Annotated in this window: 55 protein-coding genes, 1 tRNA gene and 2 pseudogenes (2 of these 58 running past the window's edge); 4 read left to right on the plus strand and 54 right to left on the minus strand. The window is 42.2% G+C overall.

All coding sequences use genetic code 11. The annotated features are described in order from the left end of the window. Nucleotides 1–254 carry the 3' portion of a hypothetical protein gene (locus I872_RS06975; protein ID WP_041826819.1) on the plus strand. 103 nt of this gene lie to the left of the window's left edge, so only the last 254 of its 357 coding nucleotides appear in the window; the start codon falls outside the window, past its left edge; its stop codon occupies nt 252–254. A gap of 145 nt (nt 255–399) precedes the next feature. Here I872_RS06975 and I872_RS06980 read toward each other — a convergent pair whose 3' ends face one another. From I872_RS06980 to I872_RS07070, 21 genes and pseudogenes are all read right to left on the minus strand, one after another. Continuing rightward, nucleotides 400–1686 (minus strand): peptidase U32 family protein, encoded by a 1287-nt coding sequence (locus I872_RS06980; protein ID WP_015605435.1) that lies wholly within the window; start codon nt 1684–1686, stop codon nt 400–402. 208 nt (nt 1687–1894) lie between these two features. Continuing rightward, a complete protein-coding gene (locus I872_RS06985; protein WP_015605436.1) occupies nt 1895–3601 on the minus strand; it encodes a C69 family dipeptidase in 1707 nt (568 codons plus the stop codon). Nucleotides 3602–3923: 322 nt separating this feature from the next. Further along, complete coding sequence (gene tehB / locus I872_RS06990; protein WP_015605437.1) at nt 3924–4787, minus strand: SAM-dependent methyltransferase TehB; 864 nt, start codon at nt 4785–4787, stop codon at nt 3924–3926. 192 nt (nt 4788–4979) lie between these two features. Continuing rightward, a pseudogene (locus tag I872_RS11770) lies at nt 4980–5057 on the minus strand (SsrA-binding protein); the annotation flags it as partial. Between the two features lie 5 nt (nt 5058–5062). After that, a complete protein-coding gene (locus I872_RS06995; protein WP_015605438.1) occupies nt 5063–5779 on the minus strand; it encodes a hypothetical protein in 717 nt (238 codons plus the stop codon). A gap of 62 nt (nt 5780–5841) precedes the next feature. Continuing rightward, nucleotides 5842–6042: a hypothetical protein gene (locus tag I872_RS07000; RefSeq protein WP_015605439.1), complete on the minus strand. Its 201-nt coding sequence runs from the start codon at nt 6040–6042 to the stop codon at nt 5842–5844. A gap of 155 nt (nt 6043–6197) precedes the next feature. Continuing rightward, nucleotides 6198–6665, minus strand: coding sequence for an SsrA-binding protein SmpB (smpB, locus tag I872_RS07005; protein ID WP_015605440.1), 468 nt, complete (start codon nt 6663–6665; stop codon nt 6198–6200). Beyond that, nucleotides 6628–8979, minus strand: a complete 2352-nt coding sequence (gene rnr, locus I872_RS07010; protein ID WP_015605441.1) for a ribonuclease R — start codon at nt 8977–8979, stop codon at nt 6628–6630. The genes smpB and rnr overlap by 38 nt, the downstream gene beginning before the upstream one ends. 83 nt (nt 8980–9062) lie before the next feature. Continuing rightward, nucleotides 9063–9296, minus strand: coding sequence for a preprotein translocase subunit SecG (gene secG, locus I872_RS07015; RefSeq protein WP_015605442.1), 234 nt, complete (start codon nt 9294–9296; stop codon nt 9063–9065). Nucleotides 9297–9336: 40 nt separating this feature from the next. Next, the gene (gene rpmG / locus I872_RS11005) at nt 9337–9486 is read right to left on the minus strand and encodes a 50S ribosomal protein L33 (RefSeq protein ID WP_005590723.1); all 150 of its coding nucleotides are present in this window, start codon (nt 9484–9486) and stop codon (nt 9337–9339) included. Beyond that, complete coding sequence (locus I872_RS07020; protein WP_306416498.1) at nt 9486–10688, minus strand: multidrug efflux MFS transporter; 1203 nt, start codon at nt 10686–10688, stop codon at nt 9486–9488. The genes rpmG and I872_RS07020 overlap by 1 nt, the downstream gene beginning before the upstream one ends. Nucleotides 10689–10692: 4 nt before the next feature. Beyond that, on the minus strand, nt 10693–11286 hold the full coding sequence (gene coaE / locus I872_RS07025) for a dephospho-CoA kinase (protein WP_015605444.1): 594 nt from the start codon (nt 11284–11286) through the stop codon (nt 10693–10695). Nucleotides 11287–11291: 5 nt separating this feature from the next. Beyond that, nucleotides 11292–12116 carry a DNA-formamidopyrimidine glycosylase gene (gene mutM, locus I872_RS07030; protein WP_015605445.1) on the minus strand — a complete coding sequence of 275 codons (825 nt, stop codon included), beginning with the start codon at nt 12114–12116 and terminating at the stop codon, nt 11292–11294. A 7-nt stretch (nt 12117–12123) separates the two neighbouring features. Beyond that, nucleotides 12124–12567: a GNAT family N-acetyltransferase gene (locus I872_RS07035; protein ID WP_041826905.1), complete on the minus strand. Its 444-nt coding sequence runs from the start codon at nt 12565–12567 to the stop codon at nt 12124–12126. An 8-nt stretch (nt 12568–12575) separates the two neighbouring features. Then, nucleotides 12576–13100 (minus strand): DinB family protein, encoded by a 525-nt coding sequence (locus I872_RS07040; protein WP_015605447.1) that lies wholly within the window; start codon nt 13098–13100, stop codon nt 12576–12578. A gap of 52 nt (nt 13101–13152) precedes the next feature. Then, the gene (locus tag I872_RS07045) at nt 13153–13629 is read right to left on the minus strand and encodes an NUDIX hydrolase (protein ID WP_015605448.1); all 477 of its coding nucleotides are present in this window, start codon (nt 13627–13629) and stop codon (nt 13153–13155) included. A 56-nt stretch (nt 13630–13685) separates the two neighbouring features. After that, nucleotides 13686–14585, minus strand: coding sequence for a GTPase Era (era, locus tag I872_RS07050; RefSeq protein WP_015605449.1), 900 nt, complete (start codon nt 14583–14585; stop codon nt 13686–13688). A 15-nt stretch (nt 14586–14600) separates the two neighbouring features. Further along, on the minus strand, nt 14601–15005 hold the full coding sequence (locus I872_RS12275) for a diacylglycerol kinase family protein (protein ID WP_015605450.1): 405 nt from the start codon (nt 15003–15005) through the stop codon (nt 14601–14603). Then, on the minus strand, nt 14986–15483 hold the full coding sequence (gene ybeY, locus I872_RS07060) for an rRNA maturation RNase YbeY (protein ID WP_015605451.1): 498 nt from the start codon (nt 15481–15483) through the stop codon (nt 14986–14988). Before ybeY ends, I872_RS12275 begins: the two co-directional genes overlap by 20 nt. A 472-nt stretch (nt 15484–15955) precedes the next feature. After that, a tRNA-Thr gene (locus I872_RS07065) sits at nt 15956–16028 on the minus strand. Between the two features lie 49 nt (nt 16029–16077). Then, a complete protein-coding gene (locus I872_RS07070) occupies nt 16078–16647 on the minus strand; it encodes a GNAT family N-acetyltransferase (protein ID WP_015605452.1) in 570 nt (189 codons plus the stop codon). 175 nt (nt 16648–16822) lie between these two features. On the opposite strand from I872_RS07070, the gene ald reads away from it, so the two are divergent. Continuing rightward, nucleotides 16823–17935, plus strand: coding sequence for an alanine dehydrogenase (ald, locus tag I872_RS07075; protein ID WP_015605453.1), 1113 nt, complete (start codon nt 16823–16825; stop codon nt 17933–17935). Between the two features lie 189 nt (nt 17936–18124). Here ald and I872_RS07080 read toward each other — a convergent pair whose 3' ends face one another. The 14 genes and pseudogenes from I872_RS07080 to nagB all read right to left on the minus strand — a co-directional run bounded on the left by I872_RS07080 (nt 18125) and on the right by nagB (nt 32281). Next, complete coding sequence (locus I872_RS07080) at nt 18125–18685, minus strand: DUF3267 domain-containing protein (RefSeq protein ID WP_015605454.1); 561 nt, start codon at nt 18683–18685, stop codon at nt 18125–18127. Nucleotides 18686–18714: 29 nt separating this feature from the next. After that, complete coding sequence (locus tag I872_RS07085; RefSeq protein ID WP_041826821.1) at nt 18715–19455, minus strand: DUF3169 family protein; 741 nt, start codon at nt 19453–19455, stop codon at nt 18715–18717. Nucleotides 19456–19470: 15 nt separating this feature from the next. Then, on the minus strand, nt 19471–19824 hold the full coding sequence (locus I872_RS07090; protein WP_015605456.1) for a PspC domain-containing protein: 354 nt from the start codon (nt 19822–19824) through the stop codon (nt 19471–19473). Between the two features lie 167 nt (nt 19825–19991). Beyond that, complete coding sequence (locus I872_RS07095) at nt 19992–20198, minus strand: helix-turn-helix transcriptional regulator (protein WP_005590740.1); 207 nt, start codon at nt 20196–20198, stop codon at nt 19992–19994. 11 nt (nt 20199–20209) lie between these two features. Beyond that, nucleotides 20210–20631: pseudogene (locus tag I872_RS12495) on the minus strand (hypothetical protein). 69 nt (nt 20632–20700) lie between these two features. Beyond that, entirely contained in the window at nt 20701–23319 is a 2619-nt protein-coding gene (gene alaS, locus I872_RS07105; protein WP_015605458.1) for an alanine--tRNA ligase, read from the minus strand. Nucleotides 23320–23352: 33 nt separating this feature from the next. Continuing rightward, nucleotides 23353–23931 carry an LURP-one-related/scramblase family protein gene (locus tag I872_RS07110; RefSeq protein WP_172456450.1) on the minus strand — a complete coding sequence of 193 codons (579 nt, stop codon included), beginning with the start codon at nt 23929–23931 and terminating at the stop codon, nt 23353–23355. Nucleotides 23932–24069: 138 nt separating this feature from the next. After that, nucleotides 24070–25146, minus strand: coding sequence for a peptidylprolyl isomerase PrsA (gene prsA / locus I872_RS07115; RefSeq protein ID WP_015605460.1), 1077 nt, complete (start codon nt 25144–25146; stop codon nt 24070–24072). A gap of 107 nt (nt 25147–25253) precedes the next feature. Beyond that, entirely contained in the window at nt 25254–25937 is a 684-nt protein-coding gene (locus tag I872_RS07120) for an O-methyltransferase (RefSeq protein ID WP_015605461.1), read from the minus strand. 1 nt (nt 25938) lies between these two features. Further along, nucleotides 25939–27741: an oligoendopeptidase F gene (gene pepF, locus I872_RS07125; protein WP_015605462.1), complete on the minus strand. Its 1803-nt coding sequence runs from the start codon at nt 27739–27741 to the stop codon at nt 25939–25941. 20 nt (nt 27742–27761) lie between these two features. Beyond that, nucleotides 27762–28721 carry a competence protein CoiA gene (locus I872_RS07130; protein ID WP_015605463.1) on the minus strand — a complete coding sequence of 320 codons (960 nt, stop codon included), beginning with the start codon at nt 28719–28721 and terminating at the stop codon, nt 27762–27764. Between the two features lie 157 nt (nt 28722–28878). Next, nucleotides 28879–30045 (minus strand): MFS transporter, encoded by a 1167-nt coding sequence (locus I872_RS07135; RefSeq protein ID WP_041826907.1) that lies wholly within the window; start codon nt 30043–30045, stop codon nt 28879–28881. Nucleotides 30046–30124: 79 nt separating this feature from the next. Then, nucleotides 30125–31468, minus strand: a complete 1344-nt coding sequence (locus I872_RS07140) for a D-alanyl-D-alanine carboxypeptidase (RefSeq protein ID WP_015605465.1) — start codon at nt 31466–31468, stop codon at nt 30125–30127. A 105-nt stretch (nt 31469–31573) separates the two neighbouring features. Further along, the gene (gene nagB, locus I872_RS07145; RefSeq protein WP_015605466.1) at nt 31574–32281 is read right to left on the minus strand and encodes a glucosamine-6-phosphate deaminase; all 708 of its coding nucleotides are present in this window, start codon (nt 32279–32281) and stop codon (nt 31574–31576) included. Between the two features lie 316 nt (nt 32282–32597). Between nagB and queA the strand changes: the two genes are divergently transcribed. Next, nucleotides 32598–33626: a tRNA preQ1(34) S-adenosylmethionine ribosyltransferase-isomerase QueA gene (gene queA / locus I872_RS07150; protein WP_015605467.1), complete on the plus strand. Its 1029-nt coding sequence runs from the start codon at nt 32598–32600 to the stop codon at nt 33624–33626. A 14-nt stretch (nt 33627–33640) separates the two neighbouring features. Continuing rightward, entirely contained in the window at nt 33641–34111 is a 471-nt protein-coding gene (locus tag I872_RS07155) for an arginine repressor (protein ID WP_005590761.1), read from the plus strand. Between the two features lie 377 nt (nt 34112–34488). On the opposite strand, the gene I872_RS07160 is transcribed toward I872_RS07155, so the two are convergent. The 19 genes from I872_RS07160 to asp3 all read right to left on the minus strand — a co-directional run. Beyond that, nucleotides 34489–35823: a dipeptidase gene (locus I872_RS07160; protein WP_015605468.1), complete on the minus strand. Its 1335-nt coding sequence runs from the start codon at nt 35821–35823 to the stop codon at nt 34489–34491. A gap of 21 nt (nt 35824–35844) precedes the next feature. After that, a complete protein-coding gene (locus I872_RS07165; protein ID WP_015605469.1) occupies nt 35845–37359 on the minus strand; it encodes a YfcC family protein in 1515 nt (504 codons plus the stop codon). Nucleotides 37360–37572: 213 nt separating this feature from the next. Next, nucleotides 37573–38520, minus strand: a complete 948-nt coding sequence (gene arcC / locus I872_RS07170; protein WP_015605470.1) for a carbamate kinase — start codon at nt 38518–38520, stop codon at nt 37573–37575. Nucleotides 38521–38679: 159 nt separating this feature from the next. Beyond that, a complete protein-coding gene (gene argF, locus I872_RS07175; protein ID WP_005590765.1) occupies nt 38680–39696 on the minus strand; it encodes an ornithine carbamoyltransferase in 1017 nt (338 codons plus the stop codon). A 58-nt stretch (nt 39697–39754) separates the two neighbouring features. Further along, nucleotides 39755–40984: an arginine deiminase gene (gene arcA / locus I872_RS07180; protein ID WP_015605471.1), complete on the minus strand. Its 1230-nt coding sequence runs from the start codon at nt 40982–40984 to the stop codon at nt 39755–39757. 302 nt (nt 40985–41286) lie between these two features. Continuing rightward, entirely contained in the window at nt 41287–41973 is a 687-nt protein-coding gene (locus tag I872_RS07185) for a Crp/Fnr family transcriptional regulator (protein WP_015605472.1), read from the minus strand. A 44-nt stretch (nt 41974–42017) separates the two neighbouring features. Then, nucleotides 42018–42515: a DUF1648 domain-containing protein gene (locus I872_RS07190; protein ID WP_015605473.1), complete on the minus strand. Its 498-nt coding sequence runs from the start codon at nt 42513–42515 to the stop codon at nt 42018–42020. Further along, the gene (locus I872_RS07195; protein ID WP_002896078.1) at nt 42502–42783 is read right to left on the minus strand and encodes an autorepressor SdpR family transcription factor; all 282 of its coding nucleotides are present in this window, start codon (nt 42781–42783) and stop codon (nt 42502–42504) included. The genes I872_RS07190 and I872_RS07195 overlap by 14 nt, the downstream gene beginning before the upstream one ends. Then, nucleotides 42761–43549, minus strand: a complete 789-nt coding sequence (locus I872_RS07200) for a YhfC family intramembrane metalloprotease (RefSeq protein WP_015605474.1) — start codon at nt 43547–43549, stop codon at nt 42761–42763. Before I872_RS07200 ends, I872_RS07195 begins: the two co-directional genes overlap by 23 nt. A 195-nt stretch (nt 43550–43744) precedes the next feature. Further along, nucleotides 43745–44797 (minus strand): serine hydrolase, encoded by a 1053-nt coding sequence (locus I872_RS07205; RefSeq protein WP_015605475.1) that lies wholly within the window; start codon nt 44795–44797, stop codon nt 43745–43747. Nucleotides 44798–44910: 113 nt separating this feature from the next. Further along, nucleotides 44911–45516, minus strand: a complete 606-nt coding sequence (sodA, locus tag I872_RS07210) for a superoxide dismutase SodA (RefSeq protein ID WP_015605476.1) — start codon at nt 45514–45516, stop codon at nt 44911–44913. Between the two features lie 91 nt (nt 45517–45607). Continuing rightward, nucleotides 45608–46645, minus strand: coding sequence for a DNA polymerase III subunit delta (holA, locus tag I872_RS07215; protein WP_015605477.1), 1038 nt, complete (start codon nt 46643–46645; stop codon nt 45608–45610). Nucleotides 46646–46999: 354 nt separating this feature from the next. Continuing rightward, complete coding sequence (gene gtfB, locus I872_RS07225; RefSeq protein WP_015605478.1) at nt 47000–48328, minus strand: accessory Sec system glycosylation chaperone GtfB; 1329 nt, start codon at nt 48326–48328, stop codon at nt 47000–47002. 30 nt (nt 48329–48358) lie between these two features. Next, entirely contained in the window at nt 48359–49888 is a 1530-nt protein-coding gene (gtfA, locus tag I872_RS07230; protein ID WP_015605479.1) for an accessory Sec system glycosyltransferase GtfA, read from the minus strand. Nucleotides 49889–49902: 14 nt separating this feature from the next. Continuing rightward, nucleotides 49903–50751 carry a PspC-like choline-binding domain-containing protein gene (locus I872_RS07235; protein WP_015605480.1) on the minus strand — a complete coding sequence of 283 codons (849 nt, stop codon included), beginning with the start codon at nt 50749–50751 and terminating at the stop codon, nt 49903–49905. A 266-nt stretch (nt 50752–51017) separates the two neighbouring features. Beyond that, nucleotides 51018–52193, minus strand: a complete 1176-nt coding sequence (locus tag I872_RS07240; protein ID WP_041826823.1) for a family 1 glycosylhydrolase — start codon at nt 52191–52193, stop codon at nt 51018–51020. Nucleotides 52194–52258: 65 nt separating this feature from the next. Next, on the minus strand, nt 52259–55138 hold the full coding sequence (locus tag I872_RS07245) for a hypothetical protein (protein WP_015605482.1): 2880 nt from the start codon (nt 55136–55138) through the stop codon (nt 52259–52261). A gap of 68 nt (nt 55139–55206) precedes the next feature. After that, nucleotides 55207–57594 (minus strand): accessory Sec system translocase SecA2, encoded by a 2388-nt coding sequence (gene secA2, locus I872_RS07250; RefSeq protein ID WP_015605483.1) that lies wholly within the window; start codon nt 57592–57594, stop codon nt 55207–55209. Beyond that, nucleotides 57584–57671, minus strand: partial view of an accessory Sec system protein Asp3 gene (gene asp3, locus I872_RS07255; protein WP_015605484.1) — the 3' end only. Its footprint extends 947 nt past the window's final position; the window shows 88 of its 1035 coding nt (coding positions 948–1035); the start codon falls outside the window, past its right edge — the gene reads right to left on this strand; the stop codon is at nt 57584–57586. The genes secA2 and asp3 overlap by 11 nt, the downstream gene beginning before the upstream one ends.

Below are 57671 nucleotides of genomic sequence, written 5' to 3' on the forward strand. Positions count from 1 at the left end.
ACATCCTGCAGACCATTGACTTGGCTCTGCGGAAAAATTCTGGTGTCCATGTTATTTTTCTGGATAAGAATTTTACTGGCGATATTGTCAAATATGACCGTGACCGCCAGCAGTTAATTGTCAAGAATTTCAAAAAAAGCATGACGACCATCATCCGTGTGCCTGATATCCAGCGCATCAGTCTGGTCCCCAATAACATCCGTGAAGCTCAAAAAAAAGATATTCGGCTCGAAAGTCGCAAATCCAAAAAATAACTCTTCAAATCAAAAGCGATTTGAAGAGTTTTTTATCTTTGAAAGTCAATGGCAGTATTTATAGGATAACTAGTTCTGCTATCAATTCGCATCAACGCAAGCAACTCTTGCTTAACTAGCAAATTCCTCCTGACTTCGCTTCGAATTAAGCGCGAACAGTCACACTAGTGCCATCTTCTTTATACAAATTGATTAAACCCTCCTTGCGAGCACGGACCATATCACCAGGTTGGACTGGCTGTGGAACGGTAATCGTCAGCAATTCCATTGGATTCGGCGCGCGGTCAATCTTATTGCCCTGATTATCATGGAGGTCAGTAATATAGGTTTCAAAATGGCGGAAACCAGGTCCGTAGAATTCTACCTGATCGCCTTCATGGATAACATTCCGCTGGCGAATGGTCGCAGTTTGCGTCGCCTCATCATAAGCAACCACTTCAGCTACAAACTTATATTCTGGAATCTTACGGCGGGCTCCGAAAAGCTGCTCATTCTCAGTTGGTGTATGATAGTAAAAACCAGTTGCCAGCTCACGTTGGGCTACTTTCCACATTTCATCTACTAGATCTTGCTTAATAGCTTCAAACTTTTCTGGGCTTTCCAAATAGGCGTCCACGGCTGCTTTGTAGCAGTTAGTTACCGTTGAAACGTAGTGAATAGACTTCATCCGACCTTCGATTTTCAAACTATCGACACCATTTTCAATCATATCAGGAATGTGGTCAATCATGGACATATCAACAGCTGACATAGAAAATTCTTCTGGAATTTCCCCCTTCAAACTCTTGCGTTCTTGACCGAAAGGCATGTCGTACAAATCATATTTCCAGCGACAAGATTGCGAGCATCCACCACGGTTGGCGTCACGCATACTCATGTGATTGGAAAGGGTACAACGGCCAGAGTAAGAAATACACATGGCCCCGTGAACGAAAGCTTCAATTTCAACATCGGTACGCTTGCGAATCTCAGCTAGCTCGGCCATAGAAACCTCACGCGCCAAAACGACCCGGGTCAAACCAAGATTTTTCCAAAACTCAAGCGTCTCATAGTTGGTGGCACTGGCTTGCGTTGACAAGTGGATCTCCAGGCCAGGTGCTTCTGATGCTGCAATAGCAATCAAGGCTGGATCAGAAACAATGACAGCCGCGATTCCAATGTCTCTCAAACGGCGGAACCATTCTCCAGCTCCAGCTTCATTTCCTTCGTGCATGACCATATTGGCCGCTACATAGACCTTGGCACCATGCTCAGCCGCAAATTGGACACCTTCTTCCATTTGCTCAAAAGTGAAGTTCCCCGCACGACTACGCAAACCGTAGGCTTGACCACCAATAAAAACAGCATCTGCTCCATAGCGAACAGCTACTTTTAACTTTTCTAACGTACCAGCTGGTGACAGCACCTCTGGACGTTTTAATTTTTTTGTCATCTTTTCTCCTATTTGCAATATAAAAGTATTGATGTTTAACCTTATCTATTTTATAGCAATTTACCGCTAAAAGCAAGATGGAGCCTAGTTTTTTGACAATTCTAATCTTCTATCCTCATCTCCTTACTAAGTATTTTAGGATATAGGTTTATTATCCAAGAGAGGAAAAAAGCCAGAAGTCTCAAACTTCTAGCTTTTCTTTCAAAATTTATTCTTCCTCCTTCTTTTTATTAAATTGTTTGTATCCGAAGAATCCAGCAACTAGCACAACCAATACGCCGATGACAATCCAAGTAGTTTGATTTGAGCTATCTTTCTTCGTATCGCTAGCTTTATCCGCTGATTTTCCTTTTTCTGCTTCAGCTAGGAGGTTCGCTTTGTTATAGCCTGTATAGACAAGATCTGCATCTTTACCTTTTTCCTTCTTAATCTTTTCTTCCATCTCTGCTTCGACTGCTTTGATTTCCTTAAAGATTTTTTCTGAGCGTTCCAAGGCTTCCTTCGTCACTTCTGGTCCAGCTGCTTTGGCTTGTTCATCTGTGTAGTTTGCATATTTGGCATCACGTTCGGTCTGTTCTTTATCCCATTCAGCTTCTTTTTCTTTCCATTTTTCTTGGATGCTGTTACCAAAGATTTCTGGATATTTCATAACCATTTGGTCAATATGCCAAACAGTCCAATACCAAGATTTTCCGTCATATTTAGTAGAACGGTTCTTGAAAGCTTCGTAAGTATCTTCTACATTACCATAGAATGGTACATATGGTGTGTTGCGACTTTGTGCCAGACCCAGCCACATAACACCGCCAAAGGCATTTGGTAGGTTTGGTTTGATTTGATAAACGTGGGCGTCGATTACGTTTTCGTTACCTAGCGCATATTTGTAGACATTGCCATCGATCTTCTTACCGACTTCAACTAAGTCATCTGCTTTATATTGTGGCAAAGTTTCAAAACGATCCCGTTGCTCAGCAATTACATCATGAACCGTGTATTTCTTATTTGGATCAGTTGGTTCGCGCAAGAGATCAAAAGCTTCATCATCATAATTTACTTTTGCTTGCGGATCCATCCACTTGATACCTGCATAGGTCCGTGAACGGTTACGTTCCATGTATTCATCAGGTCCGTAAGATTTAGCAATCATAAAGTTGCCATCTTTGTCGGTCTTATAGTTGTCTGCTTTTTTAGCTACTTCTTCCACATCTTTAGAAGCAATGACATTTTCCTTATCGTTCAAGTCAACGTGACCAAGATAGTAAGTATTTGCAAAGACAGCATACTTATTAGTTGGGAACTTGATAGCTACGTATTGGTGACCAGACAGGATTTCCATGTACCAAAGTTCGTTTTTATCAGCAGTAACGATGATATTTCCTTCTGCAGAACCTTTTTCTTCTATAACTTTAGCAACATTTTCAATGACTTCACGAGCTGTTTTAGAACGAGGCAAAGCCAAGTCAACCATAGCTGCTTCTGCTAAACCATCTTCTACAAGTGGGTCTTGCTTCAAGACTTTGTCATTTGGAGTTGCAGAAACGGTCGCTGTCATGGAAACGCCAGCTTCATTGAAACCGTGCGCAGCAAAGTCTCCGTTGCTACCATTGCCACGATCAGAGTCATAAACGGCTGTGTATTTCATTTCACTAGCCAAATGTGGGTAACTAAAGCCATTTGACTCGTCTTCGAGTTTATCACCTTCTTTATAGGTCTTAGCTGGTACAACCACATAGTTTTTGTTGTGCCGACCACCGTCAGGTGCATATGGATAGTCCTCTGTCCGACCGAATAGAGTAGAGCCATCTGCTGTCAAGTCTTTACCGACAATAAAAGCAGAACACGCTTGTGCCACATGAACAGGCAATAGAACAACTAACATTGCAAGGAACATTAGTCTGAGCAGTATTTTCTTCATAGTCTATCTCCTTTTGACTATCTGCGGGGCTGGAATCAACTCCCAGTCTAAACAACATAAACCGTAATACCTTAACATTCCTACTTTAGTATACTCTCTTTCTAATCTTTTTGCAAGCGTTTACACAAAATTGTGTATATTTTTTATCTAATCTATATTTCCTCTACTTTTTTCTCGAATCAGAGCAGATAAACAAAAAATAGCCCCATCATATTTAGAAGAAAGGCTATTATTTTTATCTTATTAGAAAACATCCTGCTATAAAATATTTATAAGCAATTCACTAGAGATTTTGGCAGAGCCGACTTGAGCTTCAAAAAATTTATCTCACTTTTTTAGCCAGCATAGTCGCAAAGCGCAGCTGAATTCGATTGCCGTTTTCATCACGGCGATGGAGGTGGCCAGGATTTTCATTGTACTTGACCAGCTCCCAGTCTTTATAATACTCAGCCAGCTCGCCTTCCTTAAAAGTAAAAGGAAAAGGCACAGAGCATGGGAAGTCTTCTGTATCCATAGCACAGACGATGAGATTGTAGCCACCAAGCGCTGTATGTTCTTGCATATTTCGGATAATATCTGGAATCCGCTCCGCCTGCAAGAACATCAGAACAACGGTGGAAACGATCAAATCATAAGTCTGAGTCAGACTAGCTGAGTTGATATCGTAGGTCCCCACTGGCAGATCCAAATCTTCCTGCTCGACAATGCTACGTAGGATCTCCAAGGCTAGCTCATTCTGATCTACGGCCGTTACTTCAAAGCCCTGCTTAGCTAGAAAGAGAGCATTGCGGCCTTGACCACAGCCGAGATCTAAGGCCCGTCCTGGTCGGACCGTCTGCATGGCTTCCAAAACCTCTGAGTGCACTGGATTGCTACCATATTTCTTGGGGAAATAATCCTCAGGCCGACAGTAAAATTCCAAATACCACTCCAAATCATCTGTCAAGGCTTCAACCCGATGCCAAGCTTGGGGCTGGGCAAAAGGATTGTCCTGACCAGCTTCAAAGATGTGCTCAGCTAGCTCCTCACCTTCCTCTGACATCTCGATAAACTTAAGGCGTCCCTTGAGAACAGTGATTTTGCCCCAAGTTCCCTCTTTGGTATTGTGCTTGTTCTTGACCAATTCGGGCATGGTCTCAGCTGTCCACACTGGCATGCGTTTATAAGCTAGCAATTTTTCTGTCATAAAAAATCCTTTCTCTGAAAGCCAAATTTCAAAATTTTAACTGTCTTTATCATACTCGAAAAAGCCAGACTTGACAAGTGGCAAAGTGGTCAGAACTTTTCTGTTTAGTAAATTTGAAAATAAACAATTTAAGACAGCTACTGTAGATGAAAATCACTAATATAAAACTAAAAAGACCGGTCGCCCGGCCTTTCATCTTGTATTAAAGTTCTTCATCTGCCTTGTCATGTCGCAGTTTTGCTCACGGCGTTTGATGGGCTCGCGCCTGTCTACTTTTAATTATGGTAGGAATAATTCGTTTCAATTTTATTCCATTCTGATCGTTGTTTTTGAACCCAGGCTTGATATTCTGCATAGGTTGTGAGTGGGGTATCAGAAACCTGACCCTTAGTATCTATACCATAAATCGTCAGTTTCTCTTCTCCCTTAGGAGCCATCCAGTACAAAACTTTGTCAAACCATTCCTCTGGGGTCACGTATTCTTCTTGAGGATTAAGAATCCAACCTTCTTCAGTTATTTTTTTCTCAATTTCAGGATATTCCTCAAAGAGATTGATGTTAGTATCAATAACTTTTCCTTCTGCTTTAAAATCACTATAAATACTGATGAGGTGATCCACTAAGTACCCCTTATCTTTTGCATACTGATCCAGTGTCGTATAATAAAAGTAAGGACCCGCTTCATAGATATCTGAACGCTCTTGATACTCTCCTTCTACTTTTCCACTATCAATGTTTAAAACAAAGGTTTTCATATCACCTTGATTATCTTTGACTTCTATATTGATGGTGCTTTTAGGATTATTACGATAGGTGAAGATTCTGAAAGCAATCGGAAAAAAACTGGCGTCATAGTCTTCGACTACTTTGTTTAGATCCACTTCTTTATCGGCTAAATCTTCTGTTCTATAGTCATAAAGACGGATCTTCCAATAATCTGATTTGGGCCTGTTTTTTCTATCGGTTAAATCAACTCCGCCTTTGTTTGTCATCACTTTCCGCTCGGTTGTATAAAGATAGACACCACCCCCAGGTCTCGCTTTGGAATCGGTGTTTAATAAGACGAATTTTCGTTGATTCCCGAAAAATATACGTTTTCTTTTACAGAATGGTATTCTTCAATAGAATATTCGACTTTTTCAGGTTCTTTAAATAATTGTTGGAACCCAACAGTACCTACTATAATAAAAGGGATAAGAATTAGACTAGCTAACACAAATTGAAAAGCACGCTTATTTTTTAATATCTTCCTCATCGTATCAGTTTCCTCCTGCACCTACTCCAGTTACGTATTTCTTGCTTCTTCATTTTCTTCTCCTTTTCTCAATCATCCTGAGACCTGTTCCCTCCCATTATACCATAAATCAATTGACAGAGTTAAATGCTAAAAAAGACCGGTCGCCCAGTCTTTCATCTTGTATTAAAGTTTTTCATCTGTCTTGCTATGTCACGGTTTTGCTCGCGGCGTTTGATAGACTCGCGCTTGTCGTAGTCGTGCTTCCCTTTAGCTAGGCCCAGGAGCAGCTTAGCATAGCCATCCTTGAGATAGACCTTGAGCGGCACCAGCGTCATCCCAGTTCCCTTGGTCTCCTGCTCCAGCCTTTGGATCTGCTTCTTATGCAGCAGCAGCTTTCTGCGGCGCTCAGGTTCTTGGTTCCAGATATTGCCCTCTTCATAAGGGGCGATATGGACATTGCTGAGCCAGGCCTCACCGTTCTTGATCTGGGCAAAGCCGTCTTTGAGATTGATACGGGCAGCACGGACACTCTTGATCTCCGTCCCTGTCAGCACCATGCCGGCCTCGATGGTATCTACGATGGTGTAGTCGTGTCTGGCCTTTTTATTTTGCGCGACGACCTTTCCTTCTCCCTTTGCCATGCTTGGCTCCTTTCTTGACTAGTTCCTTGTAAAATGCCTTCTGGCTCTTGCCTTTCTTGGACTTCTTGTCTTTCTTATCTCTGTAGCCTTTTTCTTTTTTGGAAGAATGGCTGCGCTTGTCATCCTCACGGCGTCTATTTCTACCTGACTTGCCTCTGCCAGTCTTGCTGGTCTTGTCTACTAGGTCAAATTCACTTGGCAGGTATTCAAAGTCAATCTCGCCCGTAGCCTTATCCGCTCGGACCAGCTTGATCCGAATCTGCTGACCGACCTTAAAGACCACACCAGACTTTTCTCCTTGCAGAGTCATAGTCCGCTCATTGTAGCTGTAAAATTCTGGCAAGTTGGTGACATGAATCAAGCCCTCGACCGTATTAGGCAGTTCGACGAAGAGTCCAAACTTGACCACACTTGAAACCACGCCGTCAAACTCTTCCCCAACAAATTCTTCCATATACTCAGCCTTCTTCATGGCTTCGACTTCACGCTCGGCCTCGATAGCTCGACGCTCTCGGCTGGAAGACTGACTGGCAATCTCTGGAATCACTTGTTCAAAATGCTCTGCTATTTCCTTAGACTTGCCATAATCCCGTACCATCCGGTGAACTAGAAGGTCTGGATAGCGGCGAATCGGACTGGTGAAGTGGGTATAAAACTCCGCTGCCAAACCATAGTGGCCGTGATTGTGCTCAGAATAGCGAGCCTGCTGCATGGAGCGCAGAAGCATCATGGACAGAACATCCTCATAAGGCTGGTCTTTGACCGCCTCCATAATATCTTGCAGAACTTGCTGACTCATAGAGCTAGCCGTCCCGTATATCCGAATCCCAAAGCTAGAGGCATAGTCGATAAACTTCTGCACCTTCTCCGCCTTAGGCTCCTCGTGGATCCGATAGATGAAAGGCAGATTTAACTTAGCAAAATGCTCGGCCACCGTCTCATTCGCCACCAGCATAAAGGACTCAATCATGCGCTCAGCAATCCCCCGCTGACGCAGGACAATATCCACTGGCCGGCCTTCCTTGTTGACGATGATTTTAGCTTCATTGGTGTCAAAGTTGAGCGCACCGCGTTTAAATCGCATGCTTTCCAGAATCTCATGCAGACGCACCATGCTGTCAATACTAGGCACAATATCCTTGAACTGCTCAACTTTTTCCTGATCACCTGCGATGATGTCGTTGACATCGCTATAAGTCATGCGAAAGGTCGTTTTAATGATAGACTGGGTGATGGTATGCTTGACCACGCGCCCCTTGGCATCAATCTCCATAATAGCCGACTGGGTCAGTCGGTCCACATTGGGATTGAGGGAGCAGATACCATTGGACAGGCGCTCCGGCAGCATAGGCACCACGCGGTCGGTCACATAGACTGAGGTTGCTCGATTGAGGGCTTCCTTGTCCAGCTCAGAGCCTTCTTTGACATAGTAGGACACATCTGCGATATGGACGCCTAGCTCAAAGTTACCATTTTTCAAGTGCTTGATATGGACAGCATCGTCCAAGTCTTTGGCATCCGCTCCATCGATGGTGAAGGTAATCTCTTCACGCAGGTCCAAACGTCCTTCCAAATCACTTTCTGTCGGTGCATCTGGAACTCGCTTGGCTTCTTCCAAGACCTTTTCTGGAAATTCGGAGACAATATCCATCGACTCTAGCACTTCCAGTACATCAATACCTGGATCGTTTACATGACCAACCACATCGACCAGACTGGCCACAAAGAAATCGTGTTTCTTGGTCGGATATTTGTCAATAGCGACCTTGAGCACCTCTGTGCCGTCCAAAACCATGGCTGGTTTTTTGACATAAATAGGCTGACGGATTTTCTGATTTTTCGAGCGGATATAGCCCGCATACTTGGGCTTTTCCTCATCTAACACCAGCTGGCCAACCGCTGACGTCAGGCTGTGCTCCAAAATATCAATAATCTTAGCTTCAGCTGATGTTCCCTTGATACGATCTGCTACCTTGGTAATGACCACTTCCACCGTATCGCCATCAATAGCATGATTGACATCATTACGGCTGACAAAAAGATCATCCTCTTCTTCATTCAGGGTGACAAAGCCAAAGCCATTCTTGTGGGCATGAAAAACACCCTTGAGCGTCAGACGCTCCTGCTTTTTCTTCTCATAAAGCTCAATCCGCCCCTTGTCATCAAAGCGAAGCTGATGCTTTCTTTCCATCTGGGAGATGGTCTTGACCAAGCTACTAAAGTCCTTGGAAGACTCTTTCCCCAAAGCAGCTGCCAGCTCATGTACGCTAGCCTGCTGCTTTTCTTTTAAATATTCTATAATTTCTTCTTTCATACTTTCTTTCTATACTATGAGGGGTTCTTGATATTCCCCCTTTTAAACTTTAAAAAAAGGCCAAGACATAGTCAGAGCCCATTTTATTTACTAGATAATACTGCCAAAATCAAGGCAATCAGCAACCAGACAAAGATTAAAAATCCGGTCAGACGCTGCATCACAGCTTCAAATCCACGTGCTTTAGACCGCTCAAAAAGGTCGTTGGCACTAGAATCAAACACGTTACTAGATTGGTTTTTGGTTGGTTGCATAAAAATAGCAATGACGATAAATCCTGATAAAATGATTAAAATATTTAATAATAGGCTATACATAAATAAAACTCCTTAAATCCTTTCTATTTTACCATAAAATCTACTTAGATTCAAGATGTAAGGTTACTTTTCTTTCCTTGGGACAGTACTTCAATACCTCAATCTTGTCAGGATGAGTTTTACTATTCTTACTGGTCAGGTAGTTCTGACTGCCACAACTGGAACATTTCAAATGAATTTTAACGCGCACTAGATTTCCTTCTTTTTCAATAAATTTCCAAAACAAAAAAGGTTGATGAGAAGACTGACTGCTACTAAACCTGCTGTAGCATAAAAGACTGAATGATAGCCTGCTGTCGCTGCAATAGCCGAACCCGACATGGGACCAATGACACCACCCAGATAAAAGAAAATCTGGTTGTAACTAAAGATTCGAGAAATCCCAAACTTAGGCGTGATTTTACTCAATAGAGCATTGACTCCTGGCACCAAGGCTCCCGTTCCTAAACCAAACAAGAATCGATAAAATCCGAGTTGGAGTGGGGAGCCTGCATGAGCACAGAGCAGGTAAATAATAATGGAATAAAACTGAGCTAAAACCAGCAGGCGGTGATTGCCCATGCGATCCCCCACGCGACCTAAAATACTCGAACTCAGCATACTGGACAGTCCCATACTCGAAACAATCAGGCCAGATACAAAAATCAGATTGTCCGTTTGACCTAACTCCCGAATGTAAAGGGAAAGAATTGGGCCAATAGACTGGGCTGCAAACTGGATAACAAAACTAGTCAGAAAAAGAGTAGGCAAGAGCTTGGGATATCTAATCTGACGAATGAGTTTCCCAAAGCCAATCTCCTCTTCCTTGGTGACTGGTCTAAAATCTTCTCGAATGAAAGCAGCCGTCATCAGGGTCGCAATTAGAAAGAAAAAGCCAATCAGTAGAAAGACATTGCGGATACCAAAAATTTCAGCAATCACTCCACCAATCAAGGGTCCCATGAGATTGCCCGCAACGACACCTGTTGCCAAAGTTCCCAGCGCATAGCCCGTCTTGTCCTTAGGAGCCTGACTAGCAATCAAGGCTGTGCTATTGGGCACATAGCCTGCAAAAACGCCGTTTAGAAAGCGTAAGACTAAAAGCCAGAAAATATTGGGCACAAAGGCAATGCCGCCCATAGTAAAGACCATAGCCGTAGCAGCCCGAATCATCATCGGCTTACGGCCATAGCGGTCAGCCAGACTGCCCCATACAGGAGATAGAAAGGCCGCAGAAACAGCTGAAAGGGCAATACCCAGACCAGCATAGTACTCCACTTCGTGACCACGCGCTCCTAGCCGCTCCACAAAAAGGGGCATAAAAGGAGTGACCAGAGAAATGCTGGCACCTGTCAGGAAGTTCCCAAACCAAGCGATTTTCAGATTATGTTTCCAATTTACTTGTACCGTGATAGAATCATCTTCTTTCTGTTTTTAAAAGTTGGTCAACTTGAGCCAAAGTGTTCTCTAAGTTCCCATTATTTTCAATAAGAACATCCGCCCTCTTGCGTTTTTCTCGGAGAGATAGCTGAGCTGCTATGCGTTTTTCGGCCTCTTCCTGACTGAGAGCATTTCGTGCCATAAGGCGACTGAGCTGAGTTTCCTCCGTTACATCCACCAGCCAGATTTGGTCAAACCAGTTATCATATTCTAACTCAAACAGCAAGGGAAGATCCATGAAAAAGATTGTTTCTGTCTCTGCCAACAAGTCTCGTCTGCGAGCCAGTTCCTCGCGGATAATTTCGTTCTGAAGCTGGCTGGACTGGGCCAAGAGGTCTGGATTCCCAAAAATCATGGCTCCCAGCTTGGGGCGGTCCAAGTGCCCATCTTCCTGTAAGATGGCTGAGCCAAAAGTAGATAAAAGAGCTTGATAAAGTCGGCCGCCTGGCTCCTGTAGCTCATGCACCACTTGATCCGCATCGATGACTTGGTAGCCCTGCTGCCGCAAAAACTCTGTCACTGTTGACTTACCCGAAGCAATGCCGCCGGTGATACCGATAATTCTTGCCATGGTAGCTACCTCGCTTTCTGGCAATGAGGACAAAGATGAGTACCGCGCCCACCCAGCTTTATTTTCTCAATCGGGCTACCGCATCTAGCACAGGGTTGACCAGTCTTTCCATAGACCTGCAGAAAATCCTGCATCGTGCCATCTTCGCCCAAAGCATTGCGGTAGGTTCGAATAGTCGAGCCCCTCTTTTCAATCCCCAGCTGCAAAACTTCAATAATCTGCTCGCGCAGCCGCTTGACTTCAGCAGGCTTTAGACTAGCTGCTGACCTTGCCGGATGAATCCGTGCCCGCCAAAGGGCCTCATCTACATAAATATTGCCCAGACCAACGACCAAGGTCTGCTCCAGCAAATAGGGTTTGATGGGCTTCTTGGAACGACTCAAAGCTGCAGCAAAAGGTGGCAAAAGAAAGTCCGCCTCTGTCGGCTCAGGACCCAGCTTTCTGGCAGCAAAATAAGCCTCCAGCTGGTCCTTTCTCAAGAGCTCCATGGTCCCAAACTTGCGGACATCCTCATAAACAAGCGTCCCACCATCCGTCATCTCGAAAAAGACATGGGCATGCTTTCGCTCAGGTACTGCATCAGGATAAAAAAGATACTTGCCTTCCATTCGCAGATGGGAAACCAGCACTCCACCCGTCAGATAAAAGAGCAAATACTTGCCCCGACGGCCAATCTTTTCAATGGTCTGACCTGGCAAGTCATGGACAAAAGCATCTACTCCCGTACTAACCATCTTGGCATAACGGACATCTACCTTTTCAATCTCTTTTCCTTTAACCAGCCGCTCTAAACCACGGCGTACCGTTTCTACTTCTGGTAATTCGGGCATAAAATCTTTATCCTTTCTTATCCAAATGTAACATATAATGAACAGTTCGACTTATTTCTTCAAATCCCGCACTCTTGTGAAAAGCTTGACTGACTGCATTGTCCATATCACAATCTGAAGCTAGCTGGTACACTCCTTTTTCTTTCGCCCACGACTGTGCAAACTCTAGAAGTTGATGAGCGATGCCATTTCTTTGAAAAGCAGGTGCTACCGCTATGCCTTCAATATATGCGATAGGAAGTTGCTCTGCTCCTTCCACATACTCCGAACGCATAGATAAGCTGATCCAAGCAACGGCTTCTCCCTCTAAGTAGTATAAAAATTCATTAGGAAATTTGCCTTCAGAAAATGCTGCTAGTAATTTCTTTTTCTCTGTCTTCCAAGCTAAATGAGCAAAGTAAGCCCAGTCAGCTAGATGAGATTTTTCGACCGCTCGAATTTCCCCTACCATTACCTTTTTCAATCTTCTCTTCTTAGCAGGCGGCGAGCATAGATTGCCTGACCTGAATGCATAGCAGCATCGTCAATGATCGATACTAAGCGATTCCCACGCTTAACAGCTGGAGTCCAATTCTCATCAATAACATCGTCCAGACTGTCTTCATTCACCTCTGATAAATAAGCAATTGTTGCCGCAACCGCATCAGACAGATAACCTTTAAGAAAATCAATATCTGTCACCACAACTTTATGCGCTTCTTGAGGAGTGTGATGCCAATCTTCCGTATCATCTGGTAAATCCAAAGCAAATTTTTTCTTCCAACCTTTAGAAAACCAGACTGGATTAGTCTTTGCTAAATCAGCAATCTGAAAATCCAGCTCCCGCGCCGTATGCCAAGTCAACCAAGTCACAGACTTAATGGACGGAACTGTATCCGCAACCGGAAAAGCATTCGCTTCTTCCACAGATAAATTAGTCAGCGCCGACAAAAAACGCTCCTCGGCTCGTTCCACATTTTCCACTAAAAGATTTACAAATTCCATTGCCCTGCCTCCTTAAAAAATTAAACTAATCACTGATTATGGCAATCTCAACTCAATGTCCCATAGCAAAGCTATCCGAGAAATACTCATCCAGCATCAGGCGGTGTTTATCCGATACATTTTCCAGCTCTGCTATTTCTTCTTTAGAAAAAAAGCCTAAACGCAGTGTTTCCTCATTGTGAAAATTGGAAATATCAACATTCTCCAGTGCCTGCAATTCATACAGAAAGACAACTGTCTGCACTTTGTCACCATTAGGATAAGTTTCAGCAAAATTAGTGTAGACATTCAGCAAGCGCTTGGCTTCAACAGCAATGCCTGTCTCTTCGTAAAATTCGCGCACGGCTGCTTGCAAAGAAGTCTCCTCGAGCTCCATAGCTCCACCAGGAATCGCCCATGTTTTCTTATCGCCTCGCAACTGCAGAAGCACACGACCCTCCTCGTCTGCCAGAATTCCACCAGCAAAATTCAGGATAACTCTATCATGCCCAACCTTGGAGCGAATATAGGAAATGTAGTCTTTATTCATTCTAGTTTCCTATCTACGATTCAATCAATAATCAAAAATGAAAAATTCTTGCTCTTTTAATATTCCTTCTCATTATAGCCAAAGTCCGCCAAGTCCAGCTTCTTATCCCGCCAGTTTTTCTTGACCTTGACCCAGGTTTCGAGGAAGACCTTGTCCCCCAGCATGAGCTCGATATCGCGACGAGCCATGGTCCCAATTTTCTTGAGCATAGCGCCACCTTTTCCGATGATGATGCCCTTTTGGCTATCACGCTCGACCATAATGGTAGCTCGGATATGAACCTTATCTGTCTCATCGTCACGCTTCATAGAGTCAACCACTACTGCGACTGAGTGAGGAATTTCTTCACGAGTCAAGTGGAGAACCTTTTCACGGATCATTTCTGAAACCAAGAAACGCTCTGGATGGTCGGTAATTTGGTCTTCTGGGAAATATTGGAAACCTTCCTCCAGGTTTTCACTAAGGATATCAATCAGACGGGAAACATTATTACCCTGCAAGGCTGAAATCGGCACGATTTCTTTGAAATCCATCTGGTTACGGAAGTCATCAATCTGAGCCAGAAGTTGATCCGGATGAACTTTGTCAATCTTATTGACCACCAAAATCACTGGCACCTTAGCCGCTTTCAGGCGTTCGATAATCATGTCATCGCCCTTGCCACGCGGCTCATCAGCCGGCACCATGAAGAGGACAGTATCCACCTCACGCAGCGTGCTATAAGCCGCTTCCACCATAAAATCACCTAGAGCCGTCTTGGGCTTGTGAATTCCCGGCGTGTCGATAAAGACAATCTGCTCCTTATCCGTCGTATAAATGCCCATAATCTTATTGCGTGTCGTCTGAGCCTTATCACTCATGATGGCAATTTTTTGCCCCATGACATGATTCAAAAAAGTTGATTTGCCGACATTTGGTCGACCTAAAATGGCTACAAAGCCTGATTTAAAAGTCATTCTTCTATTCCTTATCTAAAAAATAATATCCCACAGTTTTGGCAGAAAGATAATCAAACCTGTGATAACTGCGAAACCAGAAACCACCAAAACTGCACCAGCTGCCATATCCTTGGCATTCTTAGCCCGCATAGAAAAGTGATAATCACTAGCCAGATCCACAACATTTTCAACGGCTGAATTCATGATTTCAAAAGCGATCACCAAAAAGATACTTAGCAGCAAGAAAAGCCACTCCATCGCTGAAATCCGAAAAATCAAACCTGCAATGATGGCAGCTACGGCTGAAAGAACATGGCTCCGCATATTCTTTTCTTCCTTAAAAGCTGTGAAAATCCCCGTCAGAGCAAACTCCAAACTCGATATGACATCTCGATTTTTCCATTTGCGCTTGTTATTTCTATTGTCTTGTAAGTCCATAAGCTGTCAAAATTTCTTCCTGTAAGCCAAACATTTCTGCTTCTTCTTCCGGCGTATAATGATCATAGCCGTTGATATGCAGAAAACCATGCACCGCCAAAAAGCCCATCTCCCGTTCAAAGCTGTGGCCATATTCTTCCGCCTGCTCCCGCGCCTTGTCCACCGAAATGAAGAGCTCGCCGATATAAGCATCAAAATCCTCCAGCATCTCAGCCAGCTCAGGATTGTCCGCCAAATCTTCCTCGTCAAAGGCAATATCCAGCTCTGGCTTGTATTCCAGACTGATGACATCCGTCGGCCGATCCGTGTCTCGATATTCTAAGTTGAGCTCATGGCTGCGCTCATTGGTCACAAAGGTCACAGCCATTTCCTTATTTTCTTTGCCCGTTTTCTGAGCCGCAAACTCCAAGATTTCCTGAGTCTGCTTGATGATTTCTTGAGAAACCTGACCGGTTTCATCCACCATTTCGATATACATATTTTACCTGCCTTGCTAATATTACTTTTATTATACCATATTTAGGCGCCTATGAGGACGCAAGCATACATTTTGAACTAGGAGAAATCCTGATTTAAAACCAAAAAGAGAGTGGGACAGAAATCGGTAATTCGTTAGAATTCGATTTCGTTGTCCCACCTCCGCACAGTTGAGTAGGGCTGTAAAAGCTGATGAAATCAGCCTAGTAGAGCCCACTCAACCACTGCGTCTTGCTCGACAATCCAAAGGCAAGCAAGAGGCTAGGACTTTTGTCCCAGACTCTTCTATCAAGTGCTAATTGGTAGCATTTTGCACTCATTTTGTCCTGAATAAACAGAATAAGAACCTTGTTTTAACATACTTTTTTATTTTCGTTCGGACAAATATGGTTGAATTTTAAAATATTTTGGGGCAGATCTGGGGCAAACATAACAAAAACCCTTGTAAATAAAGGGTTTTCTCTGTGTATTTATGCTAATTGCCGGGATCGAACCGGCGACCTCATCCTTACCATGGATGCGCTCTGCCTACTGAGCTAAATCAGCATTACCTATCTACTATATCATGTAGATAGATACTTGTCAATATTCTTTCTCATTTTTTTGCAAAATATTGGTCCCTAGTCAGATAATAATGCACCCGTGTCACTATGCGTCCTTCCTCATGCTTGTCCATGGCTGCGTACGGTTCTTCGTGCGAAAAGATCATGCCTGACTTTTGCATGACACGACCAGATGCTGGATTATCCGCATCGTGCAGCGCTACAATTTTATTCATCCCGATTTCCTCAAAAGCCAGCTCAAGCACCGCCCGATTGGCCTCCGTCGTATAGCCCTGATTCCAGTATTTTTTATTGATAATATAACCGATAGCTGCCGTTTTCAAGTCCAAGCGAATCTTATGCAGGTCAATCGTTCCGATAAAGTCGCCAGTCTCCTTCAGCTCAATGCCCCAGCGCCCCAAAGGATTAGCCAAGTAAAACAAGGCAATATTATTGCGGGTTTCTTCTAGATTTTTGTTGGTCGCAAAGGTATAGCGAACATTTTCCTCATCCGAAGCATATTCAAACATGGCTGGTGCGTCATCCAAAGTCACTGGGCGCAAGATTAATCGTTCCGTCTCAATTCTGGAATGTTGGCTTAGTTTAACATAGATATTTTCCATCTCTTCCTCCTGATTTTTCTTATCAGAATAGCATAATTCCCTGCCTAAAACAATCCTTTTTTTCTTGCTTTTTGCGACAGTTTCCTTTAAAATGAAAACATCACAATAATTGACCTAGGTTCCTTTGTAGTCCTGTATTCGGAGATCCTAGCGTCAGAAAAAGGAGTAAAGCTATATGTTAATCGGAATTCCAAGAGAAATTAAAAATAATGAAAATCGCGTTGCCCTGACGCCAGCTGGTGTGCACAGCCTTGTAGGAAAAGGCCATCAGGTGCTGATCGAGACAAATGCTGGACTTGGATCTGGCTTTGCAGATGCAGACTATGAAAAGCAAGGTGCAAAAATCGTTGCCACTGCTGCTGAAGCTTGGGCAGCTGAGTTGGTTGTTAAGGTTAAAGAACCGCTGGAAACTGAATACCAGTTCTTGCGTGATGACCTTCTACTCTTCACTTACCTGCACATGGCCGCTGCTCCCGAATTAGCTCAAGCTATGGTAGCTGCTAAAACCGCTAGTGTAGCCTATGAAACCGTTCGTGACGGCCAAGGACATCTTCCACTCTTGATTCCAATGAGTGAGGTTGCAGGTCGTATGGCTGTTCAAATCGGAGCTCAGTTCCTAACCAAGCAGGCAGGTGGTTCTGGCGTTCTCCTTGGCGGTGTACCAGGCGTGCCAAAAGGTAAAGTCACCATCATCGGAGGCGGTGTTGTAGGAACTCATGCAGCTCGTATCGCTCTGGGACTAGGCGCTCAAGTTACGATTCTCGATATTAGCGCCAAACGTCTATCCGTATTGGAAGAAGTCTTTGGCAACCAGATCCAAACCCTCATGTCCAATCCATTTAACATTGAGGCAAGCGTCCGTGAAGCAGATGTCGTGATTGGAGCCGTGCTTATTCCTGGTGCTAAGGCTCCAAAACTGGTGACTGACGATATGGTGAAGCAAATGCGCCCTGGTTCTGTCATTGTTGACGTGGCCGTTGACCAAGGTGGCGTTATCGAGACCGCTGACCGCGTGACAACCCACGATGAGCCAGTTTATGAGAAACACGGTGTTCTCCACTATGCAGTAGCCAATATCCCTGGTGCCGTGGCTCGCACTTCTACCATCGCCCTGACCAATGTCACCCTTCCTTATATCGAAGCCTTGGCTGGCAAAGGCTTCAAACAAGCTATTGCAGACGACGCTGGATTGCGTGAAGGTGTCACAACTTATCATGGCCACATCACTAGCCAACCTGTTGCAGAAGGCTTAAATCTCGATTACACTTCTATTGACGAACTTGTCTAATCATTTTTCCTCTTATATACAAAACCCGAAGGAACTTCTAATCTTTCGGGTTTCATTTGTCTTAAATTTAAACTTAGTATCACACTGCCATCCATTTAGGCAAGATCAACATTGCTCCAAATCTTTAAATTATCAAGTATGTTACTCTTTAATACTCATTTTACAAGAAGTATCTAATGCCAGTGATTCCTAGTCCTGACTAGACTCTTCTTTCTGGTACAAATTCATCCCGACCTCCGTATCCTCGACCAGAATATCATCAGTCTGCCCCAACAACAGCAAAGCGATGTAAAAGTCACCAACACAGCCCGCTGCATGAAGACTAGCTAGAGGCATGTAGAGAGTTGAACTGAGCAAGCCCAGCATGGCCAATAAAGTCAGGAGTAGGCTAATCAAAACAAAGGGTGCCAAACCAATAACCAAGAAGTCCTTACGATGGTAGAAGGTACCTGGACTAGTCGCATAGGCCATCCCATTTTTAAAACCAAACTTGACCTTGGCTTTCCCTTTACCGAAAAACTTGAAGAAGAAACCGTGGATATACTCATGGATGATGACAAGTATAAAGGTAAAAACTAACAAATAGGCAAGATCTAGACCCGAAAAATCATAATGATCGGCTCGGAAGATTAGCTGGGTCAATTTCGCAAAAAGCATGGAGAAAGGAAAAATCAGCAAGAGCCCCGCTACATTTAGCCCGATTACATATTTCTTTTCTTCCATAAAGTTGATTTTTTTGATTAATTTCATGATGAACTCCTTTTTAGCTGACAAACAGCTTATTTGAAATATCTTTTAACTGCTTGATAAGACTCAGCATTGATATAGACAAAAATAATGGTTAATACAATCATGCCAGATACGACCTGCATTGGTGTCCCAACTCCAAGAATAAAGAGTAAGACATAAAGTCCTGGAATGAGGCGCTGATTGAGGTTGAAGAGGGTCAAAAAGCTTTGTTCATAATGAGCCTGCAACTCCCCTTCATCATAGGACAGCGCATAGTCCTTCATCTCCTCAATGGTTGGCATAGCAGATAATTTATATTGACGAACCTTCTGAGTGGTTTTCAACACAAGAATTTGACCTAAAATCAAAGCAAGAAACAGTGCAATATCATAAAATGGAATGTCAATCGTCATGTCTGACCCTAGTAGCGGACCTAGGTAGCTCACTCCTACAAAGAGGGTGAATAGAGTCAGAGCAGACGAAATATTATATAAAATCGTCGCATATTCTAGGGTTTTAAAAGTTTGACGATAGAGCTCATAGCTTTTATCATCATCTTCTTCTCTCTGGTAAGCCCCGTGAACTTTATGCGTCTGATAGAGCAAGAAAAAGGTTACGGGATAGAGAATAAATAAACTCGCTCGACCAATGTTCTTCAGCAGTTCAACATTTAAGACGGTCGGCCAAGAGAAATGCTCAAAATGAGCCATTATAAAACCAACTACTCCTCCTAATATAACAGCAAGAATTAAGATGCCGATATTTCTCAATATTCTTTTCTTTGTTGACATTGTTTTCTCCTATTCTTAAATAAGCGCAGTCAGCCAAGCCATGACTTGACTAATAAAGTCAGAGGCAACTTCCAGTATTTCACGGCCAAATAAAGGTAAAATAATCAGCACTGTCATCAGAAAAATAAAGTGATTTCTGACTTTTTTGCTCATTTTATTCCACAAATAATCCTTTTGGAACCATCCTGCCAGATAGGCATAGCCCAAGGCTACAAAAATCCCTAGCTCAGTTGATGCTAGCACTACAACTGCGAAGATCAGACGAATATAAGCTACTTTTATCCCAAAATAATCTGCCAAACCTGCGCAAACACCAGCAATTTTTGCTTGTTCTTCGTTAACTTTAAAGTTTTCCATAAATTCTTGCATTGTTTTTCTCCTTGTTTTACTTTCTCTCACTTACGGAAAGCACTAATATACTTACACAGCTTATCAGGATCAGCTCAAGTACTACTCTGATACAGAACTTGCTTACTAGTCTTCAAGACAAGATGGCTAGCATAAAATTTCTCCAGCAACTGATTACTCCTAACGGCCTACTCTTCCTCCACTAGGCGAAAGACATTTTCGACACTTTCGTTGAAAATCTGAGCAATTTTGAGAGCAATGACCACGGAGGGCGTGTATTCATCCCGCTCCAGCAAGCTAATCGTTTGCCGCGACACGCCGGCTTTCTTGGCTAAGTCAGTTTGATTCAGTCCGTCTCTAGCCCTTAGCTCTTTAAGGCGATTTTTCAGCTTCATGACAACACCTCTCAGTCTTCTTTCAGTTCAACAGACTTGATATCGTCAATGCGCATGAGCTTGATTCTTGTTTGACCCTTTTTATTAGTATTCCTCAGCTTAACCCAATCCTCATCAGCATCAACTACCTCCCAGCAATCTGTCCCAAAAACTTCACCGATGATGATCGGTTTTTTCCCAATCATTTCTTTAAAAAAACGTGACATTTCTCCACTCCTTTCTTTACTTCTCTCTAAACGTTTCAACTTCCTTTTTACATTTTTCAATTCACTGGATGACATCAGCCACAAACCAGAAAATATCGGAAGTAGACACCAAAACAGTATCTCCATTAGTCCCTCCTTTTATCTTTTCTTCTTAACTTAAATACATTGTAACAGATTCTTTTCTTTTTGACAAGTATATTTGTCAAAAAAATAAAGATTTTTGTCATAAAGACTTGGATCCTTTACAAAAAAGAAGTAAAAAAGACCAGGACTGAATCCTGATCTTAAAAAGTCTATTACAATTTACCTGCTACGGCATCCAACAAGTCTTGGATTTTCGCTTGGTTGCTTCCTCCTGCCATGGCCATGTCTGGTTTACCACCACCACGTCCATCGACGATTGGAGCCAATTCTTTGACAAGGTTTCCTGCATGAAGGTCTTTAGTCTTGCTAGCTACGAGGACATTGACTTTGTCACCAATAGTTGCCACTAGAACAAGCAAGTCAGAGTAGTCTTTTTGTTTCCAGTTATCTGCAAAGGTACGAAGGGCACCAGCATCTGATACAGAAACTTGACTTGCAATGTAACGGTGGCCGTTAACTTCCTTCACGTCCTTGAAGACATCGCCAGCAGCTGCGGCTGCGGCTTTTTCTTTCAATTCTGCATTTTCTTTTTGGAGTTGACGGAGTTGCTCTTGAAGGCCTTCAACTTTATGAGGTACTTCCTTGAGTTGAGGTGCTTTCAAGGTTGCTGCGACTGCTTTCAGAGCGTCTTCTTGCTCACGGTAGGCTTCAAAGGCTTCCTTACCAGTCACAGCCAAGATACGGCGAGTTCCTGATCCGATCCCTTCTTCTTTGACAATCTTGAAGAGACCAATCTCAGAAGTGTTGCCAACGTGGGTACCACCACAAAGCTCAACAGAGTAATCGCCAATCGTCACAACACGGACTTCCTTACCGTATTTCTCACCAAAAAGGGCCATAGCTCCCATTTCTTTAGCTGTCTCAATATCAGTCTCAACAGTTTCCACTGCGATTGCTTCCCAGATTTTCTCATTGACTTCTTGTTCAATTGCACGAAGTTCTTCTGCCGTCACAGCTTGGAAGTGCGTAAAGTCAAAGCGGAGGAATTCGACTTCATTAAGTGAACCTGCTTGAGTTGCGTGGCTTCCAAGGATATTGTGAAGGGCTGCATGGAGCAAGTGAGTCGCTGTGTGGTTTTTCATGACACGAAGACGACGATTGGTGTCGATGCTAAGTGTGTATTCTTGGTTCAAAGCAAGCGGAGCATGGACTTCAACTGTGTGCAATGGTTGGCCATTTGGTGCTTTTTGAACATCTGTCACCGTAGCCACAACATTTCCAGCAGCATCCAAGATTTGACCGTGGTCAGCAACCTGTCCACCCATCTCAGCGTAGAATGGAGTCTCCGCAAAGATAAGAGAGGCAGTTCCTTCAGAGACAGTTTCAACTTCTGCATTGTCCGCTACGATGGCCACCAATTTTGAAGGCAATTGTGATGCTTCATAGTTAAAGACGCTCTCAACAGTGATGTTTTGAAGGGTTTCATTTTGCATCCCCATTGAACCACCCTTGACAGCTGACGCACGCGCACGTTCTTGTTGCTCTTTCATGGCTGCTTCAAAACCTTCACGGTCTACAGTCATGCCAGCTTCTTCTGCGATTTCTTCTGTCAATTCAACTGGGAATCCATAAGTGTCGTAGAGTTTGAAAACGTCTTGTCCAGCGATCACTGATTGACCTTTTTCTTTCAAGTCTGCTACGATGCCTTGGGCAAAGTGTTGACCTGAGTGAAGGGTACGGGCAAATGATTCTTCCTCGCTCTTAACGATTTTCTCGATAAAGTCACGTTTTTCAAGCACTTCTGGGTAGTAGCTTTCCATGATTTTTCCAACAGTTGGAACGAGTTTGTAAAGGAAAGGCTCGTTGATGCCCAATTTTTGACCATGCATTGAAGCACGGCGAAGCAGACGACGAAGGACATAACCACGGCCTTCATTACCTGGAAGAGCACCATCACCGATGGCAAATGAAAGTGAACGGATGTGGTCAGCGATGACCTTGAAGCTCATGTTATCGCCATCTTGGTCGTAGACCTTACCTGACAATTTCTCAACTTCACGGATAATCGGCATGAAGAGGTCTGTTTCAAAGTTTGTCTTAGCACCTTGGATAACCGCCACCAAACGCTCCAAACCAGCGCCCGTATCGATGTTCTTGTGTGGCAATTCCTTGTATTCACTACGAGGAACAGCAGGATCTGCGTTAAATTGTGACAAAACGATGTTCCAGATTTCGATATAACGGTCGTTTTCGATATCTTCGGCAAGGAGACGAAGACCGATATTTTCTGGGTCAAATGCTTCTCCACGGTCAAAGAAGATCTCAGTATCAGGGCCAGAAGGTCCGGCACCGATTTCCCAGAAGTTATCTTCGATTGGGATCAAGTGACTTGGGTCCACTCCCACTTCAATCCAGCGGTTATAAGAATCTTTATCGTCTGGATAGTAGGTCATGTAGAGTTTTTCAGCTGGGAAGTCAAACCACTCTGGGCTTGTCAAGAGTTCATAAGCCCAAGTGATGGCTTCATCACGGAAGTAATCCCCGATAGAGAAGTTCCCCAACATTTCAAACATGGTATGGTGACGCGCAGTCTTCCCTACGTTTTCAATGTCGTTGGTACGAATCGCTTTTTGCGCATTGGTAATACGTGGATTTTCAGGGATAATGGTCCCGTCAAAATATTTCTTAAGAGTGGCTACCCCTGAGTTGATCCACAAAAGAGTCGGGTCGTTTACAGGAACCAAGCTGACTGATGGTTCTACAGAGTGGCCTTTGCTTGCCCAGAAATCCAGCCACATTTGGCGAATTTGAGCACTTGACATTTGTTTCATTTTATTTTTCTCCTTAAATCTTTTTAATGTTTTTTATGATGAACTTTCCAGCATTTCCACATAGTCAATGGCGACGCAGAGGGAAATAACCAAATCTGAGTAAGCCTCATCATAGACACTCACCTGATAAGTGGAGGTCAGATGGAAAAGCTCCTTGGTAATCTCTGCCACAACTTGATCGCGATCATCTAGTAATTTAAAATTCAAATCCCAGATATTGCCCTCGATACGAAGGCCTAAATCATCAAACTCATACTTATCACGAAAGAAAGTCAGTTTCTTGCGAATATAAAAGCTTGTCCCATCACTGAGCTTGATTTCAAACCGAGGCAAAAATGTTAGAAAGATTTTGCTGATCTGACTAACTGTCTGTCCTTGGGCATCATAGATGGTAAAGGTCTTAGGAATTTGGAAAAAAGATCCCTCCACCTGATAGTTCACTACTCCTCGATCGTCCTTGATATCAAAGCGTTCGCCTCCTAGGCGAAATTTTTGTTTGACAAGATAGGTCTTCATCGCTTTACCTCCAGAGTCAAGATAAAAGACAAGTTCCTTGTATGAAGGGCGAAAAACCGCGGTACCACCTTCATTCAATGAACTTGTCATTCTCATTAGCTATTTAGTTTGAAACATGAGTAGCATGATTTTTCCTCTCACATGGCTCGCAGCACCGCCAATTCTCTGAGCTGAGATTTAGAAAATCAATTCTCAATAGTTTTATTATACTGACTTCTTGGCTTTTCGTCAAGCTTATTCTGCTGCAGGAGCTGGTTTTTCTTCAGTATGAGCAGCTTCTGACTTGCTTTCTTCCGAGCTTGAAGCCTCAGATTTTGCTTCTTCCGAGCTAGAAGATTGTGATTTCTTTTCTTCTGAACTAGAAGACTGAGACTTGCTTTCTTCTTTAGACGATGAGCTAGAAGTATCTCCTTCTACATATTGGGCAAAGACATTTTGGAAAGCTGGATCCTTCACTTTCAGATTCGCTTCCTTCAATTCTTTAGAAATGACTGAACGAATAAAGCTCGCATCGTTTTGTTTCTGAGTCAGAATTCCCTCTTTTAGTTGCTTCTTGTAATCAGTCCATTTTTCAGATTTTTGAGATTTCTTCACCAATTTAACAATGTAGTAACTTGCTGAATAATTCTGTTTACCTCTTACAGTGATCACATCAGAGACACCATTTTCTTCTAGAGCAAATGTAGCTTTCTTAACTGCATCTGGAATCGTTGTTGAGGTTGAATCAAATTTCACCTCGCCACCCTTATCTTTGGTGTCCTTGTCGGTTGAGTTTTCCTTGGCCAACTGACCAAAGTCTGCTCCCTCAGCCTTAGCTTTTTCAAGCACTTCCTTAGCCTTTTCTTCACTGTCCACCTTGATAATTTGAGCCGTTACTTCTGGTGTATACGTTTCAAAGAAAGCCTTGTAGTTGTCATCTGTCAACTCTTTTTCAGCTGCTTTCTTAACAGCATATTCAACTAATTTATTTGCGCGGATCTGGTCTCTGTAGGCATCTTCTGTCATTCCGCTTTGAGCAAGAACATTTTGGAAGGCAGAACCATAAGCGGATTTCATTTTTTCAAAGGCTTCTTCAACCTCTTTATCCGTCACTTTTTTGCCATACTTTTCTTCAAAAACTTGCTTAATTGCCATTTGAAGCAAAACTTGCTGAGAGGATCCATTATTTTTTACTTGATCGTAAAATTCACTTACTGTGATTGTCTCACCTTTCATTGTCACAATATCTTTATCTTTTGCCGTTTGTGAACATGCTGCTAAAGCCACCACAGAAAAGAGAGTTACTGCTCCTGTAAGGATTTTTTTCTTCATTATTTTATCTACTCCTTCAATAAATTCACTTTTTCTATTGTACCACAAATCCAACTTGATATCTTAATTTTCCTAAAATTTTGGAAATCAAGAAAAAAGTGAAGGGATTATTTTTTTCTAATCATAAGCAGCCCATCTCCTAAAGGAAGCAAGCTCGCAGTCAAATCTGGACTATCCAAAGTTGCGTCAAAAAGACTGTGCAAACCTCGATAAATAGCCCGCTGGCCACGCTTAATGTCCTCAAAAGGCTTGGCAACATCGCCGCCTTGGAAGACATCATCAATGAGGACCAGACCACCAGGATTGAGGTGCTTGAAGACTTGGGGCAGAAAGACCACATACTTAGACTTGGCAGAGTCCATAAAGACCAGGTCGTAAGAATCCTCCAGTGTCTCAAGCAAATCCACCGCATCACCTTCTAGCAGGGTGATCTGCTGACGGCTGTCATACTTAGCAAAATTAGCCTTAGCAAGCTCAATCATCTCTGGATTGCGATCAATAGTCGTAATCTGAGCCAGAGGCGCATGTTCCGCCATCAAAAGGGCCGAAAATCCAATAGCCGTCCCGATTTCTAAAATCTTCTCAGGCTGCAGGCTTTCGAGTAGCAGGCGGAAGTAAGCCACTGTCTCATGGGGAATCACGGGCACATTTTCAGCTCTGGCGAAATCCTCCAGCTCCTTGAGTCCACCAGTGACCGGCTGGAGACGCTGCCTCATAAAGTCCACAATCTCTTCCTTGACCACTGGCCGACGCATATTGGGATTAGAGTTTTGATTATAAGTCTCGACCATCTTATGCCATTCCCAACTTTTCTACCAAGGCTTCGAATTCGTCCAGGCGACGCTCAAAGACAGCAAAAGCAGCATTTAGGTAGTCTTCTTTTTCCATATCAACACCCGCTTTTTTGATGACATTGAGCGGATAGTCAGAGTTTCCGGCTTTCAGATAGTCCAGATACTTGTCCTTGTCTTCCTGACTGCCATGGACAATCTTTTCAGCCAAGGCAGAAGCGGCTGCAAAGCCTGTAGAGTATTGGAAAACATAGTAATCATAGTAGAAATGCGGAATCCGAGCCCACTCGTACTGAATCTGCGGATTGTCTTCTTTTTTCAAGCCGTAGTATTTCTCATTCAAGTCAGCATAGAGTTCATTTAGAAACTCGCTGGTCAAAACTTGACCTTCTTGGTCAGCCTTGTGGATAGCATGCTCAAACTCAGCAAACTGGGTTTGACGGAAGACCGTACCTCGGAAGCCATCTAAGAAGTGATTGAGGATAGCAAAGCGGGTTGCATCATCTTCTACTTCTTCCAAAAGCTTCTCTGTCAGGATGTTTTCATTGGTCGTTGAAGCAATCTCAGCTAAGAAGATAGAATAGTCTCCATAGACATAGGGCTGGGTCTCACGAGTATAGCTGGAGTGCATACTGTGACCCGTCTCGTGCACCAAGGTAAAGAGATTGTCTAGCGTGTCCTGCCAGTTAAGCAACATAAAGGCATTGGTATCGTAAGAACCCCCTGAGTATGCCCCTGAGCGCTTGCCTTGATTTTCATGAACATCAATCCAGCGCTCTGAAAAAGCTGTCTTGACTCTGCTCAAATAATCCTCACCCAGAATAGCCAGAACTTCCTCAGACTTAGCCAAGGCTTCCTCATAAGTGAACTTGTAGTCTGTCTCTGACAAAGGTGTGTACATATCATACATCTTCAAATCAGAAATGCCTAAAATCTTCGCTCGTAAAGCGATATAACGCTGCAAAAGAGGCAAATGCTTATTGACAGCTGAAACTAGGCTATCATAAACACTTTCTGGAATAAAGTCCGCTGACAAGGCCGCTTCACGGGCAGATGAAAACTTGCGGACTTTCGCATTGTAATTGTGAACCTTGACATTGGTCTGCAGAGTTTTGGCATAGGTATGCTGGTACTGCTCGTAGACGCTGTAGAGAGCCTCGTAAGCTTCCTTACGGACCTCTCGGTTCTTAGACTCGACCAAGGTGATATAGTTGCCGTGGCTAAGCTGAACTTCATTTCCATCTTCGTCATGCACCATCGGGAAGACAATATCTGCATTATCTAAGATAGCAAAAGTTTCGCCCGCTGCACCAAAGATTTCACCAGCACCGGCCAGTAGCTCCTCTTCACGCTGTGTCAGAATGTGGGCTTTCTTTTTCAAAAGCTTGTCAAAATAATGCTGGTAAAGTTGCAAACCTGGCTGCTCAGCTAAGAAAGCTTGGTATTGTTCTTCTGTAATCGCCATAAATTCGGGCTCATAGAAGGCAAAGCTTTGTCCGAATTCGCTATAAAGAGTCATCCCCTTAGCCTGATATTCTTGATACTTGGCTACACGAGTATCCTGGTCATTCTTCATGTGAGCATAAGAATAAAGTTTTTCAATCCGACGCATCAAGTCCAACTGGATTTCCGTCGTTGTCAAAAGACTATCTGCTGAATCCAGCAAATGTCCAGCCAGACTAGCTGCCTTCTTCACTTCTTCTGAAACCTGCGCCAATTCTGCTTCAAAGGCTTCATCTGTTGGGAAAATAGTGCTCAAATCCCAAGTATATTTTTCTTCAATTTCATTTCTTTGTTTTGCCATAGAAATTTCCTCCATCTTTTCTATTTTATCATAAAAGTAGGGGAAATCCTCGCATAAAATACCGGTGGATAGATAATTTGAAGCTGCTTATTTTTTTCAGCCTGATAATAGCGATGAAAGTGCTGGTAATAGGACGTCAAATCTCTTGTTATTTGGCAAAAGGAGCTGGCCTGGACAGGCCGAACCTGCGGATAAAAATCCTCGGCTGACTTGGTCAGAAGATTGTCTCCTTTTTGGTAGAGCTGAGCTTGGAGCTTCATCCATCGAGGCTGCTGGTAATAAAGCTGCTGACGAACATAGCGACAAATCTCTGGATCCTGCCGGGCCAGATAGCTTTCTAATCCCTGCTTCTGAAAGGGACTGCGTAGGACAGATAAAAGACTTCCTTGACCAAAAGGAAAAGATTTGACCTTGTACTGAGCTCGTCCATGCAAGTCCTCGTGAATGAGATATTTAAGTCGAAGCTCCTGCTTTTTCTCATCCAATTCCCAAAGATGAAAGCCCATATTTTGACTAAAATAAAGAAAGTCCTTTTGCAGTCTTGTCAGAGACTGTTTTAACCATAATTTCTTGCCCAAGAGCCAGAGGACCTGATAGCCATGCTGGCGATAAGACAGGGTCCGTCCTTCAAGTCTTTCCTGACTGAGCGGACTGCATTGGACCTCCAGTGCTATGCGGTCGTCTATCAAAAGGTCAGCAATCTGCCTTATCTCAGGCAAAAAGGCCTCCACCTGCACCTCTTGGCTTTGCGTCCCCCAGCTATAAAGTCCAGCTTTCAAGTTCAAATGCTCCGCACTTTCATTTTCCGCATAAAACGAACAGTTTTCAAGAGAAATATGCGCAAAATGCGGTCGCATGACCCTTCCTTTTTTGAAGCGGACTGCCCCCGAACAAGCCGGACAAAAAAGTTGTTGGCCATGAGACGGCTGCTTTTCCATCGCATTCAGCAAAATCCCCTCTTCATTTTTTGCAAGCAACATGAGCATTTCCCTTTCAAAACAATGTCTTTTATATCTTTATTCGTAATTAAAACACCAAAGAAAGGGCTTGTGAAATGGAACGAAGTATTATTTATTCTCTCACTTATGTAATCTCCCTAAACAAAAACGAGCTGAAAAATTCCAGGCTCGTTTTTCCTTATCCAAATAAATTCTGATTCTTTTTTTCAGGAACTTTCAAGAAGAGGGCAAGCAAGAGCACAAGGCCGATAATGGCTGTCAACATAAGATTCATCCTGTCATAGCCAAAGTGATCCAAGATGGAGCCTGACATATTCTGGATAAGAATCGTCCCTAAATTTCTCCCTGTCTGGAGCAGCGCAAAGGCGGTCACCAAATATTTTTCATCCACCAAATTTGCTACAATGCGCAGACTAAGCATGGTCAGTACCATACCAGAAGCATGTTTAGAAAGCAGTGTAACTGCTATTTTCGAACCTAAGCCAAAATTCAGAGCATAAACCGCATACTGAAGGAGCATCATGCCCAAGCAAATATAGAGCAACTTTTTGACAGAGATTTTATCCATGAAAAGGTAGGAATAAAAGATTAAAGGCGCCTCGCATAGTACAGAGACAGCTACGACCGTCGTTGCCCAGTCAACACTCAAACCACTGGCTTCTAGCATGGACGGAATATAAGTGTGACCTGTATTGCCCACACCAGAGTAAAGGGCAACAAGGAAAAGATAAAAAAGATAGGTTCTGTTTTTAAGAATGGCTGAAAAGAGCGAATGGCCTCGTTTTCCACTCTTTTTAGTTAATCTATCTCGCTTGGGATTCATGCCAAGAACTCCTAAAATACTCAGCATCATAGTCCCGATAAAGACCAGATAGATCGCTTGAGGAGAAATATTTTTATAAATCAAACCTGCCAGCTGTGAACCAACGGCATAACCGATTGTTCCCCAAATTCGGATTTTCCCATATTTATAAGGACTTTGGGTTGCCAGTACATCCATCACGGTACCCACCCCATTGATGAGCATCAAGACAAAACTGTACCAGATGGCCAAGAGCCATAGATTATCAGCCTCCATGAAAAAGATGTCTCCTAGAATAATCAGAAAAAAACTAATAAGCGAAACTCTCTTGATGCCAAGAGTATCCGTTAACAGCCCCATGATTGGCTGAGCCAGCATGGAAGAAAAGAAAGAAGCTGATACGACGATAGATACTTGACCAGCCGTGTACCCCTTATCTAGCATATAAACGGATATCAAGGTCGAAAACAATGAATTAGACAGAAAATAAAAATTATACATCAAAAAATAAGCTAAATAGCTATTAGAAAACTTTTTTCCCATCATCAAAACCTCTCCAAAAATAGAATAAAACCCAGTTTTTAGGAACTGAGCTTTATTTCAGCTTGCAAGCTAAATGCAATCATTTATTTATTTTTTTTCTAGCTTTTGCTTTAGCTTTTCTCGATTTCCGATTCTCAATATAGAAAATCAGGATAATAATGACAATTGGCAAGGCAATTAACCAGCGGTTGCTTAGCAAGTCACTATACCAAGTTTTATTATTTTCTTTCTTAGTGACTTCTTCTTTGGCAGACTGGGTAACAGAAGTATCTACTTCCTCCACTTTCATCTCATCAGAGATCTTTGGAGAGAGCGTGTATAGATCATTTCCGGCCTTCAAGACACCATTCTCAACTACAGGCTTTGCCTTCGCATCTTTTTTGATTGTCGCATAAAAATCTTCTGGCAGATTGTAAGTTTTTCCATTAATCTCCTGCTTCCCTTTAGAGAATAATTTTTTGTACTCATAGTCAGCATAAGATTTTTCGATCAAGGCATTTCCAAATGGGTGGCGGTAATATTCACCATCTTGGTCAGACCAGTCGCCAACACCCATGATGACTCCAATCACGCGCTGGTTTCCACGCTTGACAGTTGCAATGTAGTTAAAGGCACCATTCGGACTTGAGCCCGTCTTCAGACCATCTACTCCCTCTAGAGCATAGCGAGCACCCGGCAATGAGTAATTATAAGTCTCAAATGTTTCTTCATAAGGTGTGCCAGCCTTGACAGTTACTTTAGCCTGATTGGTATAGTTTAAAATATCTGGATAGTTCTTTACAAAATTATAAACTAAAATCCCTAAATCACGCGCAGTCGTTTGGTTGCTAGCATAATTGTTATATCTCTGAGGTGTGTAGTATCCTTTGAAGGAAACTGCTGCTGCACCACTAGCATTAAACCATTTGGTGTTGGTCATGCCTAGTTCCTGCGCTTTCGCGTTCATCTTATCCAAGAAAGCATCGGGATCATTATCTGATAAGTAATTTGCCAGCATCACTGTTGTTGCGTTAGAAGAGGGTACAACTGTCATGGTAATCAGCTCAGAAACAGTGTAATTAACCCCAGCCACGATTTTATTATTGGAAATTTCATAAATTCCCGCAACAGCTTGATCTTGCGGCGTCGCCTTAATCACCGTATCTAAACTGAGTTTTCCCTCTTTAATGGCTTCAAAAACCAAGTACAAGGTCATGATCTTACTCATGCTGGCTGGATCGCGAATTTCATCAATATTATCCTGCCACAGGATATCTCCCGTATTTCCATCAATCATCAAAGATGATTTAGGACGATTGATAGCTTGCACATGATCATTAGGATACATTTTTTGTGCCATATCTACCAATTCATCTGCTGCTGCAGAAAACGGTGACAGAAAGGCAGATAAAATTAGTCCAAACACCAAAAACTTCTTCTTCACATTTATCCTCCAAAAAAATCATTCCTAACTAGTATACCATATTTTTAACAAGGTTTTTGATAAATATCAAAAATCCTATCTAAAAATTAGATAGGAAATAGATTGTTAGGCTTCTAATAAACTCAAAGCTTCTTTATCTGCAATAATCACTACATCTTCATGGCCTTGAAGGCTACTAGCTGGCAAAGCTTCTGTCACCTGACCTTGGACTGTTCCTACAATTGCTTGAGCCTTGGAAGCACCATAGGCAAAAAGGATGATTGACTTCGCATCTAAGATATTCCGAATTCCCATTGAGATAGCTTGGGTCGGTACGTCCTCAATCTTCTCAAAGAAGCGAGCGTTTGCTTCGATAGTTGACTGCTCCAAATCGACGATATGGACAGTGCTATCAAAACTAGTTCCTGGCTCATTAAAACCAATATGACCATTGGTGCCAATTCCCAAAATTTGCAAATCTACTGGGTGGTCAGCCAAGACTTGGTTGTAGCGTTTCGCTTCTGCTTCCGCATCTGCTGCTGCACCATTTGGCAAAAAGCTTTCTTTGAAAGGCTTTTTATTAAACAGCTGCTCATTCATAAAGTAACGGTAAGACTGGGGATTATCTTCTGAAAGTCCCACATACTCATCTAGGTTTACACTGGTCAGCTCTGAAAAGTCCAAGTCGCTGGCAATGATTTGCTTATAAAACTCAATCGGGCTGCTTCCTGTCGCTAAGCCCAGTGTCTTAGCACCCTGAGCCAACTTTTCTTTCAAGATTTCTAAAGCTACCTTTGCGCCTTCTACTTGATTCTCAACACGAATAACTTTCATTCTGTTCTCCTATTTTTCTTGATTGATTCCTTATTTTATTATATGGTATAGACCAATTTTTGTCAAGTAGATTCTGGCTAATTTTTCAAATTTTACCGAAGGACTTAGCGTCAAATCATGGTATAATAAAAGAATGCTATTACCAATGACTATAATCTTTTTACTAGGAATTGCCCTTTTTACCGCTGGGCTTTTCCTGAAAAAACATCTAGGTTGGCAACTAATTTTTTTATGCTTGGGAATTTTCTTTATCAGTATTCCCTTTTTACTTGCTGCCTACTATATTTGGATGATGAGAACTATTTAAGGAGATAGAATGAATACTGCTGATTTTGATTTTCACTTGCCGGAAGAACTGATTGCTCAAACTCCTCTGGAGAAGCGAGACTCTTCTCGCCTGCTCATTGTAGACCGGGAAACTGGCCAGTTTAGTGACCAACATTTTGACAATATTATTAACCAACTTGAGCCAGGCGATGCCTTGGTTATGAATAATACTCGTGTCCTACCAGCCCGCCTTTATGGAACCAAGCCTGAAACTGGCGGTCATGTCGAGCTCCTGCTCTTGAAAAATACCCAAGGAGACTTCTGGGAAGTCCTAGCCAAGCCAGCTAAACGTCTAAGAGTCGGAGCGCGTGTGTCATTCGGTGATGGTCGTTTGACTGCCACTGTTACAGAAGAGCTGGAGCACGGTGGACGGATTGTTCGCTTTGACTATCAGGGCATTTTCCTAGAAGTCCTAGAAAGTTTGGGTGAAATGCCCCTGCCGCCTTATATCCATGAGAAGCTAGAGGACCGTGAACGCTATCAGACAGTCTATGCTAAAGAAAACGGCTCTGCTGCCGCTCCTACCGCTGGCCTCCATTTCACAGAGGAATTGCTGGATAAAATTGCGGAAAAAGGCGTTAAACTCGTCTACCTGACGCTGCATGTCGGACTCGGAACTTTCCGTCCTGTATCAGTTGACAATCTAGAAGAGCATGAGATGCATTCTGAATTTTACAGTTTGTCTGAAGAAGCAGCTGAGACCCTGCGTCAAGTCAAGGCAAGCGGCCACCGCATCATTGCTGTCGGCACCACTTCTATCCGAACACTGGAAACAATCGGCAGCAAATTCAACGGTCAAATCCAAGCAGACTCTGGCTGGACCAATATCTTTATCAAGCCAGGCTATCAATGGAAGATTGTCGATGCCTTTTCGACCAACTTCCACTTGCCAAAATCAACCCTTGTCATGCTAGTATCAGCTTTTGCTGGACGCCAACTGACACTGCAAGCCTATGAGCACGCTATTGCTGAGCGCTATCGCTTCTTTAGCTTTGGCGACGCTATGTTTATCAAATAAATACAGGTGAATCTATGAATAAAATCGAAAGTAGGCATCGCCTCATCCGCTCCCTCATTATGGAAAAAAGGGTCCATACCCAGCAAGAACTCCAAGAACTACTGGAAGCAAACGGCGTCATTGTCACCCAGTCTACCCTTTCTCGTGACATGAAAACTCTCAATCTAGTCAAGGTGACTGAAAACGACAAATCCTATTATGTCATTAACAGTATCGCCCCTTCTCGTTGGGAGAAAAGACTACGCTTCTATATGGAAGATGCCCTCGTCATGCTCCGCCCCGTTCAGCATCAAGTCGTCATGAAAACCTTACCCGGACTAGCCCAATCTTTTGGTGCCATTTTAGACGCTCTGGAATTACCCCAGATTGTTGCTACCGTCTGTGGAGACGATGTCTGCCTGATCATCTGCGAAGATAATCAAGCGGCTATCGAATGCTTTGATAAACTCAAAGAATTTGCACCCCCATTTTTCTTTAGTAAATGACAAAGAGAGTGGGACAGAAAACGGTAATTCGTTAGAATTCGATTTCGTCGTCCCACCTCCGCACAGTTGAGTAGGGCTGTAAAAGCTGATGAAATCAGCCTAGTAGAGCCCACTCAACCACTGCGTCTTGCTCGACAATCCAAAGATAATTGAGGAGTTTGGGACAAAAAGATTTTAATTTTTAAGAATCTTAATTATTAAGCCCTTCAAATCTATAATTAAATGCGAAAAGCGAACAAAGCAGAATTCTGATTACCAGAAAATTAGTTTTGTTCGCTTTTTATATTTGAGGTCGGACTTTTGTCCCACTCTCTTTCTTTTTGATTTACAGTTTTTACTTGGAAAAATCAGCAAAACTGATATCTATCCTAGCAATTTTACTCTCCTGCCAAGCGGTAAATGGTCTCAGCATAGATATCCATCGCACGATAGAGATCATCTAAAGATGCTCTTTCATTGGCTTGATGCTCCGTCTGCTCAGCACCTGGGAATAGAGCCCCGAAGGCCACACAGTTTGGCATAGTTCGAGCAAAGGTAGCCCCACCAGAGGACATAGCTGGACTAGTATCGCCCGTCTTTTCTTGGTAGATAGCCATCAGGGTGCTGACCAGTTCGCTGTCCTTAGGTACATAAAGCGGAGCCAGATAGTCAAATTCTTGATAGTTCAGCTGGTAGCGCCCAGCAATCTCAGCTAGTTTTGCCACTAGCTGATCTTTATCCGCCAAAACAGGAATCCGAATATCAATACGGATTTCAGACTTATCTGAGTTCAGCGTCAGACCTGCAATATTAAAGGAGAGTCTGCCAGAGGGTTCATCCGAAATGTCGCCAAATAAACGGCCGCCAGTCGCATCTTCTCCCACCGCTTCTGCAATAAAGGCCAAGGCAGGATGAGCCTGTAAAGGCTGCAAAACTGTTGCCAGTCGAACAATAGCATTGACACATTCAGCTGCATCCTTGGCATGCTTAGGGAGGCCGAGAACAGTAACTTGATGATCACTTTGCTCGTAGTCAAAAGAAGCTGCCTGCAAACCTGCCACGACCTGGTCCAAAAGTTCTCCTTGATAGCTAGCCTTGCCAGGTACAACATTAAAGGCTGCTCCCGCTTCTAGCTCTAGCTGATCTGAGCCAGGACCGTGTAGCTTGACCTGCAAGAGGCCTTTTTCAGCATAGGTCAGAGGGAAGGAAGAATCTGGTGCAAAGCCAAGCGTCGCTGTTTCTTCTAGTTCATTGTACCGGCCCATGCAGCGCCAGAGGGTCTCCTCGTCTGTACCAAAGATAAAACGAACCCGCTTTTTAAATGTAACTCCGCTATCTAGCAGAGCCTTGACTGCATAAAGAGCAGCCATTGATGGTCCCTTATCATCTTGGACACCACGTCCGAAGATCCAGCCGTCTTTGATAGTTGCCTCAAATGGCGGTGTCTGCCAATCCGTCTCATCACCTGATGGAACAACATCCAAATGACAGAGAACGGCCAGGAGCTCTGCTCCCTGACCGATTTCTGCATATCCGTAATAACCTTTAGGGTCAAGATAGGTAGTGAAACCTAAGCCTCGACAAATCTCTAAAGTTTTTTCTAGGACATCTTGGATTGCTTGTCCAAAAGGTGTTCCATTTTCTCCTTCATTGAGCACCGAAGGATAGGAAATCAAGGTTTTTAATGATGTAAGAAATTCATCTTTAACTTGATTTGTTATATCTATTTTCATGGAATCACCTCACTCACTATTTTATAGGAATGGAAGGAAAGTTCCAAGGAGAAGAAGGGCGATAGTCACTACAATGATAGCGACAACGAGTTTGCCCATGAATTTCCACCAAGTACCGATATTGATACGTCCAAGTGCAAGAGCTCCCATCACAATACCAGATGTTGGTGCGATCAAGTTCAAGACACCTGAAGCAGATTGGTAAGCAGTGATGATCAAGCTAGGACGTACATTTACAAATTCTCCGAGAGGAGCCATGATACCCATAGTCGCGCTGGCAAGGCCAGATGAAGATGGGATCAAGAATGACATAGGCAGATAGAAGATATAAGTCAAAACGATAAAGACTTGTGAAGACAGACCACTGAGGCCTTCTTTACCCCAGTTGAGGATAGTGTCTGTAATCATACCATCATTCATGATAACTTGGATACCACGGGCAATCGCTACGATCAAGGCAACACTGAGCAAGTCAGCAGCACCATTCATAAAGGCAGAGATAATCTTGTCTTCTTTAAGACCATAAACAACACCGATAAGGATACCCATGAAGGCAAAGAGCATTGCTCCTTCTGGGAAGTACCAAGTACCCAAAGCAGCTGTAGATGAACCAATAATCTTACCGATAACTGGAAGTCCAGTTAGCCAAGTATTGAAGTTTTCAAAAAGGTTAATATGAAGGCCTGTCCATGGAATGAAGCTCAATACCATCAAGACGAAAGTAAGAACAAAGAGTACGAAGACATGTTTTTGTTTCTTAGTAAGAGTTGAGTTGACATTTTCTTCATCTTCTCCAACATTGAAGAATTTCATATCTTCTTCACGTGTTGCATAAGTAAGTGACTTAGTTGGATCTTTTTGGATCTTATCTGCATAGCGATAAACAAACCAAGTACTAAGAGCAGTCAAGGTAAACCAGAAGATCAAACGAAGGATAATTCCTTCCCCGAGACTTACACCAGCAGTTGATGAAGCGATACCTGTTGCAAATGGGTTCAAGGTAGATGCCAAACATCCAATCTGTGAACCGAGCAAGATAATGGCAACACCCGTTAGGCTATCAAATCCAACGGCCATCATAACTGGCACAAGGAGAGGATAGAAGGCCATGGTTTCTTCACCCATACCATAAGTTGTACCACCGAGGGCAAACAAAGGCATAAGAACCAAAATCAACATCTTTTCGCGACCCTTGTACTTCTTCACAATAGAAGCAATACCCGTATCTAGCATACCAGTTTCATTGACAACGCCAAGGAAACCACCAACCATGAGGATGAAGAAGGCTACATCAATCGCTGCGCTGGTTTCTTTAATCAGCGAGCCTTCCTCTGGATGAGTACCTAGCATAGCCCGAATCGGTGCCATGAGAACATCCCAAATCCCTTGCGGATTTTGAGGCTGGGCTTTATAGACACCATCCACAAAGGCACCTGCAGGGATGATCCAAGTCAACACTGCCATAATAGCAATGATTATCAACAAGACGGTGTAAGATGAAGGCATCTTAAACCCTTTTTTAGCTTTTTCACTCATTTGTTTTTCCTCCTAATGTCTAACAAAGTGCAAAAAACCAACCACTTTCTTAAATAAATATTTAAGAAAAAACGCTTTCTATTTATATTTATTTTACCACATTAAGGTCTAAAAAACTAGTATCTTTTGAAAATATCGCACTTATTTTCAAGAAATATTCCTAACTTGATATAAAGACGTTAGAAATACCATATATTTTACTAGTAAAATAACTTATCCTTTTTCAATAATTGTTCCGCTTTCAGATTCAATCAAAGCTCCAAGGTTTTCAAGGGAAGTAATAACTGCTTTTCCTTCTGGACGGCCATTGACAAAAGCGATAGCTGCTTCTACTTTTGGAAGCATGCTTCCTGGTGCAAATTGGTCTTGTTTGATATATTCTTCCAGCTGAGCAACATTCACATGTTCCAATTTTGCTTGGTCTGGTTTATTGTAGTTTACAAAGACATAGTCTACACCAGTCAAGACGATGAAGAGGTCAGCTTCGACTAATTCTGCCAAGCGTTGAGAAGCAAAGTCCTTATCAATAACAGCTTCCACACCAGCCAAATGACCGTTGTCTTCCTTGATGACTGGAATTCCGCCACCACCAGCAGCAACGACCACTTGACCAGCATTCAAGAGGGTACGAATTGTTTCGATTTCCTTGATATCAACAGGTTTTGGTGAAGCAACAACCTTACGCCAACCGCGGCCGGCATCCTCTTTGAAAGTCGCTCCGCTCTTTTCAGCTTCTGCTTTTGCTTCTTCTTCTGAGTAGAAGGGACCAATTGGTTTGCTCAAGTTAACAAAAGCTGGGTCATTCTTATCGACAACAACTTGGGTCACAACTGAAGCAACATCTTTTTCGATACCTTCATCCAAGAGAGCATTTTGCAAGGCATTTTGCAGCCAGAAACCGATGCTACCTTCTGTCATAGCAACAAGTGAATCGAGTGGGAAAGCAGGGTTCTTTTCAGAATCGGCAGCCAAGTGTTGAAGCAAGAGATTTCCAACTTGAGGACCATTACCGTGAGTGATGATCAAATCATCCCCATTTTTGATCAATTTTACAAGGTGCTTAGCTGTTTCCACCAAAGCTTCCTGTTGAGCTTTTGCTGATGGATCAGAAGAAAGAATCGCATTTCCTCCCAAAGCTACTACAATTTTACGATTTGCCATAAGTTCTCCTTTATCACATTCAATCGAATGCGCTTAGATTTCAGTTTAATAATTTTTCAAATACTTTATAAGAAATAACAGATTTCCATCATATAAAAGAGGACTGGACTAAAGCTATTAGTCGCAGCCCTCATAGCTGTTGGTATTACGGTTTATAAATTATACTTTTGGAATGTAAAGGTTGCCGAGTGTAGCAGCCATAACAGCTTTGATTGTGTGCATACGGTTTTCTGCTTGGTCAAAGTGGCGAGCGTATTTGCTACGGAAGACTTCGTCTGTTACTTCCATTTCTTCTACGCCAAATTTTTCAGCGACATCTTTACCGTAAACAGTATTTGTATCGTGGAATGCTGGCAAGCAGTGCAAGAAGATCAAGTCTTCATTATCAGCTTTCTTCACCAATTCCATGTTAACTTGGTAAGGTTTCAAAAGTGCAACGCGTTCTGCGAATTTATCTTCTTCACCCATAGATACCCAAACGTCTGTGTAAAGTACGTCTGCACCTTTAACAGCTTCGTCTGCATCTTCAGTGATGAGGATGTGTGCGCCGCTTTCTTTAGCAAAGCCTTCTGCCAATTCAACAATTTCTTTTTCTGGGAAGAGTTCTTTTGGTGAGAAGATGTGAACGTTAACGCCAAGGATAGCTCCTGTTACCAGCAAGCTGTTAGCAACGTTGTTACGTCCATCACCACAGTAAACCAATGTCAAGCCTTCCAAACGGCCAAAGTTTTCTTGAACTGTCAAGTAGTCAGCAAGCATTTGAGTTGGGTGCCATTCGTCAGTCAAACCATTCCATACTGGAACACCTGAGAATTCAGCCAATTCTTCTACCATGCGTTGGCTGAAGCCACGGAATTCAATCCCGTCAAACATACGTCCCAATACTTTAGCTGTATCTTCTGTAGATTCTTTCTTACCAAGCTGGATATCATTAGCACCAAGGTATTCTGGATGTGCACCAAGATCGATAGCTGCTGTAGTAAAGGCTGCACGCGTACGAGTAGATGTTTTTTCAAACAAGAGAGCGATATTCTTACCAGCAAGATAGTGGTGCTGAATATTGCGTTTCTTCAAGTCTTTCAAGTGAGCTGAAAGTCCGATAAGGTATTCTAATTCTGCACGAGTAAAGTCTTTTTCTGCAAGGAAGCTACGTCCTTGGAATACTGAATGTGTCATTCTGTTATTTCCTCTTTCTAGTTATTAAATTTTCTATTGATAAATTGTCGAACACGAATTAAACTTCTTCACGTTCAAATGGCATAGACATACAACGAGGTCCACCACGGCCCCGAACCAATTCACTTCCGCGAATCTTAATCAAGCGAAGCCCGTATTCTTCCAAAATCTTGTTGGTTACAGTATTGCGGTCATAAACCACTACCACACCAGGAGCGATTGTCAAGGTGTTAGAACCGTCATTCCATTGTTCACGTCCAGCTGCTACGATATTGCCGCCACCGCAACGAATCAAATGAACTTTTTCTACGCCAAGGTTTTGAGCCAGAAGCTCAGCCAAGTCACCTTTTTCTTCAACGATCTTCAGTTTTTCGTTTTCATAAGTGACTGAGTAAACACGAAGGTCGCCTTCGATTTCTGGGTGAATGGTGAACTTATCATAGTCAACCATAGTGAAGACAGTATCTAAGTGCATGAATTTACGGTTGTTAGCAAATTCAAATGCCAATACTTTCTTGAAGCCAACATTCTTCTTGAAGATATTCACCAAAAGTTTTTCGATAGAAGCTGCGTCTGTACGTTGAGAAATACCAACTGCCAATACATCTTTAGAAAGAACCAGTTCGTCCCCACCTTCGATACGAGTATCTTCTTCACGGTTGTAAACCAATTCCACTTTTCCAGCGTATTCTGGGTGATATTTGAAAATGTATTTACCGTAGAGAGTTTCACGATTACGAGTATCTGCATACATGTGGTTGAGTGATACAGCATTACCAATTGTAGCAAATGGGTCGCGTGTGAAGTAAAGGTTTGGCATTGGATCAATCGCGAATGGATAATCAGATTCTACCAAGTCAGTCAAGCCTTTAGCTTCTTCAGGAATTTCTGGCAATTCAACTTTTTGAACCCCTGCCATTGTTTTTTCAACCAATTCTTGGTTGTCCTTGATACCATGCAACAATTCACGAATAGCTTTCTTCGTTTCGCGTCCACGAATATTTGCTTCTTCCAAATATTCTTCGATGAACTGTTCACGAATTTCTGGAGAAATCAAGGATTCAGCGGCCAATTTTTCAAGATAAAGAACTTCGATTCCTTCATCACGAAGGGCTTGAGCGAATGCATCGTGTTCTTTTTGAGCATCTTCCAAGAAAGGAATGTCATCAAAAAGAAGACGTTCTAGGTAGTCCGGTAGTAAGTTTTCCAGCTCTTTGCCCGGACGGTGCAACATAACTTTTTTCAGTTTCCCAATTTCTGAGAAAACATGAATTGGATGTGTAGACATCTATTGTCCTCCTTTTCGTTGAGGTTTGGTTTCCCAATCCCTTTTATGCTACTATTCTACCATGGATTGGAAAGGCTTACACCTAAAATCTTGCATTACAAATGCCAAATCCTTTGCGTTTTTTATAAAACATTGCGATATTTATTTATTTTAAAGCGTTTTCTTTGAATATTTTGGTTATTCTATTATTTTTAGGAATATATATTTTTTGTAAAAATATATGTTCAATTAATATTAGAATATGATCAGAAAAAAGTTTTAAATGTGTAAAAATGTTTGAAAAAAGCCAATCAAATGATTGATTAGCTTCCTTCAAAATACCTCATAAAGTATTCCTTATTCTTAAATGTCAATTTTTTATGCTCATAGTCAATCATTCCTTCTTCTCTCAGTTTTTTTAGAACCTGATTGACCGTTTCGCGTGTTGTAGCTCCTAGCTTGGCCAACTCTTTCATACTCATTGGAAAAGGGAGCGTATCCTGTTCTTTGCACAAATCCATGCATAAAATAGATAGAGACTGGGTTACACGGTCCGTTGCACTTGCCGAGACAACATTCCGCAAGCGTAATTCCTGGAACTCTAAAATTTGTGATAAACGCTTGGTGATAAATAGCAGCTGATCCACGTTCTTTTTTGAATAGTCCTCAAATAAGTCCATCGGAATGCTGAAGTACTCGACATTGGTGACCGCGCTAGCTGTATAATGATAACGCTCGTCGAAAAACATGCCCCCATAGGGAAACACACTATTCATTTTAATATAGTCCATATATGAAAAAGTATCGGTTGAATCGTACTGCTCGATACGAACATAACCTCGATGCAGGAGGAAAAGACGATCCCTGCGATCCCCCGAAAAGAAGATAATCTGTCCCTTAGGGATCTTGCGAAATTGAACCTCAATAGCAATCTTATCAAAAATTTCCACAGGAAAATGTGCAAATGCTGGATGCTGTCTAATAATCTGATAATGTTCCTTGTTGATCATAATAACCCTTCTTGCTCACTACCAGTATTATAGCATAAATCTGCTTACAAGAAGAAAATCCCTACTATAAAAAGAAGAAATCCTAGAAGAACAAAGAAGTGTGCCCACTTTCTATTCATAGGCTCTCTATCAGCCTGTACTTTTTTAGGTAAGTAATTGCCTACAATTATAAAAACTAAACCAACTAGCATAGTTGCTATTTTACGTATATCAAAACTCTCATGTAAGCCCCGATAAATGGTAGCTAGATATAACGAAATAAAAGTAAAAGGAAATATCCAGCGAATAAGTTGTTTAAAGGTTCTATTCAAGATATCTTTGGCAATGGTTGTCCAATAAATCATAACTTCTAGCAGCATCATGACAATTGGAAAAGCCGAAACTACTAAAAACTTAGATAAAAAGGAGTCGCCTTTTCCAGATAAGTCAAAGTGAATAGCTAAATTTTCTGGTAATTTTTGATAGACCCAGATGGCATATAAAACTGGCAAGAGCATGACGCCAAGTGCCCATCCTAATTCTTGTAAACTATTTTTTTTCATTTTCGTTTCCTCCTCCAAGAGATTGAAACCAGACAAGAATTTCTTCAAAAACAGTGACATCTAAGCTGTAATAAATAAAGTTCTTCTGCTTTTCTTCTATGAGTAGACCGGCTTTCTTTAGCTGAGAGAGGTGGTAGGATACCGTCGCAGGCGTCAGCTCAAAAGCTTGGGCAATTTCCCCTGCAGACTTCGGACCATGCTTGAGCATTTCCAGAATCCCCCTCCGAACTGGGTCAGCTAGAGCTTTAAGTGTTTGACTGATCCCCATGATTAGACCTTTCTTTCAGGTAAACTTTCAAGATTTTCTTGGTCAGAAAGACTAGTGCCACTACTTCTACTAAGAGCAGAGCTTCAACTGCAAGTGGCGGAAGAAAGCCTACCTGAGCCAGGGAAGGCGCTAAGTCAATCAGGGCGTGAAGTCCCAGCGCAGCTAAAAAATACACTGGAGCCTTCTCCTTGACCGCCTTCCAAACCCAGAAGGTCAGCAAGATTTGGATAAGAATAGCCAAGATCCGCTCAAGAGCCAAAAGATAGATGCTGCCAGCACTCATGGAACGGACATTGTCAATAACTGCTTGAGGAATTTGAGCCAGCATCTGAGCATTCCCCTGAGTCACTACTTGAGCTATAACCCAAAGGTTTAAGAGACTGACAATACCAACAAACAAAGCCTCAATACCACCATGCCCCAAGCCATAGGCCACACCATCCCCAAAGGTCAGTGGACGCTTCTTTTGCAGCCAGTAAAAGATGACCCAGCGACCTGTTTCTTCAAAAATAGCTGCCGCAGCAACAGTATAAAGAACGTATAGCCAAGGATTTTCCATCCGCAAAGCAATAGTCCCATCAGCCTGAGGTTGTAAAACGATACGATGCAAGATATTTTCCAGAACCTGACTAGACAGATAAAAGCCAACTCCCCCTAAAAGGAAAACTAGCAGAGAAATGTGCTTGGTCTTTTTAAAATAAACCAAAGGAACAAGGACTGCCCCTAAAATCAGTAGCATAGCAATCAAGATATGAATGGAAATCATCGTTTTTTCTCCTGAACTGTTTAGATTTTTTTCTAAATAGATTATACATCTTTCCTTTCTTTCTGTCAAATCTATTTTGATTTTTTTCTAAATACCGTTCAATCTAAAACTCATCAAGCTATACTGCAATAAAAATAAACGAAAATACGCCCAGATTTTCATCTAAAGCGTATTTTATTTGTGATTTCTATTAGATTAGTTCATATTAACCCGGTGCCACTCATTGATGATATAGGCAATTTGACCGACCTGATCAATTCCAACCCCACTAATCTCCTCACTGGCTTCTGTACTACCACCTAGATAGGCTGTATAAAGTGCCACAATATAAGGCTTCTCCTCCATAACAATAGCATCAACATTGAGAGCTTCCCTAACATAACCAGGCTTTTGATAGATGGTCAAATCATAAAGATAACGTTTGTAATATTCACCAGGGAAGGACACACCGATAAAATAAAGAATATCCTTGTATTTTTCTTGGTTATTCCACAAATACTCTAGAAGTTGAATATAATAGTCCGTTGTTGTTTTATTTTCACCGCTGATAGTCTTAATTTTAGCTTTTGACCGACCATACCTTTCAAACATGCTGTAGGCCTTGTCCATCCCACCCAGTCGCTCTGCTAGCGCATAAGCGGGCGTATTCTCAGAGTAAACCAAGGAATACTCCTGCATATCTGGGATAGACATGGCGCCATTGAAGGCCGCTACATAGTTATCATGCTCTCCTTTGTATTCATAGCTAGTGTTGGTAATATCAAACCGCTCTTCCAGTGATAATTTTCCTGCTGCCACCTCATCAACAACCAACATATTAAGGGGAAGTTTATAGGTAGATCCTGCTGTCATAGGCTGGGTATCATTCATGGCATAGGTTTGCCCAGTCGTCAGGTCTTTATAAGAAAAAGCAATATGAGAGGGATCGATTTCCATATCATTCATATAAGCTTGGACAACTTGCAGCAAGGTCATATTCGCATAATCGTAAGATAAACCCAAGGCTTCCATGGTCGGTAGGTCTTGCTCCATCACCTCTTGCTTCTCTTCCATCGTCTTGCTAGCACGCGCAGTCGCCTCAGACTTCGTTTCCTCTCCTTCTGTAGACTGTGAAGAAGCGATTGATGGACCTGCTTCTGCTATTTTTTTATCAGCTCGCTGTGGTTCCACCAAAAGACCCAAACAACAAATAAATAAGAAAACTCCACCGAACCAGCAAGCCAGTTTCTTTATGTCATTTTTAATCAAAGTATTTCTCCTAATATTTTAGTATTATAAAAGATTCTCATTAAAATGACAAGTAGAAAGGTCCGTTTAAGGGCATTTAAAAACGAATCATTGCGATCCGTTTTATAATTCTATTATTTAGCTGCTGCGTAGAGTTCATCCACTTTATTCCAGTTGATAACTGAGAAGAAAGCCTTGATGTAGTCAGGACGCACGTTGCGGTATTTCACGTAGTAAGCATGTTCCCAAACGTCCAATCCGAGGATTGGTGTTTTACCATCAGAAATTGGTGTGTCTTGATTAGGAGTTGAAACAACTTCCAAACCACCTTCTTTATTGACAACCAACCATGCCCAACCAGAACCGAAACGAGTTGTTGCTGCTGCAGTGAAGGCTGCTTGGAATTCTTCGAATGAGCCAAATGTCGCATCGATTGCTGCTGCAAGTTCTGCTGAAGGAGCTGTCTTCTCAGGAGTCATCAATTCCCAGAAAAGAGCGTGGTTCAAGTGTCCACCACCGTTGTTGATCACTGCTTGGCGAATATCAGCCGGAATAGACTCAACATCTGCCAACAGTTTTTCTAAGTCTTCACCAATTTCAGGGTGTTTTTCAAGCGCCGCATTTACGTTATTCACGTAAGTTTGATGGTGCTTGTCATGGTGAAGGTGCATTGTTTCCTCATCGATGTAAGGTTCCAAAGCATCGTATGCATAAGGTAGATCTGGTAAAATAATTGCCATTTACTTGTCCTCATTTTCTTTATTATAGTAAAAATCATAACGCAAAAACGCACATTTTTCAACTATTTTGCTTATAAATTTTCCTAATCTTTTAAAAGGTTTCTGTCGCGATTCTCAGCAAGGCAAGGTCAAAAAGGTAGTCCTTGTCGTAGAGACCAGACTTGATTTGATAGTCCGTTTCAATCAAGCAGGTCAGGGTTCTTTTCAGAAAGCTGAGGCTAAGCCCGCGCGCATCCTTAAGCGCAAACTTGACCTGGAAAGGATTAATCTTGCGTCCAAGATAGTCTGATAAATCCGACACGATTTGGCTCTCGGATCGGCCATTGTCCGCTAAAATCTTAACCTGAGTAAACATCCGAAACTGGCCTAGCATGATGGCAATCAGCTTGATTTCATCTTCACCCTGCAGGGTTAAGTCTCGCACCAAACTCCGTGCCGCATCAATTTGTTTCTGTAAAATCAGCTGGGTCAAATCAAAAATATTGTCCTGTAAGGTTTTAGGAATAGCCTCAGCGATGTCTTCTAGACTGACTTGCCCCGACTCTTTATAAGACTTGAGAAAAGCCAAGTTTTTACTGATTTCGCTGAAATGAAAGCCTGATTTGATGAGCAAGTGGTCAAAAGCCTTCGGAGCAAAGTCCAGACCTTCAAGCTGGGCCTGTTTGGCAAAATACTGGCGTAAATCTGCTTCCTTAATCTCAGCTGCTTCAAAGATCTGTCCGTCGCGCTTGAGCATCTTGACTAGTCGGCGTTTGCTGTCCAACTTGCCTTCCGCGAAAATGATCAATTTGGTCGTACTACTAGGATTTTCCAAATACTGCTCGAAGGACTTGAGCTCTTCATCCGACAAATAGCGCTTTTTTGCTGTCGTTAGATCCGCAAAATGATCTAAAATAATAATCTTTTCATCCGCAAAAAAAGGCAGGCTGACTAAATCCAGTTCCACATCTGGATAAGGCGTTTCTTTCATATCAAACAGCATCACATTCAAATCTGCTGGATCATAATGAATCTGCTTCAGAAACTCATCTTTTAACAGCTCGAATTGCCCCAAGTCATCTCCCGTCAAAATCGTTAAAGGCGGAAGATTTTCGGGAGTGATTTTCCTAATTTTTTCAATTGCTAACACAGTGGCACTCCCTTCCAATTTCTTGATTCATAGTCATGTATAAATTGTAACAAAAAACAGCAGGAAAGTCTGCTGTTTTTCATCATTCTAACCAGAATATCAAGTGCTAAAAGAATTGCCCCAACTGCATGATAATCGTGACCAAGAGAGTGATAAGAAAAAGAATGCCACCTAGAACTGCAATCATACTAAACTCTTGCTTCTCTCTTTTCAACGGTCTCCTACGATTATCTAGCTGCTCGTTGATATGTTCCTGCAGAATTTCCCTTTTTCTTTTCTGGCATGATTGTCCTCCTTTACTAAATCTGCATAAAGGAACTTGCCCTCATCGAAAGCAAGTTCTCCTCTATATGGTTAAAGAATGGCCTTGTATTGCTCCAGACTAGCTTGATTAGCCGCCTGCTTCTGTTTGTCAAGGGCGGAACCCATCTCCGCTGTGTGGGTCAGGACAGCTTGGATTTTTTCCACCATGACCGAGACATTTTCTGGCGAATAAATGTGATCATCCGCAATAAATCGACGGCTATGGCAAGTGTTTTTGAAGCTGAGAATCAGCATGTTGTTCTCAAAGGCTGTGCGACAAGCATTGAGGATTTCATCGCTGATATTGATATCCAGATACAAGTCACATCTATCAAACAACTCTGCAACCTTGGCCGGACGAATATTTGGATAAAGCGAAACATTCGGATAACGATTGAGCCCCATCAAATGGCTGGACATTTCTGTGATTGCTCCAATATGGAAATGTACATTTGGCAGCTGAGTCAAGAGTTGCTCTATTTGCTCAAGCTGATCGCTATTGGTCAAAATCAAGGCTTCAGGATTCATATTGTTAAGGCGCTGGTAATCATATATATAACCAATATTATGGAAATAAGCCTTTTCTTCTGGAGTCGCCAAGCTTTGAATCTTCTCATATACCTGCCGATCCTGAACGGCGATGCGGATATTGCGATGAGGCAGCTTCATAGCCGCTTTCATATTGCCTGGTAAAGCCTCTCCGATAGGCTCTTGCCAGAAAAGAAGATCTTCTGCACGGCCATTTTTAGGACGAAGAGCGTAAGCCACCAAGAAGGGCGTCGCTAGAGAATTATAAATAATACGATCTGTATCATATCCGCGATATTGAAGATAAAAGACGACAAATTCTTGTTTGGATTTAAAGATATGACGTTTTCCCTCCAGTGTCAGGATAATATCGCCAGTCAGATGATTTTCCATAATGACCACGACATTGCTCTGGTCAAAATAGCGAGTATGGGTCGGACGTTGTGTCTGGTCGTAGGTTATTTGTGCGAAAAGCCGTCCTTTGCGATTGTAGATATCTGCTGCTCGGACTTGCCCCTCTGTATCCAGCCATTCGACAGCCCGCACACGTCTTTCATGCGTTGGTTGGCGATAGAAAATATTGGCACGCTTCTTGCCCATGTCCAAGATTTCTCCGTTCACATTGCTGGAGCGGATCTCCCATAAGTGAGGTTTTGGAACAAGATTAAAATAAATTGGCCGGCCTTCTGGCGTATCCAAGTCTCCTGTAAAATAACTGTAAGGAGACTCAACATCTGGTGCAAGATAGCCATCATCTTGTACAACAACAACAGGACAATCAAGTCCTGTTGCTTTTAATGAACGTAATAAATCAAAACTTGCTTGATCGTAGCGGTCAAACAAACAAATCATAGTGGTTATGCCTTTCTTTCTGAATCCTACTTACTTAGTCTGAGCAGATCGGACAAGATTAGACCAGCGCTGGGCAATATGCTCATCAAGGTAAGGCTCAGCTACCTCGTAGGAGACACGGGACAAATCTTCTTGAGAATGTTGAGTTAATAGCTGAACAATCTTTTCTGCGTACTCTGTCGTCATAGCATCTAGATCATCTGGACGAGCCTTGGGAATCAGGTAGCCATTTTCTCCATCTCGGATAAAGGTCGGATTGCCATAACGAACATCAAAACCAATGATGGGTAGGCCAGAACCAACTGCCTCCAACAAAGTCAGACCAAAACCTTCGCTTGTAGATGCAGCTAGATAAGCGGAATAATTCTTGTAAATATCCGCCATATGATGATGCCCCATCAATCGAATATAATCTTCTGCCTTCAAATCCGCAATCAACTTCCGCAGCATAGTTTCCTCGCCGCCTGTACCGTAGATGTCAAAAGTGATTTCCGGTAGTTGCTCATGCGCCTTCACTACAGAGTGAATCAGCCAATCAATATGCTTTTCACTGGCTAAACGAGAAGCCGTCATCAAAGCAAAAGGCTTCCGTGGGCCTTCTGGTTGACGCAGCTTATCCAAGCTCCCCACAGGAATGGTCAAAATCTCTTTCGGTTTGATATCGGTATATTGAGCAAACTGCTCTTTCAGAAGCTCTGTTTGAGCATCCGTCGAGTTGATGATGTAGTCTACTTCTTCTGCGTATTCAAATTGATACTCGTAGTAATTGTTCCACAGGATATAATCTTGTTCCGCGGGATTTTCACTGAAGTGGTCCGCATGAACGATGACAGCTAGTTTGGCAGCCCCCTTATTAGCGAAGATTGGCTGGCCAATATCTGTCTCCCGATCTAGAATCAGTAAATCCTTATCGGTCAACTTCAAGCTTCTCATGAAATGAGCAACAAATTCCTGCTTGGAGTAGAAGACCTGATCTGGAAAGCGATAAACTTGCGTTTCTTGCTTACCATCTACCTCATCGATAATCTCTTCGTAAGCCATGCTGCCATCTTCATTGAGCCAAGTCCGTTGGTAGAGACGAGCCCGACCATCTACAGGACTGTAATACTCAATAAAGTTTTTAGTATACGTATAATATTCTTTCTGAATGAGGCAGCCACGCGAAACAATCTCAGCCCGCTCAATCAGCTCATTATCCATATCGCAAGCATAGCACGTTACGAAATCATTGTCTCCAAACATGACTCGGAAGGTCTTGTTCTCGGGATTACGGACAATTTCTAGAGGTTCTCTATCAAAACTAGCTAAAACATGTGCCAGAGTATAGGTCGTTGGAGCAATCTTAACATCTGTAAAATACTGATAGAGCCAAATGACCTCAGAGTCTTCAAAGCCGATATTCTTCGTTAAATGTTCAATATTATCGGCTGAAATAAAATCCATAAAGATGAATTTCGCCTCTAAGCCCACACTGCGAAGCAATTTTGCACGATAAATCTGCGCATACTCTACTCCACTGCTTGCCCAACCAATCCCTAGGTTGATGTTATAAATTGTCATAAACCATATTCCTCTTACAAAAGACTATCTTTTTTAATTCTTGAAAGGCGTTTAATGATTTTTCCTTTCTTCTTTTTTTCTTTCTCTTTGCCTTCATCTTTAGATTTTTTGGCAGGAGAAGTGAAATAAGTAACAGGAATAGAACTGTCTGTACCTGTCTTAGCAAATGTTTGTTCAATATTTACAACTTCTTTTTGGGGAGCAGGGATTTCTGCTGGGACTTCTTCCTCATCAAAAACATCTGATTCATTTACTTCTTCTTCATGCGTTTCAAGAGAAGCTTCATCAAATAAACTTTCAGCTTCAACTTGCTCATTTGAAGCCTCGTCTTCTTCCAAAGGCGTATCAAACAAACGCGTAGCTTCATCTTCCTCTAAAGGAGTATCAAATATACTTGCAAATTCGTCGTCTTCCGAAGCTTCCTCGATTAGACTTGAGAGATCAATTTGACCCTCTAAAGTTTCTTCGTCTAGAATGTGACCAATTTGACTAAGAAGCTCTTTGATTTTTTCCTTTTGCATCTTATAGAGCTTTTCAGTTTCAAGACGTTTTTTCGTCAATTCATCAATTTCTCCAAGAATAGATGATCGAACTTGTAAAAAGTCTTTCTGAGCTTTTTCTAGAACTTCTTGAGCTTCTTTTTCTGCCTTTTCATGCGCTTCAATGATCAGCGATTTAGCGTATACGACAGCTTCGCCAATTTCTCTTTCTTGGTTCTTTAAAGTATCAATTTTTTTATGTAAAGATTCAATTTTCTCATTCTTTTTACGAATTTCACTATCAAATCCTTCTTCTAACGATTCAATGTATTCTTCAACTTCCTTGGCGCGATAGTTACCAAATAAGGTCTTTTTAAGTCTCATTCTGCTCCCTCTATTCTTCATTTATTCTAATTATATACTATCTTATTAATTGTAGCATAAAATAACGCTTATTACCATTGTTTTCTAAGCCTCAGATCAAAAAAATCCGAATTCTACAGGAGGAGATAGAATCCTATTCATCAACTATTTCGATGATTTTTTAAGATTGTTTACATCTGGTTTTATAAACAAAAACACCTGAATAGATGACATGCAATCCATTCAGGTATTTTCATAAAAGGTAACTAGATCTAAAAGTATCTATTCTAGAAATTAAGATCTACCCAGCTAAGAGGCGTGTAGCCCAGAAGCTCAACACCATCATATTCTACTGTTTTCACAATCTCTTGAATATTTGTTTTTAGCTCTTCTATTGACAGGCTATCTGACTCATCTAATACCAAATCATCTTCCACAACAAATAGTGGTTTTTGATAGCGATCATAAAGGTTGTTCATAGCCAGACGAAGGCCGACAGGGTCGATTGGATTCTTGTTGGCATTGTTATAAGCATATTTATTGATAAAGACTTCTTGAGAGTTGCTAGAAGCATGATAACTAAAGCTAACAAAATCAACCTTACCGACTCTTAAGTCAAAGAAGTCATCATTTTCAATATCCAAAGCAATCTGCTCCCGCTCTAAACGACGCAAGAAATGATTTGGATAACAACCACGAACTTGAACATCTGTAAAGACGTAGTTTTCACGATTCTTGACTTCTGCTTCCATGGCATCAATCGCATTATCTCGATTCTGACTATAGTTGCGACTGACTACCACCATGCCACCAAATTGAAATTCTGGATTGATTGATTTTCCAAGCTTAATCACACGTGCCGAAGCGACTAATTGATAGTGAGCTGCCTGCCAGATTCGCTGATTACGATTTTCTCCCTCTTCAAAAGACAAGCCTCCACCAAGGTATGGTAAATGATGCAAAACATTGAATTCGTTAAAGGTAATCCAATATCTCACCTTGTCTTTAAAATATTTGAAAACAGCTTCTGTATAATGCTCATAGAAATCAATCATCTTGCGACTTTTCCAAGCACCGTATTTCTCATACAGGTTCAGTGGAAGATCGAAATGACTCAAGGTTACAATCGGTTCAATGTCCCTTTGCAACACTTGATCAATGATAGCTTCATAATATTTCAAACCTTCTTCACTTGGCTGTGCTTCTTCACCCGTTGGGAAAATCCGCGCCCAAGAGATAGAGATTCTATAGACATTAAAACCCATCGATTGAATTAGATTTAAATCACTAACGTAATCCGGCTGACTAGCTAAAGTAACTTGCCCCAGAAGATCATAGGAACCTATAGGTACTTTTTTATAGTTGATTTCCCCGGTCAGTACTTCCGCACGAGGCTCACTGATTGGTAGTACATCCGTCGTACCCAAGCCTTTGTTGCTGTTGGGCATCGTATTTCTCATCATAATGACTCCTTTTGATTTTGTGAATATAGGAATGGATACTACTGTATATTCTAGTATCTTTAAGATTATCGCTGTTCTTTCTTGTTGTGGGCGATAGAAGCCAATCCAGATAATGCACTAGCGACATTTTTTAGGTCAGGAGAAATTGGCTGTAAATCTGGTCTTACCATCTGATATGCCTCTTGGTCTGTTACGCTCAAGTTTGGACTTGTAGAATCTTGAACAGACAAGCTTTCTTGAGCTAGCTGAACGGACTCTGAAACTTCTTGAGGTTCAAGGCTCACACTCGATTCTTGTAGATAAGCAAGACGCGTGGATTCAGTTCTTGACAAACTATTTGAGAGAGATTCTGAAATGTGTAAACTATGTGAAATAGACTTAGACTCTGAAACGCTCTGTCTATAAGAAAGCAACTCTGAAACTGAAATACTATAAAATTCAGATAAAGAAACTCTCACAATACTTTGACTGATTTGCTCTGATTCACTCAAGGAAATCGATTCACTCAAACTCAAGGAAGCTGAGACGCTGACACTATGACTGAGGAATTCTGAAAGACTAATAGAGGTTGAAGTGCTCTGACTCACGGATTCTGAAACCGAAATCAACTTGCTCTCATATGTAGATTGGGCGACAGAGGCACTTACTGATAGCGAGGAACTCAGCCAATTGTACTCTGAAATGGATTGACTCTCACTCAAAGAGATTGACAGGCTAGCACTCTCGCTCAAAGATTCAGAGATACTATGCATCTGGCTAACACTTTCGGATTCACTCAAACTTAGGGAGCTTGAAAGGCTAAGACTTTGACTTAAGGATTCTGAGACACTAAGGCTGAGACTATCTTGCTCAGATTGGCTCAAGGATTCAGAAACACTGAGACTTTCAGACTCACTCAAGGCAATTGATTCACTCAAACTTAAGGACCTTGAAACGTTGGCACTATGGCTGAGAGATTCTGAAATACTAATAGACTCTGAGATCGATGTCAACTTGCTCTCTAATTCAGATTGGGCAAGAGAGGCACTAACTGATAATGAGGAGTTTAACCAAGTATGCTCAGAAAGTGATTGGCTAAAACTCAAAGAGCTTGAAAGGCTAAGACTTTGACTGAGAGATTCTGAGACACTAAGACTGAGACTATCTTGCTCAGATTGGCTCAAGGATTCAGAAACACTGAGGCTTTCAGACTCACTCAAAGCAATTGATTCACTCAAACTAAGGACTTCTGAAAGGCTGGCACTTTGACTAATAGACTCGGAAATTGAGGTCAACTTGCTCTCTAATTCAGATTGGGCAACAAAGGCACTGACTGACAATGAAGAGCTTAACCAAGTGTATTCAGCAATAGACTCACTCAAGGATGTTGACTCGCTAAAGGAGATAGACTCGCTAAGACTGAGAGACTCCACTGTCCATCTACTCAAAGATTCTGAAGCAGAAAGGGACTGGCTATAGCTAAGTGATTCTGATAACTGCTGACTCTCCTTGGCTGATTCAGACTCGAAAAGAAGTTGAGAAAATGCTTCACTCAAGGATAGAGACTGACTGATGCTCAAAGATTCAGATGCCGAAAGGCTAAGTGAAGTAAACTCAGACTGAGCCAACCACTCAGAAATAGAGAGACTCAGACTAGTGCTTAGAGAAGTCAAGAAGGTATCTGGATTACTTTCACTTACTGAAATTGAATCAAAATCGTCGCTCGAATCTGAAAGGCCAACTGAGGTCGCTTCTAAGGCACTTAAAGATTCAGACTCGGATAGACTCAGACTAGCACTAATTGATTCAGAAAGAGAAGCTGACCGACTATCTGCTACCGAGGTTGAAACGAATTCGCTCAAAAGGATAGAAGCGGATTCTGAGAGGCTGAGAGACTCAGACTCTACCAGACTCCAGTAGGCAGACTCAGATAGGCTCTCACTCTCACTAATGGAAGCAGAAAGAGAGGCGCTGATATAAGCTGCTTCTGACTCGGAAAGGCTGAGAGACTCAGACTCTACCAGACTCCAATAGGCAGACTCGGATAGACTTTCACTCTCACTGATGGAAGCAGAAAGTGATTCGTTAGCATAAGCTGCTTCTGACTCGGAAAGGCTGAGAGACTCAGACTCTACCAGACTCCAATAGGCAGACTCGGATAGACTTTCACTCTCGCTAATAGAAGCAGAAAGTGACTCACTAGCATAAGCTGCTTCTGACTCGGATAGACTGAGAGACTCAGACTCTACCAGACTCCAGTAAACAGACTCAGATTGGCTCTCACTCTCACTGATGGAAGCAGAAAGTGATTCGCTAGCATAAGCTGCTTCTGACTCAGACTCTACCAGACTTAAAGATTCTAATTCTGAGCTTACTATGGTTGATTCATGGGAATCAATTTCATGGATGTCATCAGAATTTTCCGATGTCCATAGCTCTTCATTATATTCATTTGAACCATTGTAGACTTCTGTTGACGCTGAAAGTGTCGCATCCTGATAAGAAGATTGACCTACCAGATAATCTTCATCCGACTGTTCAACAATGTGAGCAAGGGAATCCTGAGAAGAGACCTCTAAGGAATCATTCTCCCACAGCGTATCTTGAAGAGAAGGCTCACTTGTTGCAACGGAATCACTGTAGGAATTGATCGCAGACAAGCTGAGAGAGTTTTGAACGCTCGTTGATAGACTTTGGCTGAGATTTCTTACCAAATCATCTACTACTAAGCTATTGTTGGCTTGAAAATCCTCAAAGGCTTCCATGATAGACATTGGCTCTGCCAGTGATTCTAATTCCTCGTTAGGGTCTACCACAAGCTGATTTTGATCTTGTGGCTTTCGGTTAATCGGTTTTAAGATGGCTGCATCAGGATTATAATAATCTTCATCCTCCGTCACCAATCGTTTAAACTTCGATATAACGCGCTTAAACCCCTTTGCTTTTACTTTTTTATTTTTACCCATAATATACATTTTCTCCCGAATGCAGTTATATCCTTATTATAAAGTCTATAGCAGAATCTGTCAAAGCATTAGCCAAAGAAAACCTCTAATTTCCCTGTCGGCTGAATATTGATAGAACTCAGTGCCATATTTTTTATAATTTTAAGACTCATGTCTGCATTCATTCTTTTATATGACTCAAAAGCCTCTTTATGAAACTCATATACAGGATTCTTTTGCGCATAGCCACGACTGATTACTAAAGCTTGAAATTGTTGTAGATAGTCAACTTGCTCCACCCAGCAATCATCCACTGCTCTTAGCACTACGGTACGTTGAAACTGTTCAAACATATCTGAATCCTCAATCCTATCTCGTTTTCGCTGATATTCTTCAATAAAAAGCTTGGTTAGAAATTTTTTGACTTGCTGAATATTTGTCACATCTAGATTTTTTGGAATGTCTTGACAATAGTAACTAATGTTATCCAAAACAAAACGATACAAATCAGCTTGCTCTTTAAAGGGATGTTTCTTCACATAAGCATCCATGGCATCTGATAGCACAGATAGAAAATAATCTAAATCAAAATCCGGATGAGCAATGATGTCATTCCGTTTATTATAGATGATTTGCCGTTGAATACGGATACTTTCATCATACTGCTCCGTTGATCGTCTTGAAGCTGCTCCTGCATTATCACTGTTTTTCTGAGCTTCCGCCACAGCAAATTTCACACGAGCAGATTTTAGACGAACCTTCTGCTTTTCCTCTGGCTTGGCAACTTCTTTCTGATAAAAATCATTGATCCATTTACTGCCAGACTTTGTAATAATATCATCCTCGAGTGACACGAAAAATTTACTTAATCCTGGTGCGCCTTGACGGCCTGCACGACCACGAAGCTGCAGATCAACTCGCTCGCTGGACATTCTCTCTGTTCCAATAACTGCCAGTCCACCTAATTTGGCAACCCCATCTTCTAGGATAATATCCGTTCCTCGACCAGCCATGGAGGTTGCGACGGTCACCGCAGAACGTCGGCCTGCCTGAGCAATCATCTCTGCCTCTTTTGCAGCATTATGGGCATTTAGCACATTGTGAGCAATCCCTTCCTGTAGCAAGAGCATGGAGTAAATTTCTGACATTCTCACTGATCCTGTCGCAATCAGAACTGGCTGACCTTTTCTGTGTAATTTTTTAATATAATCCAAAGAAGCATAAAGTTTCTGAGGAATCGTCAGATAAATCTCGTCTGGATAATCGATCCGTTGATTCGGCTTTCTAGTCGGTACAACGACTACTCCCAAATCATAAACTTCACGGAATTCGTCTTCGCAAACCTTACCCGTACCTGTCATACCTGCCAACTTAGGAAACATCTTGAATAGATTCTGATAGGTAATGGAGGCCATGGAGCGTGTTTCTAGGGAAATCTTTACACGTTCTCTCGCTTCCAAGGCTTGGTGCAGGCCAGATTGGAGCTTATTTCCTTCTAAGAGTCGGCCTGTTCCCTCATCCATCAGCTTGACTTCGCCATTATCCACAGTATACTGGCGGTCTTTTTCAAATAAATGATTGGCCCTTAAAGCCAAATTTATTTGACGAATCAGTTGGTAGTTATTGGGATCGTAGGCATTTTGCACACGGAAGTAAATTTCCGCTTCCTTGACACCTTTTCTCGTCAACCAGACTGAAGTCCGAGTAGAATCCAGCTTGAAATCTTCCCCTTCTTTCAAGGTCTTAACAAACTCATCACAGGTAACAAATAGATTGGACTGAACCCGCGGAGAACCTGAGATAATCAGAGGCATTTGCGCACTGTCTAGGAGAGCTGCATCAACCTCGTCAACCAAACAGAAATAGAACTTAGGCAAGAATTTCTTTGATTTGGATGTTGCTAAATTTTCCTCAAGGTAGTCAAAGCCCAGCGCACTATGTGTAGTATAAACGATATCACTTTGATAAATCCGCTGCTTTTGCACAACCTTTAACTTTTTAGCTGGATTTTCTGAAACACCAACCCCAACTGTCATCCCCAAGTAATGAAAGACAGGCCCCATTTGCTTAGCGTCACGCATGGCCAAATACTCATTGGCTGTGACTAAGATGGTGCTCTTACCAGTCAAAGCATTTAAATACAAGGGAAGAATTGCTGTTAGTGTTTTGCCCTCTCCCGTCCTCATCTCGGCAATCTGATTGTCTTGCATGATTAAGGCACCTAAGATTTGCACATCGTAAGGATAGAGCCCCAAGACGCGTTTAGCCGCTTCACGAATGGTGGCATAGGCCTCTGGTAAAATTTCCTGCAGCCTTTCTCCCTTAGAAAGACGGCCTTTAAACCATTGAGTTTTAGACTGCAATTCTTCATCTGACATGGCTGCATAATCGTCAGAAAGCTGATTAATCTTTTCTAAGATTTTTTTATACCGCCTTAGTTTAAAGGAATTAGCTAAATGTAATTTTTTAGGCTTCATTCTTTCTCATCCACTCTTCCGTTTTCTCCAAGTCTATTTTTTGAAGCAAAAAGGACTGATCCAATAAATAATCAATG

The sequence above is a fragment of the Streptococcus cristatus AS 1.3089 genome, from assembly GCF_000385925.1.
GTDB classification, from domain to species: domain Bacteria; phylum Bacillota; class Bacilli; order Lactobacillales; family Streptococcaceae; genus Streptococcus; species Streptococcus cristatus_B.

What these genes read in the sequence shown, in the direction of transcription:
- tehB (WP_015605437.1), bottom strand. Translation starts at nt 4,787, where the DNA reads ATGACAGAAAAATTGCTAGCTTATAAACGCATGCCAGTGTGGACAGCT.
- queA (WP_015605467.1), top strand. Translation starts at nt 32,598, where the DNA reads ATGAATACTGCTGATTTTGATTTTCACTTGCCGGAAGAACTGATTGCT.
- I872_RS07155 (WP_005590761.1), top strand. Translation starts at nt 33,641, where the DNA reads ATGAATAAAATCGAAAGTAGGCATCGCCTCATCCGCTCCCTCATTATG.
- I872_RS07000 (WP_015605439.1), bottom strand. Translation starts at nt 6,042, where the DNA reads ATGAGGAAGATATTAAAAAATAAGCGTGCTTTTCAATTTGTGTTAGCT.
- gtfA (WP_015605479.1), bottom strand. Translation starts at nt 49,888, where the DNA reads ATGACAATTTATAACATCAACCTAGGGATTGGTTGGGCAAGCAGTGGA.
- I872_RS07040 (WP_015605447.1), bottom strand. Translation starts at nt 13,100, where the DNA reads ATGGAATTTGTAAATCTTTTAGTGGAAAATGTGGAACGAGCCGAGGAG.
- mutM (WP_015605445.1), bottom strand. Translation starts at nt 12,116, where the DNA reads ATGCCCGAATTACCAGAAGTAGAAACGGTACGCCGTGGTTTAGAGCGG.
- I872_RS07135 (WP_041826907.1), bottom strand. Translation starts at nt 30,045, where the DNA reads ATGGGAAAAAAGTTTTCTAATAGCTATTTAGCTTATTTTTTGATGTAT.
- I872_RS07190 (WP_015605473.1), bottom strand. Translation starts at nt 42,515, where the DNA reads ATGAAAAAAAATAGTTTACAAGAATTAGGATGGGCACTTGGCGTCATG.
- argF (WP_005590765.1), bottom strand. Translation starts at nt 39,696, where the DNA reads ATGACACATTCAGTATTCCAAGGACGTAGCTTCCTTGCAGAAAAAGAC.
- rnr (WP_015605441.1), bottom strand. Translation starts at nt 8,979, where the DNA reads ATGAAAGAAGAAATTATAGAATATTTAAAAGAAAAGCAGCAGGCTAGC.
- I872_RS07185 (WP_015605472.1), bottom strand. Translation starts at nt 41,973, where the DNA reads ATGATCAACAAGGAACATTATCAGATTATTAGACAGCATCCAGCATTT.
- I872_RS07090 (WP_015605456.1), bottom strand. Translation starts at nt 19,824, where the DNA reads ATGCAAGAATTTATGGAAAACTTTAAAGTTAACGAAGAACAAGCAAAA.
- I872_RS07045 (WP_015605448.1), bottom strand. Translation starts at nt 13,629, where the DNA reads ATGAATAAAGACTACATTTCCTATATTCGCTCCAAGGTTGGGCATGAT.
- I872_RS06985 (WP_015605436.1), bottom strand. Translation starts at nt 3,601, where the DNA reads ATGAAGAAAATACTGCTCAGACTAATGTTCCTTGCAATGTTAGTTGTT.
- I872_RS07095 (WP_005590740.1), bottom strand. Translation starts at nt 20,198, where the DNA reads ATGAAGCTGAAAAATCGCCTTAAAGAGCTAAGGGCTAGAGACGGACTG.
- I872_RS07120 (WP_015605461.1), bottom strand. Translation starts at nt 25,937, where the DNA reads ATGGTCGAGACTTATAATCAAAACTCTAATCCCAATATGCGTCGGCCA.
- nagB (WP_015605466.1), bottom strand. Translation starts at nt 32,281, where the DNA reads ATGAAAGTTATTCGTGTTGAGAATCAAGTAGAAGGCGCAAAGGTAGCT.
- I872_RS07070 (WP_015605452.1), bottom strand. Translation starts at nt 16,647, where the DNA reads ATGGAAAATATCTATGTTAAACTAAGCCAACATTCCAGAATTGAGACG.
- I872_RS07245 (WP_015605482.1), bottom strand. Translation starts at nt 55,138, where the DNA reads ATGGGTAAAAATAAAAAAGTAAAAGCAAAGGGGTTTAAGCGCGTTATA.
- arcC (WP_015605470.1), bottom strand. Translation starts at nt 38,520, where the DNA reads ATGGCAAATCGTAAAATTGTAGTAGCTTTGGGAGGAAATGCGATTCTT.
- coaE (WP_015605444.1), bottom strand. Translation starts at nt 11,286, where the DNA reads ATGGCAAGAATTATCGGTATCACCGGCGGCATTGCTTCGGGTAAGTCA.
- smpB (WP_015605440.1), bottom strand. Translation starts at nt 6,665, where the DNA reads ATGGCAAAGGGAGAAGGAAAGGTCGTCGCGCAAAATAAAAAGGCCAGA.
- I872_RS07240 (WP_041826823.1), bottom strand. Translation starts at nt 52,193, where the DNA reads ATGATGAGAAATACGATGCCCAACAGCAACAAAGGCTTGGGTACGACG.
- I872_RS06980 (WP_015605435.1), bottom strand. Translation starts at nt 1,686, where the DNA reads ATGACAAAAAAATTAAAACGTCCAGAGGTGCTGTCACCAGCTGGTACG.
- I872_RS07160 (WP_015605468.1), bottom strand. Translation starts at nt 35,823, where the DNA reads ATGAAAATAGATATAACAAATCAAGTTAAAGATGAATTTCTTACATCA.
- alaS (WP_015605458.1), bottom strand. Translation starts at nt 23,319, where the DNA reads ATGAAACAAATGTCAAGTGCTCAAATTCGCCAAATGTGGCTGGATTTC.
- I872_RS06995 (WP_015605438.1), bottom strand. Translation starts at nt 5,779, where the DNA reads ATGACAAACAAAGGCGGAGTTGATTTAACCGATAGAAAAAACAGGCCC.
- I872_RS07110 (WP_172456450.1), bottom strand. Translation starts at nt 23,931, where the DNA reads ATGAGAATGACAAGTTCATTGAATGAAGGTGGTACCGCGGTTTTTCGC.
- era (WP_015605449.1), bottom strand. Translation starts at nt 14,585, where the DNA reads ATGACTTTTAAATCAGGCTTTGTAGCCATTTTAGGTCGACCAAATGTC.
- gtfB (WP_015605478.1), bottom strand. Translation starts at nt 48,328, where the DNA reads ATGATTTGTTTGTTTGACCGCTACGATCAAGCAAGTTTTGATTTATTA.
- ybeY (WP_015605451.1), bottom strand. Translation starts at nt 15,483, where the DNA reads ATGTATATCGAAATGGTGGATGAAACCGGTCAGGTTTCTCAAGAAATC.
- sodA (WP_015605476.1), bottom strand. Translation starts at nt 45,516, where the DNA reads ATGGCAATTATTTTACCAGATCTACCTTATGCATACGATGCTTTGGAA.
- secG (WP_015605442.1), bottom strand. Translation starts at nt 9,296, where the DNA reads ATGTATAGCCTATTATTAAATATTTTAATCATTTTATCAGGATTTATC.
- I872_RS07200 (WP_015605474.1), bottom strand. Translation starts at nt 43,549, where the DNA reads ATGATTTCCATTCATATCTTGATTGCTATGCTACTGATTTTAGGGGCA.
- secA2 (WP_015605483.1), bottom strand. Translation starts at nt 57,594, where the DNA reads ATGAAGCCTAAAAAATTACATTTAGCTAATTCCTTTAAACTAAGGCGG.
- I872_RS07235 (WP_015605480.1), bottom strand. Translation starts at nt 50,751, where the DNA reads ATGAGACTTAAAAAGACCTTATTTGGTAACTATCGCGCCAAGGAAGTT.
- prsA (WP_015605460.1), bottom strand. Translation starts at nt 25,146, where the DNA reads ATGAAGAAAAAAATCCTTACAGGAGCAGTAACTCTCTTTTCTGTGGTG.
- ald (WP_015605453.1), top strand. Translation starts at nt 16,823, where the DNA reads ATGTTAATCGGAATTCCAAGAGAAATTAAAAATAATGAAAATCGCGTT.
- arcA (WP_015605471.1), bottom strand. Translation starts at nt 40,984, where the DNA reads ATGTCTACACATCCAATTCATGTTTTCTCAGAAATTGGGAAACTGAAA.
- I872_RS07130 (WP_015605463.1), bottom strand. Translation starts at nt 28,721, where the DNA reads ATGTTGCTTGCAAAAAATGAAGAGGGGATTTTGCTGAATGCGATGGAA.
- pepF (WP_015605462.1), bottom strand. Translation starts at nt 27,741, where the DNA reads ATGGCAAAACAAAGAAATGAAATTGAAGAAAAATATACTTGGGATTTG.
- I872_RS12275 (WP_015605450.1), bottom strand. Translation starts at nt 15,005, where the DNA reads ATGGACTTACAAGACAATAGAAATAACAAGCGCAAATGGAAAAATCGA.
- I872_RS07085 (WP_041826821.1), bottom strand. Translation starts at nt 19,455, where the DNA reads ATGTCAACAAAGAAAAGAATATTGAGAAATATCGGCATCTTAATTCTT.
- I872_RS07195 (WP_002896078.1), bottom strand. Translation starts at nt 42,783, where the DNA reads ATGGGGATCAGTCAAACACTTAAAGCTCTAGCTGACCCAGTTCGGAGG.
- I872_RS07035 (WP_041826905.1), bottom strand. Translation starts at nt 12,567, where the DNA reads ATGGTAGGGGAAATTCGAGCGGTCGAAAAATCTCATCTAGCTGACTGG.
- I872_RS07165 (WP_015605469.1), bottom strand. Translation starts at nt 37,359, where the DNA reads ATGAGTGAAAAAGCTAAAAAAGGGTTTAAGATGCCTTCATCTTACACC.
- I872_RS07080 (WP_015605454.1), bottom strand. Translation starts at nt 18,685, where the DNA reads ATGAAATTAATCAAAAAAATCAACTTTATGGAAGAAAAGAAATATGTA.